This is a genomic window from Paraburkholderia sp. Ac-20342, from assembly GCF_017104985.1.
Lineage (GTDB): Bacteria > Pseudomonadota > Gammaproteobacteria > Burkholderiales > Burkholderiaceae > Paraburkholderia.
Genome location: NZ_JAAGPQ010000034.1, coordinates 1 through 57671, shown reverse-complemented (window position 1 = coordinate 57671; position 57671 = coordinate 1). Strand labels below are relative to the sequence as shown.

At 62.5% G+C, this 57671-nt stretch carries 54 protein-coding genes and 1 tRNA gene (1 of these 55 running past the window's edge); 17 read left to right on the top strand and 38 right to left on the bottom strand.

Annotation, left to right across the window (positions count from 1 at the left end):
* The 9 genes from G3N58_RS16135 to G3N58_RS16095 all read right to left on the bottom strand — a co-directional run.
* A protein-coding gene (locus tag G3N58_RS16135) for a helix-turn-helix domain-containing protein (RefSeq protein WP_205999625.1) crosses the window boundary here: on the bottom strand, positions 1-94 show its start. Its footprint begins 392 nt before the window's first position; only the first 94 of its 486 coding nucleotides appear in the window; its start codon is at positions 92-94; the stop codon falls past the left edge of the window.
* A gap of 160 nt (positions 95-254) precedes the next feature.
* Positions 255-530: an XRE family transcriptional regulator gene (locus G3N58_RS16130; RefSeq protein ID WP_205999624.1), complete on the bottom strand. Its 276-nt coding sequence runs from the start codon at positions 528-530 to the stop codon at positions 255-257.
* Positions 531-745: 215 nt separating this feature from the next.
* Entirely contained in the window at positions 746-1021 is a 276-nt protein-coding gene (locus G3N58_RS16125) for a transcriptional coactivator p15/PC4 family protein (protein ID WP_346778270.1), read from the bottom strand.
* Positions 1018-1740 carry a Rha family transcriptional regulator gene (locus G3N58_RS16120; RefSeq protein ID WP_205999623.1) on the bottom strand — a complete coding sequence of 241 codons (723 nt, stop codon included), beginning with the start codon at positions 1738-1740 and terminating at the stop codon, positions 1018-1020. The genes G3N58_RS16125 and G3N58_RS16120 overlap by 4 nt, the downstream gene beginning before the upstream one ends.
* A gap of 409 nt (positions 1741-2149) precedes the next feature.
* Entirely contained in the window at positions 2150-3343 is a 1194-nt protein-coding gene (locus G3N58_RS16115; RefSeq protein WP_205999622.1) for a hypothetical protein, read from the bottom strand.
* A complete protein-coding gene (locus G3N58_RS16110; protein WP_205999621.1) occupies positions 3325-4746 on the bottom strand; it encodes an integrase family protein in 1422 nt (473 codons plus the stop codon). Before G3N58_RS16110 ends, G3N58_RS16115 begins: the two co-directional genes overlap by 19 nt.
* 297 nt (positions 4747-5043) lie before the next feature.
* Entirely contained in the window at positions 5044-5727 is a 684-nt protein-coding gene (locus G3N58_RS16105) for a PepSY-associated TM helix domain-containing protein (protein WP_205999620.1), read from the bottom strand.
* A gap of 69 nt (positions 5728-5796) precedes the next feature.
* The gene (locus G3N58_RS16100; protein ID WP_167283578.1) at positions 5797-6492 is read right to left on the bottom strand and encodes a hypothetical protein; all 696 of its coding nucleotides are present in this window, start codon (positions 6490-6492) and stop codon (positions 5797-5799) included.
* Positions 6493-6671: 179 nt separating this feature from the next.
* On the bottom strand, positions 6672-8585 hold the full coding sequence (locus G3N58_RS16095; RefSeq protein ID WP_346778269.1) for a TonB-dependent siderophore receptor: 1914 nt from the start codon (positions 8583-8585) through the stop codon (positions 6672-6674).
* Between the two features lie 70 nt (positions 8586-8655).
* Here G3N58_RS16095 and G3N58_RS34195 point away from each other — a divergent pair, with 70 nt between their 5' ends.
* Positions 8656-8805, top strand: coding sequence for a hypothetical protein (locus G3N58_RS34195; protein ID WP_241017130.1), 150 nt, complete (start codon positions 8656-8658; stop codon positions 8803-8805).
* 406 nt (positions 8806-9211) lie between these two features.
* Here the strand turns inward: G3N58_RS34195 and G3N58_RS16090 are convergent, their stop codons facing one another.
* Complete coding sequence (locus tag G3N58_RS16090) at positions 9212-10474, bottom strand: ROK family transcriptional regulator (protein ID WP_205999618.1); 1263 nt, start codon at positions 10472-10474, stop codon at positions 9212-9214.
* 229 nt (positions 10475-10703) lie between these two features.
* Here G3N58_RS16090 and G3N58_RS16085 point away from each other — a divergent pair, with 229 nt between their 5' ends.
* Entirely contained in the window at positions 10704-12455 is a 1752-nt protein-coding gene (locus G3N58_RS16085) for a phosphodiester glycosidase family protein (RefSeq protein WP_205999617.1), read from the top strand.
* A 143-nt stretch (positions 12456-12598) separates the two neighbouring features.
* Here G3N58_RS16085 and G3N58_RS16080 read toward each other — a convergent pair whose 3' ends face one another.
* Genes G3N58_RS16080 through G3N58_RS16050 form a run of 7 tightly spaced genes read right to left on the bottom strand, consistent with a single transcriptional unit; the run spans position 12599 to position 18791 of the window.
* On the bottom strand, positions 12599-13375 hold the full coding sequence (locus G3N58_RS16080) for a FadR/GntR family transcriptional regulator (protein ID WP_205999616.1): 777 nt from the start codon (positions 13373-13375) through the stop codon (positions 12599-12601).
* 36 nt (positions 13376-13411) lie between these two features.
* A complete protein-coding gene (locus tag G3N58_RS16075; protein ID WP_205999615.1) occupies positions 13412-14266 on the bottom strand; it encodes a fumarylacetoacetate hydrolase family protein in 855 nt (284 codons plus the stop codon).
* 32 nt (positions 14267-14298) lie between these two features.
* Entirely contained in the window at positions 14299-15585 is a 1287-nt protein-coding gene (locus tag G3N58_RS16070; RefSeq protein ID WP_167283583.1) for an MFS transporter, read from the bottom strand.
* 35 nt (positions 15586-15620) lie between these two features.
* The gene (locus G3N58_RS16065) at positions 15621-16424 is read right to left on the bottom strand and encodes an alpha/beta hydrolase (protein ID WP_205999614.1); all 804 of its coding nucleotides are present in this window, start codon (positions 16422-16424) and stop codon (positions 15621-15623) included.
* A complete protein-coding gene (locus G3N58_RS16060; RefSeq protein WP_205999613.1) occupies positions 16417-16821 on the bottom strand; it encodes a hypothetical protein in 405 nt (134 codons plus the stop codon). Before G3N58_RS16060 ends, G3N58_RS16065 begins: the two co-directional genes overlap by 8 nt.
* The gene (locus G3N58_RS16055) at positions 16818-17666 is read right to left on the bottom strand and encodes an amidohydrolase family protein (RefSeq protein ID WP_167043083.1); all 849 of its coding nucleotides are present in this window, start codon (positions 17664-17666) and stop codon (positions 16818-16820) included. Before G3N58_RS16055 ends, G3N58_RS16060 begins: the two co-directional genes overlap by 4 nt.
* Before the next feature lie 27 nt (positions 17667-17693).
* Entirely contained in the window at positions 17694-18791 is a 1098-nt protein-coding gene (locus tag G3N58_RS16050; RefSeq protein ID WP_205989415.1) for a mandelate racemase/muconate lactonizing enzyme family protein, read from the bottom strand.
* Between the two features lie 246 nt (positions 18792-19037).
* Here G3N58_RS16050 and sixA point away from each other — a divergent pair, with 246 nt between their 5' ends.
* Both sixA and G3N58_RS16040 read left to right on the top strand, forming a co-directional pair.
* Positions 19038-19496 (top strand): phosphohistidine phosphatase SixA, encoded by a 459-nt coding sequence (gene sixA, locus G3N58_RS16045; protein ID WP_167043079.1) that lies wholly within the window; start codon positions 19038-19040, stop codon positions 19494-19496.
* A gap of 153 nt (positions 19497-19649) precedes the next feature.
* The gene (locus tag G3N58_RS16040) at positions 19650-20462 is read left to right on the top strand and encodes a GNAT family N-acyltransferase (protein ID WP_167043077.1); all 813 of its coding nucleotides are present in this window, start codon (positions 19650-19652) and stop codon (positions 20460-20462) included.
* Positions 20463-20596: 134 nt separating this feature from the next.
* Here G3N58_RS16040 and ppx read toward each other — a convergent pair whose 3' ends face one another.
* Positions 20597-22243: an exopolyphosphatase gene (gene ppx / locus G3N58_RS16035; RefSeq protein ID WP_167043075.1), complete on the bottom strand. Its 1647-nt coding sequence runs from the start codon at positions 22241-22243 to the stop codon at positions 20597-20599.
* A gap of 203 nt (positions 22244-22446) precedes the next feature.
* On the opposite strand from ppx, the gene ppk1 reads away from it, so the two are divergent.
* Complete coding sequence (ppk1, locus tag G3N58_RS16030) at positions 22447-24510, top strand: polyphosphate kinase 1 (RefSeq protein WP_167043073.1); 2064 nt, start codon at positions 22447-22449, stop codon at positions 24508-24510.
* A gap of 117 nt (positions 24511-24627) precedes the next feature.
* Here ppk1 and phoR read toward each other — a convergent pair whose 3' ends face one another.
* The 11 genes from phoR to G3N58_RS15975 all read right to left on the bottom strand — a co-directional run bounded on the left by phoR (position 24628) and on the right by G3N58_RS15975 (position 37070).
* On the bottom strand, positions 24628-25941 hold the full coding sequence (gene phoR / locus G3N58_RS16025; RefSeq protein WP_167043071.1) for a phosphate regulon sensor histidine kinase PhoR: 1314 nt from the start codon (positions 25939-25941) through the stop codon (positions 24628-24630).
* A 66-nt stretch (positions 25942-26007) separates the two neighbouring features.
* Entirely contained in the window at positions 26008-26709 is a 702-nt protein-coding gene (phoB, locus tag G3N58_RS16020) for a phosphate regulon transcriptional regulator PhoB (RefSeq protein ID WP_008922879.1), read from the bottom strand.
* A 26-nt stretch (positions 26710-26735) separates the two neighbouring features.
* Positions 26736-27440 (bottom strand): phosphate signaling complex protein PhoU, encoded by a 705-nt coding sequence (gene phoU / locus G3N58_RS16015; RefSeq protein ID WP_167043069.1) that lies wholly within the window; start codon positions 27438-27440, stop codon positions 26736-26738.
* Positions 27441-27468: 28 nt separating this feature from the next.
* Positions 27469-28317, bottom strand: a complete 849-nt coding sequence (pstB, locus tag G3N58_RS16010; protein WP_167043067.1) for a phosphate ABC transporter ATP-binding protein PstB — start codon at positions 28315-28317, stop codon at positions 27469-27471.
* 17 nt (positions 28318-28334) lie between these two features.
* Positions 28335-29231, bottom strand: coding sequence for a phosphate ABC transporter permease PstA (gene pstA, locus G3N58_RS16005; protein ID WP_167043065.1), 897 nt, complete (start codon positions 29229-29231; stop codon positions 28335-28337).
* Entirely contained in the window at positions 29228-30229 is a 1002-nt protein-coding gene (gene pstC / locus G3N58_RS16000) for a phosphate ABC transporter permease PstC (protein WP_167043063.1), read from the bottom strand. The genes pstA and pstC overlap by 4 nt, the downstream gene beginning before the upstream one ends.
* Positions 30230-30404: 175 nt before the next feature.
* On the bottom strand, positions 30405-31436 hold the full coding sequence (pstS, locus tag G3N58_RS15995) for a phosphate ABC transporter substrate-binding protein PstS (protein WP_167043061.1): 1032 nt from the start codon (positions 31434-31436) through the stop codon (positions 30405-30407).
* 522 nt (positions 31437-31958) lie between these two features.
* On the bottom strand, positions 31959-33317 hold the full coding sequence (gene glmM / locus G3N58_RS15990) for a phosphoglucosamine mutase (RefSeq protein WP_167283588.1): 1359 nt from the start codon (positions 33315-33317) through the stop codon (positions 31959-31961).
* Positions 33318-33346: 29 nt separating this feature from the next.
* Positions 33347-34159, bottom strand: coding sequence for a dihydropteroate synthase (gene folP, locus G3N58_RS15985; RefSeq protein WP_205192957.1), 813 nt, complete (start codon positions 34157-34159; stop codon positions 33347-33349).
* A gap of 170 nt (positions 34160-34329) precedes the next feature.
* Positions 34330-36219, bottom strand: a complete 1890-nt coding sequence (gene ftsH / locus G3N58_RS15980) for an ATP-dependent zinc metalloprotease FtsH (RefSeq protein ID WP_167043055.1) — start codon at positions 36217-36219, stop codon at positions 34330-34332.
* 188 nt (positions 36220-36407) lie between these two features.
* Positions 36408-37070 (bottom strand): RlmE family RNA methyltransferase, encoded by a 663-nt coding sequence (locus tag G3N58_RS15975; RefSeq protein ID WP_167043053.1) that lies wholly within the window; start codon positions 37068-37070, stop codon positions 36408-36410.
* Between the two features lie 196 nt (positions 37071-37266).
* Between G3N58_RS15975 and G3N58_RS15970 the strand changes: the two genes are divergently transcribed.
* Positions 37267-37794 (top strand): YhbY family RNA-binding protein, encoded by a 528-nt coding sequence (locus G3N58_RS15970; RefSeq protein WP_167043051.1) that lies wholly within the window; start codon positions 37267-37269, stop codon positions 37792-37794.
* A 228-nt stretch (positions 37795-38022) separates the two neighbouring features.
* Here G3N58_RS15970 and G3N58_RS15965 read toward each other — a convergent pair whose 3' ends face one another.
* The 7 genes from G3N58_RS15965 to gloB form a co-directional block, all read right to left on the bottom strand.
* Positions 38023-38532 (bottom strand): DUF4149 domain-containing protein, encoded by a 510-nt coding sequence (locus tag G3N58_RS15965; RefSeq protein WP_205989414.1) that lies wholly within the window; start codon positions 38530-38532, stop codon positions 38023-38025.
* A 20-nt stretch (positions 38533-38552) separates the two neighbouring features.
* Positions 38553-39029, bottom strand: coding sequence for a transcription elongation factor GreA (gene greA / locus G3N58_RS15960; RefSeq protein WP_085480876.1), 477 nt, complete (start codon positions 39027-39029; stop codon positions 38553-38555).
* 154 nt (positions 39030-39183) lie between these two features.
* Positions 39184-42438 carry a carbamoyl-phosphate synthase large subunit gene (gene carB, locus G3N58_RS15955; protein ID WP_205999612.1) on the bottom strand — a complete coding sequence of 1085 codons (3255 nt, stop codon included), beginning with the start codon at positions 42436-42438 and terminating at the stop codon, positions 39184-39186.
* Between the two features lie 321 nt (positions 42439-42759).
* A complete protein-coding gene (carA, locus tag G3N58_RS15950) occupies positions 42760-43914 on the bottom strand; it encodes a glutamine-hydrolyzing carbamoyl-phosphate synthase small subunit (protein WP_167043045.1) in 1155 nt (384 codons plus the stop codon).
* A 450-nt stretch (positions 43915-44364) separates the two neighbouring features.
* Positions 44365-45606 carry an MFS transporter gene (locus G3N58_RS15945; RefSeq protein ID WP_205999611.1) on the bottom strand — a complete coding sequence of 414 codons (1242 nt, stop codon included), beginning with the start codon at positions 45604-45606 and terminating at the stop codon, positions 44365-44367.
* Positions 45607-45830: 224 nt separating this feature from the next.
* Positions 45831-47519: a transglycosylase SLT domain-containing protein gene (locus tag G3N58_RS15940; RefSeq protein ID WP_167283590.1), complete on the bottom strand. Its 1689-nt coding sequence runs from the start codon at positions 47517-47519 to the stop codon at positions 45831-45833.
* Positions 47520-47676: 157 nt separating this feature from the next.
* Positions 47677-48468, bottom strand: a complete 792-nt coding sequence (gene gloB / locus G3N58_RS15935; protein WP_167043039.1) for a hydroxyacylglutathione hydrolase — start codon at positions 48466-48468, stop codon at positions 47677-47679.
* 19 nt (positions 48469-48487) lie between these two features.
* Here gloB and G3N58_RS15930 point away from each other — a divergent pair, with 19 nt between their 5' ends.
* The 9 genes from G3N58_RS15930 (at position 48488) to G3N58_RS15890 (ending at position 55147) form a co-directional block, all read left to right on the top strand.
* The gene (locus G3N58_RS15930) at positions 48488-49351 is read left to right on the top strand and encodes a class I SAM-dependent methyltransferase (RefSeq protein WP_205999610.1); all 864 of its coding nucleotides are present in this window, start codon (positions 48488-48490) and stop codon (positions 49349-49351) included.
* Complete coding sequence (rnhA, locus tag G3N58_RS15925; RefSeq protein ID WP_205999609.1) at positions 49348-49794, top strand: ribonuclease HI; 447 nt, start codon at positions 49348-49350, stop codon at positions 49792-49794. Before G3N58_RS15930 ends, rnhA begins: the two co-directional genes overlap by 4 nt.
* Positions 49795-49897: 103 nt before the next feature.
* Entirely contained in the window at positions 49898-50644 is a 747-nt protein-coding gene (gene dnaQ / locus G3N58_RS15920) for a DNA polymerase III subunit epsilon (RefSeq protein WP_205999608.1), read from the top strand.
* A 48-nt stretch (positions 50645-50692) separates the two neighbouring features.
* A tRNA-Val gene (locus tag G3N58_RS15915) sits at positions 50693-50767 on the top strand.
* Between the two features lie 162 nt (positions 50768-50929).
* A complete protein-coding gene (locus G3N58_RS15910; protein ID WP_205999607.1) occupies positions 50930-51970 on the top strand; it encodes a site-specific integrase in 1041 nt (346 codons plus the stop codon).
* 83 nt (positions 51971-52053) lie between these two features.
* Positions 52054-52263, top strand: coding sequence for a hypothetical protein (locus tag G3N58_RS15905; protein ID WP_241017129.1), 210 nt, complete (start codon positions 52054-52056; stop codon positions 52261-52263).
* Between the two features lie 55 nt (positions 52264-52318).
* On the top strand, positions 52319-52552 hold the full coding sequence (locus G3N58_RS15900; RefSeq protein ID WP_205999605.1) for a hypothetical protein: 234 nt from the start codon (positions 52319-52321) through the stop codon (positions 52550-52552).
* A 1-nt stretch (position 52553) separates the two neighbouring features.
* Positions 52554-52859 carry a hypothetical protein gene (locus tag G3N58_RS15895; protein ID WP_205999604.1) on the top strand — a complete coding sequence of 102 codons (306 nt, stop codon included), beginning with the start codon at positions 52554-52556 and terminating at the stop codon, positions 52857-52859.
* Positions 52859-55147, top strand: a complete 2289-nt coding sequence (locus G3N58_RS15890) for a DotA/TraY family protein (RefSeq protein ID WP_241017128.1) — start codon at positions 52859-52861, stop codon at positions 55145-55147. The genes G3N58_RS15895 and G3N58_RS15890 overlap by 1 nt, the downstream gene beginning before the upstream one ends.
* Positions 55148-55189: 42 nt before the next feature.
* Here the strand turns inward: G3N58_RS15890 and G3N58_RS15885 are convergent, their stop codons facing one another.
* Both G3N58_RS15885 and G3N58_RS15880 read right to left on the bottom strand, forming a co-directional pair.
* Positions 55190-55453 (bottom strand): hypothetical protein, encoded by a 264-nt coding sequence (locus tag G3N58_RS15885; RefSeq protein WP_205999603.1) that lies wholly within the window; start codon positions 55451-55453, stop codon positions 55190-55192.
* Entirely contained in the window at positions 55450-55695 is a 246-nt protein-coding gene (locus tag G3N58_RS15880; RefSeq protein WP_205999602.1) for a hypothetical protein, read from the bottom strand. Before G3N58_RS15880 ends, G3N58_RS15885 begins: the two co-directional genes overlap by 4 nt.
* Before the next feature lie 262 nt (positions 55696-55957).
* Here G3N58_RS15880 and G3N58_RS15875 point away from each other — a divergent pair, with 262 nt between their 5' ends.
* Both G3N58_RS15875 and G3N58_RS15870 read left to right on the top strand, forming a co-directional pair.
* Positions 55958-56263: a hypothetical protein gene (locus G3N58_RS15875; RefSeq protein ID WP_205999601.1), complete on the top strand. Its 306-nt coding sequence runs from the start codon at positions 55958-55960 to the stop codon at positions 56261-56263.
* A gap of 225 nt (positions 56264-56488) precedes the next feature.
* On the top strand, positions 56489-57205 hold the full coding sequence (locus G3N58_RS15870) for a hypothetical protein (protein ID WP_205999600.1): 717 nt from the start codon (positions 56489-56491) through the stop codon (positions 57203-57205).
* Positions 57206-57671: the final 466 nt, after the last annotated feature.

The following is a 57671-nucleotide window of genomic DNA, read 5'->3' as shown; positions in this document are numbered from 1 at the left end:
CCATCTTCGCGAATCGATAGACGGTGTTTCGCGAGACGCCGAGTGCGGCGGCCGCGGCGCTGATCCGATGCAGCTTTGGAAGAGGTGCGCTCATTTCTGCACCTCTTCACGGGCAAGTTCGGCCAAGTGGCGCAGCGCGTCACCTGTCACGTCGAGCGCGTCAAAGACGGTCGGCGCGAGCGCTGCAGCGCGCAGCGCTTCGCGAACGATGAGGGTGATGTCTTGCGGGAGAGCGGTCGGCGCGCCACCATCGATTACTCGCTGTCCAGTTCGATCGTCGCGCCCATCGCGCGCATACGAGCGAGGATGCGATTCAACATCGCTTCGTCCAGCTCGAGCAACGCAGCCATCGTGAACAACATCTGTGCACTCATCTGCCGGCCGTTGTCCGGATTCGGGTTGGTGTATTTCCGCCAGTGCTGATCCCCGGCTAGCCAAGCCAACTCGGCCATTTCCTTGCCGGTTTTTCTGAGCGAGTTCTTCAGTGCCGAAAGGTCTTCCGGCGAGGGAGGTGTGTATTTGATGGGCATGGATGGCCCCGCGGCACGCGGGTAACGTGAGCTTCATGGTTTCGTCCTTTCGGGATAAGTGGGACTCGCAACTGCGTTTCCCTATGGACGAGACAATAGCCCCATTGGAGCTAATCGTCAATGCAGAAAATTCACCATGGCGCCCGGAAGGGTGGCAGGAGAGCGTGCTGGTGCCCGCCAGCATGACCGGCGGTCGATTGATCGGAGCTCGCATGTCATCGAGCTCCCTGTGGATCTGCGGCGCGCGCGGCAACGCTCAGCGCCTGCATGAGTTGCGGCATGAGCGAAGGCTTCAGCGTGACGCCCGCGCGCGAGGGCCGATACTGGCCGTCGGGGCCAACAAACCAGATGCGGATGCCGACATATTCGTGACCCTTGTATTGGCCCACGGTGACGCGCAGGCGTTCGCGGGAGTTTTTCTGGATCTCGCCGATCAGCGTGCCGTTCTGCTCTGGTTCGTCGGCTGTCGGTTGAGTGTTGGGCTGGTTCACTGCACACCTCCGAGCAAATGGCGAGCCACTGCCGCGTATTCCTCAGCAGCCAGCTTCGCAGCGCGGTAGGCGCTGCGGTGATCATCTCCCGCTGCCATCGAGCGCCGCAATGATGCACGGATCACCTCTTGAGTAGCTGTCAGGATTGCCCGTTGAGTCGAATTCAAGGCCGGACGCTCGCCGGCACGCAAGCCGCACACTTTGTTGGCGAGTTTGTTAACGTTGCAGTGAAACACCTCGTCGCCGGCCACGCTACCGGCCTCGTGTGCGCGCCGGGCCATCTCTGCCACCTCGTTGTGCAGAGCGTGGTAGCTCGGCAGATACACGCCGTCGTGGAGAGCCTGCCGGCTACGAGCGTCCCGGAACGCGATCACCAGGCGCAATTTCAACGCGCGCACGCGGTCGGTGTTGCGACTGTAGGTCAGCAGCAGGTAGCATTGATCTTCGTTCAGGAGCCAGTAGCGCTCGGGGCGGCCGCCCAGCGCGCCGAGCGGCGGTTTCCCGATTTCAAATCGGAGAACTCCGAGCGTGCTGAAGTCGTCTTCGTAATCGGTGAGCTTGCGGGCAACGCTCTCGTGCTGGATGTCGAGGTGGAATGCGAGATCGCGACTGTCGACGCGCGATTCACCGCGTGACTGGTGGAGGGTTAGTGCGGTAAGCTTGCGCTGTTCGACGGCGCTCGATTCGGCTTTGCTGGGTCGGGCGTTTTTCTTTTTCACTGCCGACCTCCCACGAGTTGCTGAAGCGCGTCCCCGGGCCACATCAGGCGCCCGTTAGGCAGTTTGAAGGGACGAAGGCCGAAATATGCTCCCGTCTCACAGTAGCGTTTGCGTATGGACTGCGGACGGATTTTGAGCTGTTGCGCGAGCTCTTCCGTCGAGAGTGGAAAATCGCTGGCTGTAGACGCCAGATTGGGTGTGGACATTGGCTAGGCTCCGGTCACGAAAGCGGGTTTCGATTCGCAGCGAAGCCGCCCCGAAAACAGCAGTTCAACCTGAGTTCGTGGCCTTCAACGCGAATCGCCGGACCAAGCCTGAATTACGGGTGCAAATACGGGAGATGCGTACGTATTTGTTCTCTAGAGCCGGCGCGGCTTTCCGCGAAACGGTCCCGTATTTGAGCCGCATTTCAGTCCCGCATTTCCTCTGTCTGTTCTTCCCATTTTGACCTCCATTCCTTGAGTGCCGCCTTCTTAAAGACAGCGTCGAGCTTCAGCCATGGAACGCCGAGATCCTTGAGATATAGCGCGATGATTACCGGATTCCATGTGGCCGCCGCGGCGCCCTTTCTGCCCTTGCCGACCCGCGCCTTTTTCAGCCATTTCGCGCGACCGTCCCCGAGGTTCTTGGCCCACTTCGCGGCGTCCCACTGGTTGAGACCGTCAAAGGCGTTCGCGATCGATGGCGTCTCGATGGGCGCCGCGGCATTCAGAATCTCCGCTGTACCCTCTGCGGGGGCAACCTCGGCTTCAGCGTCGACGGGCACGAGCAAGCCCTCTGATCGGGCCCAGTTAAGCCAGGGAACCACGTAGTTCTTCCGCGCCGCCCATTCGATGTAGTACGCGGGAGGGTTGCGAGGCGCGTGACTGCCGCTCTCGAAGACCCTTTTCATTCCGGAAAGCTCACTCGAGAGGCGTACGAGTTCGAGTGATGTGATCTGAAGCTGGTTGTAGATCTCCGGATGGGCGCCGCTTTCAATGCTTTCCTTCACGACGTTAGCGTTGCGCCAGCCTTCAATGCAGACGAGAGAACCGTCGAGGTAGCGTGCGCTGACGATACGTGGGTGATCGCCGCTTTCGTCCGAGAGCGCAAACCAGTCGGCATCTGGTTCAAGGCCGAGCAGCAGTCTTAGCGCTTCGCGCGGCGTCCAGCTGTCGTGCAGAAACCATTGGAACAGCAGCGGCGCCGCTTCATTATCTGCGTGCGCTTTGATCAGCCAACGCTCGAAATTCTCCTCGTCGTTCCATGCGTTCGCGTAAGCCCTGACGTCCCGCTCATATCGTTTGTCGAGCAGGAACCCGCGCGCGAGCAACGGTCTGAGCTCGTCAAGTTTGACGATTGTGGCTTCGTCAATTGCCGTCTCGTGGCCATCCGGTTGATCGTATGCAGTGAGTTTCCCTGCGGCAATAAACGCGCGGATATGGCTCACGATACGCCGTGTTTCGAGCAGCCGAATCGCGTAGACCGGCGTGTACGGGCCCGGCCCAGTGCCGTATTGCCTCAGGGCATCTATCGCCCTTTGCATCGGGGTAGTATCTGGCCACTGGCGCCGAGCGAGATACTCGGCAGCGGCACGCGTCGACATCATGTTCCAGTCGGCCATACCTTACCTTTCGTGTCGCTGTCCGTCACGAAGACGACGCGCGCCTCCTGGAGCATCCATGCTTCGATCCGGTCGTGCCATAGCCGCAGCATGTCGAGCGGTCGACGTCGGTAATGTTTTTCGGCGACGGCACTTGGCTTATGCCCCTGGATTTGTGCGACGACGCCAACCGGGACTTCACACCATTCGCTAAGCGTTCCGAACGACCGACGCAAACCGTGCAGAGTGATATGCGGTAAGCCCGCAGTCTGCAACGCCCGACCGTGCGCAAACCGCGGACTGTTGATCTTGCCATCTGCCGCAGTCTTGCTAGCGAAGACCCATTCTGACGGTTTCCACTCTTCACCTTTCGATTTGAGCGCGCGCAACTGCCGCACATTCGGGGGCGTCTCGTTGATCCGCTTGAGCTCGAGGAGCAGCGATGCAAGATATGGGGAGAGTGGAATGACCCGCCCTGTTTCTGTCTCGATCTTGTCGGCGATTCGCATGCTGCGCCATTTGAGATCGACGTCATCCCAGCGAAGCGCCGCGAGTTCCTCTCTGCGTGCGCCCGTGATTAGCAACCCCTGAAGGTAAGTGGCAAGAACAGGGTTGTCCAGTCCACGAACGGCGCTGAACCATGCCTGCAACTGCTCGCGCTGGAGACAGTCGCCTTCCTTAACACCGACGTTGGGCAGCACGCTTGTCACTTTAGACGACGTGTAGCAGTCTGCCACGACGGAACCGCTATATTCGTCCTGGCCTTCGCACCATCTTGCGAATGCTTTCAGCATCCGATAGGCATATGCCATCGAGGTTGGACGTATCGCGGTCTCCGCTTCGAGCAACGCGCGCACACGATCGGCGCTCAACTCCCCGAGGGGAATATCCATTAGCGGTGCAAGCGGTCCGGCGACAGTCTTACCACCTCCGCGCTTGGGCGCGCCGCCGGCGGCCGCATAGAGCACATGATCGGCGATGTATTTGGCAGATCTAGGCTTTCTGGTCTTCGGGGAAGGTGTGCTTTCCAGATAAAGAATGTAGTCTGCCCAGGCAGTTCCCACGGTCGTGCTCATACGCCGAAGCTCGCGCTGCTCGGCATCAAATTCAGCACGTTTTCGAGCGCGATCGGCGCGCGGGTCAATACCCTTGTCGAGCAGACGCTGCAACCGGCGGGCCTCTTCTTGAGCTTTAGCGATGTCCCAGTCGCGTGGGTCACCTATAGTGACGCGCACGGTTCGACCGTGCAGCTTTCCTTGGAAGATATAGGTCCTTGCGCCCGCGACGGTGGCACGCAGACCGAGGCCTGACGCTTTGCTGTCCCAGATGAACGCCTGGTCGACCGGTTTGCCGCTTTTCGTGAACTGACCACCGGGGCACGCGTGCCGGTTGACTCGATCCGCTGTGAAATTGATCTTCGCCACTTTCGTTTTGCTTTCGCTGTAAGAATGGGCGGCGGCCTCTTTCCATGTAACCGCCATGTAACCCGATTATGGGGAAACGGGTCAATTCGGGTCAACGCTTTTATCAGAGGGGATCGGCCGGAAACGGCTATGGAGGCGTAGTTTCGCGGGTTACATGAATGCCGCTCAATGCAGAAATATGTCGAATTGGGACGATTTGGGATCAGAGGGTCGAAGGTTCGAATCCTTTCGCTCCGACCAAAGAAAATCAAGGACTTATGGCGTTTCGCCATAAGTCCTTTTCTTTTTCTGGCTCCGTCAAACGGACTCCAGCGCAAACACGATCATGGCAATGATCGAACCAAAGAATAGGCATGCCCCGAGCGTGCGCTTGCGATTGAGCTCGGTCCACAGAATCACGCCCGTTAGCGACAGCAGCACGAGGCTCCCCGCGATGGAGTCGGCGAGCAGGACCCATCCGGCGCTGGCGCCATTGGCTCGGTGCAACGCCTCCAGCATGCCGATGACGCCCTGCTCCCGCCGCTCGACCGACACGAATGTGCCGCCTTTCCAATATTCGGCGTTGACGAAGTAGCGCGGGGAAATGAATCGCGCAGTCCAGCGCTCGGGCTGGACGACCGATTGATCGCCCCAGGTCACGGGCTGCGCAGGCTGACGCGACACGCTGGAGGACGGCCGGTCGAGATGAAGCCCGGATCGAACCCACTTCCCTAAATCGCGCGGGTCGTTCAGCGAGCCGGCAGCAACCGGCAACTGTACGGTCGAGACCACGGGCCCTTGGCCTACGCGGAATTTCATGACGGCCCGATGGTTCTGCAATATGCCCGTCACACCGAACAGCAGCCCAAGGACGGCCCCCCACAGACCGACCCAGCCATGTATCTTGCGCAGCCATTTGAGAAACTGGCTGCGGCGCGAGCGCGTGGCGGCGCGGATCGTATTGCCGGTACTCGCGGCGGCGACTCGAGTAGAAATTTGCATCTTTCGATCAGGTAGAACGGTTGTCCGGGGCATTCCTATTCCTGCACAGTGAATGCCGTGCCCGCGATTTCATGGAGCAGCTTGACGCGCTGCCGGCGACGATGGTTGGCCGAGCGCCCAGTCCGTGGCCGCATCGAATAGTGTCTGGCCATCGCTGCTCAGCTTTTCGAATGACCGGTTGCCGAGGAACAGCGCGACTCGCCGTGCCGGGGCGATAAAGTCGTAATCCATGGTGGAGCCCTTCTCATAGGCGAACACGACGGCGTGGGACGGTTCGCCGGGAACGGTCGCGATCACGGTCGCGCCGGGGCCTGGCCTGCCCCACCCCATCTCGTCATCACGCGGATAGACCCAACGCTTTCCCGCGGGTACGCCACCGGCTATCGGGCTCGGCGCGTTGACCACGCTCACGTAGTGCTCCTTCTGCAGTTCGCCGAAGTCTTCCCCCTTCTTCTGGCCGGTGAAGCGCAACGAATCGTAAAGATCGGACTCCCAGGTGAGAAGCGGGATCGGCACGTCGCGAAAGCCCGTGCTTACCATGTCGCGGGCGCTGACGACCGAAGAGATGATCACGAGATCCATGCCATTCGACGCGCTTGCCGGCGTGTTTTCGTCCACCATGGTGACCGACATCCCGCGCGATTCCAGGTGGGCCCGCACCTTGTCATCCTCCTCGCGATCGCGATGGGAAAGCCGGGTCACGTAGAGAACGCGCTTGTGCAGCGCGACGCCGGGCGGCGAGCCGGCGGGAACGGACTGCGCCATGACCTCGTGAGAAAAACCAGCGACACTCACAGCGAACACGAGCGCGGCAAACCGCATGCCCCGATGACGGGACGTCGCTGAGGAATGAGAGCTGCGAGTCGCAGCGGACCAGACACGGAAAGCAAAATCAAGCATGATGAGCAGGAGCAGGTTTATGCCGGCACGCAAGCCGGCATGGTTCAGAAGTCGAAGGTCGAGGTGAGAATGACGGTGCGTTCGAGTCCGATACCCAACTGACTCGACCCGGCCGACGCCCAGTAGTGCTTATTGAAGGCGTTTTCCACGTTGAGCTGGAAACTCGCCGCCTTGCCATAGATTTTCGTGTCGTAGCGGGCTCCTGCCGTGAACAACGTATAGCCCGGAATGTAGGCCTGGTTCGCATCGTTGATCGGACGCGAGCCGACGAAATACGCCCCGCCATTGACAGAAAATCCGTTGACGTGCGGCACGCGATAATTCAGAAAGACGCTTCCGGTATAACGCGGCGTGTTCTCCGGGCGCTTGCCGAGCGTGGTCGGGTCGGTGCTATCGACCAGCGTTGCGTCCAGCCACATGCCTGTCGTCACGATCGAGAGATCGCGCGTGATGTCGCCCTGGTACGAGAATTCGACTCCCCTGTAGCAGCCCACGCCGTTTAATGCGTAGACATTGTCGGCATTCGCGCTGGCGGCCGGCTGCCGGATCTGGAACAGCGCCGCCGAGAAAATCCCGCCATTGTCGAAGCGATGGCGCACGCCGAACTCTTCCTGCCGGCTCACGGCGGCAGGCAGCACCTGATAGGCATTCGCCGCGGTCGCGGGCGCGCTGCCTGCCGATTCGAGCCCCTCGATATAGCTCGCATAGACGCTGGTTTGCGGCGTGAGCCTGAACACGAGGCTCGCGGCCGGCGAAACGTGATTGGCGTCCTGCGTGGGCGTATACGCCTGCGTGGCATGATACGAAGCGTAACGCAGGCCCGGCGTGAATTGCAGCCAGGACGTCAGGTCGATGCGATCGAATACGTAGGCCCCGCTATTCGAGGTGTGCTGCGCATAGAACGCCTTCGAGCCCGCCGCCTTCAGGTTCGTGATGCTGATCGGGTTGTAGAGGTTCTGCGAGGCCGTAAAGTAATAAGTCGTGAAATCGGGCTGAAACTGCCACGTCTTGTTCACGCCAAACGTGACGTCATGGTGAAGGCGGCCCGTATCGAACAGCCCGTTGATTTCCGCGCGTACGACCTTGCTCTCGTAGAACTGTCCATCCTGCTGGCTGCCCTGCAAGGTGCCCGCGCCGGTGTTGACGTTGTATTTCTGGAAGACCCATAGCCAACGGTTGCGCTGCGTGATCGACTGGCCGATTTCCACATTGGCACGCCAGTTGTCCGAAAAGAGATAGTCGGCGCGCAGCAACTGGCTGGTCGCCGTTGCATTCGTTTTCCTGTCGTTCGGAACCAGCAACGTGGAAGGATCGGGCAAACGCGGAAGCGCGATGACACCGCTGACCGCGGCGAGAGGCGTAATGCCGGCCTGCTCGACGACATTCTGGTCGATGTGTTCGAGGTCGTACTTGAACGAAAGACGGTTAGTCGCGCGCCAGTCCAGCGCCACGCTGGCAAAGCGGCGAAAGCCGCGATCGCCGTCGATAGGCGTTTCGACGTGCTCGTCCATCGCATTCACGCGCAGGCCGAACTGGTTGTCGGGGCCGAAACGGCGGCCGATATCCGCGTGTGCGCCAATGGACCCGTGCGAATCCGCCACGATCGAGGCCGAAGTGACGGGATCGCTCCCGGCGCGCTTCGTGACCATGTTCACCACGCCGGCCGGGACGATAAAGCCGTAGTACAACGCCGAGGCGCCTTTGAGCACTTCGACGCGCTCCTTGTTCTCCATCGGCATCCAGATGTTGTTGTCCACGGGCAGGACGCCGTTCAGCAAATAGCTGTTGCGGTTGTCGAGCGAGATGCCTCTTATGGATAACTGATCATATGCGATGCCGCTCAATTGCTGTCGAACGACGCCCGCCACGTTACGCAAACCGCCATAGAGGCCGGAGGCCGCCTGCGCCTTCAGCAGTTCCGACGTCACGACGTTGACGGTGGCAGGTACGTCCAGCACATCGAGTCCGGCGTACGGGCCGCTCTGTATCGACCTCGCTGCATACGCGCTTGCTTTCTCCTGCTTTGACGTGACGACGATCGCCTTCAGTTCGCTGCCGGGCCCGCTATCCGCCGTGGTGCTTGCCGCGGGACGGGTCGGGTTGGCGGATGCCCCATTCCGCGCCGAATCGCCGGAGATCGCGGTGTCGCTGTCGGTCGTCGATGCGCATGCCGCATAAGGCAAGCCGAGGCTCACGACAGCCAGGGCGGCGGCGATGGCAAACGGCGTTGGGGTCGATGATGATTGGGCCGAGCGTCGGCGGCGAAAGGTTGGGTGCATACACGGTGAAACGAGGGGCATGGAACGGACAATGAAGCATTGCTCCGCGATCGACGAGACACGGCTCGCAACGGCACAGGGCGCCGAGCGAAAATTTGTCAATCAGGAGTACATATCTTCACCACGGCGTGATCGACGGCGCGAACCTGTCTCGTCGCGGCATTTCAGCCGATTGGAAAAATCAGATTGTAAGCAGGCGGAAGTTGATCGTCAATGCATATGAGAATTATTATCATTAACTAATCTGTCGTGGCGCGGGGATAGTTGGGGGTAGTCAGGAACGGTTTGGCCAACCTCGCAACCAGTCAGGTCGCGATCTGCAGCATCTCCGCCAGCACCAGTCCAGCCGCCCCGCGCATTCCGGCAAGATAGCCCGCGTCGCCCAGAACCAGTTCCAGGGCGGCTCCCGGGTGCCAAGGCAAAAGGTCATTGACCTCCCGTGCAATTGCATCGAGGAGTGTCTGCCCGCCCGCAGCGATATCCCCATGCAAAATGAACATGCCGGGCACGACGATCTGTTGAAGATTGGCGATGCCATAGGCCAGATTCCGGGCAAACTTCCTTAGCAGCAAGTCGGCATCGGACGAACCGCCGGATACCAGATCGGTCAACAGCCTGAAATCGAGCTTGTCGGCGTTGCTCAGGCCAACTGAGCCGGCCTCGCGGCGAAGCCATCCGAGCGTGGCGATCGTCTCCAGGCAGCCGCGCTGTCCGCAGTGGCAGAGGGCTCCGCCCACGTGCACACGGGTATGTCCAAGTTCGCCGCCCGTTCCCTTCGGCCCGCGCAGCACGCGACCATTGAGAAAGAGCGCGGAGCCGATACCCTTCGTAACGTACAGGACAGCGAAACTATTTTTCCCTCGGCCCGCGCCGAACCACCTGTCTCCAAGCAGGAGAGCACGCGGATGGTGGTCGACGAATGTCGGCAAGCCGAAGCGACCTTGAACTTCATCCCGAATCCGCAGACCACCCAGACCCGGCGTCATGGCGTTATCGACGATCGATCCGCTGTCGGTGTCGACCATGCCGGCCACCGCCACGCCAATGCCGAAGGGCGCTCTCCCGGCACGCTTCAGGGTGGCCTGGACGCACTTGAAAATGATTTTCAGCAATTCGGACTGCGGCACGTCGCATGAGTCGAACGGCAGCCAGTTTTCAGCCCGAATGCGGCCGTCCATCGAGACGAGCGCAGCACGTACGCCGTCATGCATGAGCAGAACGCCACACAGGGGCTTTGCGTCGGCGGCGAACCAGAGGGGGCGCGCCGGCTTGCCGCCGACGTTATTCGCCGGCAGAGGCTCGCCTTCCACGAGTAAGCCCTTGTCGAGCAGCGGCTGAAGTATCCCGGTCATCGTGGACCGGTTGACGTCGGCATGCCGCGCAAGTTCTGCGCGGCTGGTCGGTCCGAGGTCGAACAGCGCCTGAACCACCCGGTTGCGGTTTGCAGAGCCGACATCGGATGACGAAATCAGGCCCGCTCTCCCCTGCCGGCGGTCGCCGGGCTCAAGGAAGTCATCGAGGCCACGAGAATTTCCGACCGTGCGGCCGAGTGCGTTGGTTTCTTTCATTTTGCAATCGTGTTGGTCGCCGAAGGCCGAACCATTGCCCGGCTAGTCTGAATATTACAGGTGATCGCGGTTGTCTCTGTCGGGCGAGGTAAGAAGTACACGAGCGCGTCACATGTTTGTGTGAGACTCGAACATACTAAAACATGATGCACCAACGTCATGCACCGCTCGTCCGTCTGTCTTTCCCTTCTCGTGACCCCCGCTGTACTTACCGCCTTTGGATATACCCATGGAAAAAATGAAAATGCCGCCAGGAAACGCTCAGAAGCTGCAGGGACCCGCGTTTCCCCTACGCGCCACGGCTCTCGCTGTCATCGTCCTCGTCCCGGTCTTGCTGTCCGGATGCGGCAGCAGCGATGACAATCCTGGCAGTACTACGCAAACGCCGACGCCGGCGCCGACTCCCGCTCCGGTCGCAACGTGGCAATTGCCGGCCTCGGAAATACCGCTCGGCCCTTCGGGACAGCAGGAAGCGCGCACCACCACGCCGTTGAAAACGGGAGTCACTTACTATCAGATAACGCGCGGTCAAACAGCGAGCAGCGATTTCTGGACGATTACCGTTCAGTTCGCGAAAACGCAGTCCGCAGCGGCCCCTGCCGCCGCCGCACTGGCGACGGCCGGCTATCAGGTGCGTTATGACTCGGCGGGTACAGGCCCAGACGGTTCGCCACTCGGATTCAACGTTTCCGTGGGCCAGTATCCTACGCAAGCGGCCGCGCAGACCGCCGCGACGACCATCGCGCAGCAGACGAACAACGCCTATACGCTCAAAGTGCGCAACACCGGCCTCGACGGCAATGCCTCGTCGACCGGCCCGTGGCTCGTCAATGTCCTTGCCATCGCGCCCACCTTCAAGGGCAATCTGCAGAACGTCATTGCAGGCGGCAACCAGGCGGACACCGGCGGCATGATCGGCCCCGCGGGTCTCGAAACGCCTCAGTCCACGGCCGCGCGAATGGGCGCATTTGCCGCCATTAACTCCGGATACGGTTCGGCAACCGCGCTCGCGACCGGCGGAACGGCAAGCACCCTCGTCTCCAATGGGAAACTCGAAGGCATGGCGGTGAACGGTCAACCGGCTGTCTCGTTCGCACAGGTCAACGGCTCGCCGTCGGTCTCGTTCCTGCAAAACGTGTCGACGACGGCGACGGTCACCAGCAGTCAAGGGGCCAGTGCGTCGATCCTTGGAGAGAACCGCTCCATTCTCGGACAGGTCTACAACTGCGGCAGTCCGGGCGCATTGCCTAACGCGGGGCCCGCGATGGATTATCCGTGCACGAACTACAACGACCTCGTGCTGTATGACGGCAACTACAACGGCGGCCTGACATCGGCCACTAACGTCGACCCCGGCTACTCGGGAGCAACCTATGAGGTACTGGTCGATAGCAAGGGCGCCGTGGTTTCCGGAAGTACCGTTCTGGGAGCGCCGCCTCCGCCGGGTGGCTACGTTCTTCAAGGGCTCGGCACAAGCGCGGCATGGCTGCAACAGAATGCGGCCAACGGCGCCTCGCTCAACGTGACGCAAAACGTGCAGTCCAACGCGGGACCGATGACGCTGGCTCAAGGTACGTCGCTGGCAGCGGCAGGTCCTACCCTGCTGCCCGCCGCAACGGTCCAGCAATCCGCCGTGGCCGAGGGATTCTCGCCCACTTTCGGCAACCTCGATCGCACCGGCAGTTGGTACTGGGGCTGGTTCATGGCTCGCAACCCGCGAACGATGATCGGCACGACACCCGACGGCACCATTCTTCTCGTGGAAATAGATGGGCGCCAACCCGGACTGTCCATCGGGACGACCATCCAGGAAACGGCAAACGTCATGCAATGGCTTGGCGCCAGCAAGGCCATCAATCTGGATGGCGGCGGGTCCAGCGCCATGATCGTCAACGGGGCCGACGTCGCTCATCCGTCGGATAACTCGCCGGCAACGCCGACCCAACGAAAGGTCATCTCGTCACTGGTGTTGACCCAGTAATCGCTGTTCGCGCTCGCCCGCTCCGCTCACTAGCCGTGCGGGCGAGCGCGGCTCGGGCGAGCGACGGTAACGCGTGTCGACGCATCCGCATCATGATGCAACACGCCACGGCTTTTTCAAACGACGGTACCCGCCCACCCAACTCAACCACGCTGCTTGCGCGGACTCTCCTCGAGATCGGCGATCGATTGATCGATCGAATCCATATGCGCGGTCATGGCCGCCCTCGCGAGCGCGGGGTCTCTCGCGGCAATTGCCGCATAGATGGCGCGGTGCTCGCTATGCGCCTGCGAGCGCCGTTGCGGAAGACGGGCCGCCGTGAAGGCTTCTTCTTCGACCATGGTGCGCAAGTTTCCGATGATCTTGGCAAGCAGCGGATTACCGGTGGCCCGGGCAATCGCCACATGAAAATCGGCGTCCAGCTTGTTACGGCTCGCGGCGTCGTCTTCGCTCTCCAGCCGGTCGAGAATCGATGCGATTTCGTCAAGCTGCGCCTTGCTGCAACACCGTGCCGCTTCCTCGGCCGATGGAATCTCGACGTAGCGCCTCACCTGATTCAGATGCGCCGGCGCGTAGCCGCCGAATACGAGTTCAGGTTTGACCTCCGTGGCCACGACGAAAGTACCGGACCCGCTTCTGGCAACGGTCAGGCCCATCGCGTCCAGACTCACGAGCGCTTCACGGATGACTGGCCGGCTCACGCCGAAGAGCCGCGCCAACTCGTTTTCCGACGGCAGCCGCTCGTTGATGCCCAACTCCCCGGACTGAATGCTGGCGATAAGCCGCTCGCGCACCTCGTCGACGGCACGACGGCGGCCGATCTTTTCGATCGATCCGGCAAAGGACGGCGCATTAGACACGGATGACCCCAATCTGCCGGGCGCGTTGCACATGCAATCCCTCGCGATGAAGCGCGGCACAGGAAGCGCGATATGACGATGCGCGCAAGACGTCAGTTAACATGGATGGTTCGCGACGGTATTGACGAGAGTGCCGATCTGGGAAATTTCGATCTCTATCGAATCGCCCTTCTTCAACCAGACAGGCGGCTCGCGAAACGCGCCGACACCACCGGGCGTGCCCGTGATGATGACGTCGCCGGGTCGTAGCGGCGTGAACGACGAGCAATACTCGATGAGCTCCGCAATGCCGAAGATCAGGTCGCTCGTGTTCGCGCGCTGCATGACCGTGCCGTTCAGACGGGTAGTCAACGCGAGATTCGAGGGGTCCGGAATCTCGTCGGCGGTGACGAGCCAGGGGCCGAATGCGCCCGTCGACGGAAAATTCTTGCCGGGCGTGAATTGCGTCGTATGACGTTGCCAGTCACGAATGCTCCCGTCGTTGTAGCACGCATATCCCGCGACGTATTCGAGTGCATGTGCAGACGGCACGCGATGTGCCTCGCGGCCGATCACCACGGCCAGCTCGCCTTCGAAATCCAGTTGCGTGGACTCGGGCGGACACACGAGCGCGCCGAGATGGCCGCATTGGGAATCGGCGAAGCGCGTGAAGATCATCGGATGCGACGGCAGCGCGCGGCCCGTTTCCTTCACATGTGCATGGTAGTTGATGCCGACACACAGAATCTTGCCGGGATCGGAAATGACCGGCAGCATGTCTACCTGGTCGAGCGGCAAATGCTCCGTGGACTCAAGCGCCCAACGGGCGATGTCCGGCAAACGCCCAAGCGCAAGCGCGTGCCTGAGCGTCGCGCCGACCTCGGAGGAAATCGGCGCCACGTCGATAATCCGGTCTTCCTCGACGACGCCATAGGACGCGCGTCCATCGACGCGAAAACTTGCGAGCTTCATGCGGGTATCAGTCCGTTCGATGTTGAAAGGGATCAGGCGGAGTGCCGGACCGCATTGGCCTGTCGCAAGCTGTCCGGCGCGCTCGCGAACCAGGTGCAAACGGCGGCGACCACGAGGCACACCCCCATCAGCACGAGTCCCGATGCGAACGACGGCGATACCGAGCGTGCGTAACCGACGAGATACGGTCCGGCGAAGGCGCCAAGCACGCCGCCGATGTTGACGATCCCCATCACGATGCCGGTCACGCCGGGCGGCACCGCATCGGTGGCGATCGACCAGACGACCGGATACACGCCATAGATGCCGCATGCGGCGATCGTCAGCAGCAGCATCGCGATACCGAAGGACACGTTCCCATAGGTGGCCGCGCCCACGATCAGCGCCAGCGCCGAGACGACCAGCGGCCACACGGCATAGCCGCGCCGGCTCACGGCCCGATCGGCGAGATTCGACAGGATGACTAAGGAAATGACAGAAACCGCGAACGGCAGCGAGCTATACCAGCCCAGGGCGACAGAATCGAGTGAGGACGCGTATTGCTTGATGACGCTCGGCAGCCAGATCACGAAGCCGAGAAAACCGATGTTCCAGAACAGCAACACGAAGAAGATCAGGATCACGGCGGGCGAGCGCAACTGCTCGAACACGACCTCGCGCGTCGCTTCCTGACGGGCGGCCGCGCTGGACGCCAAATCCGAGGCAGCGAGATGCTTCAGGAGCGCGGCGCGATCCTGATCGCTCAGCCACTTCGCGGCGGCGGGCTTTTCCGCCATGCCCCACAGCCAGACGGCCGCCCACACCAGCGGAAGAATGCCTTCGACGATAAAGAGCGTTTTCCAGCTTCCGTGTTGCAGAATCAGGCCGGCCATCGGCCCGCTGACCGCCGCTGAAATCGGATAGCACAACTGCCAGATGCCGTTTGCGCGAGCGCGCTCCCGTTCATTGAACCAGGCGCGCACGATCACGAGGAAGGTCGGAAAAATGCCCCCTTCCGCGAGACCGAGCAGAAAGCGCACGATCACGAGCTGGGTGGCACTGGTCACGAAGCCCTGCGCAATGGCAACGATGCCCCATGCGACCATCAGCACCGCCACCAGCGATCTCGCGTGGCCCCGGTCGGCCAGCCAGCCGCCGGCGGCCTGCGTAATCGCGTAACCGAGAAACAGCACGCCCGACGAGAAGCCGAGCACGCTGGCCGTGAGCCCGAGCTCCGGCCCCATGGTCGGGATGGCGAAGCTGATATTGGTGCGATCGAGAAAGGCGATCAGGAATGTCACCATCATGATCGGCAACAGGATGATCCATCGGCGTAACATGCAGGTCTCCGTTTTCTATGTGTGTTGTCGTGTCGTCAGCCGATCTCGCGCAGGAACTCGCCCGCCATGCCGGCAACGAGCTCCGCGTCTTCGAGATGCGGGAAATGTCCAAGACCGGGCAATGCGCGCAGCTCGACGCGCGGCGCCTGGGTCAGGCCGTCGCGCGCCGCCTCGACCATGTCCTGCGATACGAGCCAGTCTTCGGTACCGCGCGCGATCAGCACAGGACACCGAACGTTTTCCAGCAGCGCCCTGGAATCGCAATGTGCGTAGGCGCGAAGGTCGCCTTGCTGGGCAACCGGGATGATCGACAGCACGCCCCATTCGGAAAACGCACGCGCCTCGTCCGATGCGGCGGAGCCCACGAGACTCATCGAGAAGTCGAGATTCGCGTGCATCAGGTTCACCTGCGGGTGCGTCATCATCTCGAGCGCGCCGTCGGTGAAAGTCGGCGTATGCGCGGCGCCCTGCAAGGCGATCACCGCCCGCACCTCCGGATGGCGAGCGCCCAGCAGTAGCGCGAGGTTGCCGCCGATCGAGCATCCCATCACCGCCGGGCGTTCGAGCCCCAGCGTCTGCGCGAAACGCCATAGCCAGGCCTGGATCGACTCGATATCGCTGAGGCAGACGTTGCCTGCGAGCGGCCAGCTTTTGCCGTGCCCCGGCAAGTCCGGCGCGACGCAATGAAACTCCGGCGCGAGGCGCTGCATCACGCCTTGCCATTGGCGGTTCTCGCGTCCCGCGGTATGCATGAGCAGGATCGGCTTACCGCTGCCCGCACTTTCGTAGTACGTGCGCACGCCGTCCACATCGACGTAGCGTCCGACGATTTCAGTCATGGGAATCTCCAGAGGCAACCAGGTGCCGTGTCAACCGGAACAGCTGCCAGAGCGGACGATTGGCCCACGTCGCGGCCAGGGCGTCGCCGCTGACCCGGAGTTGGCCGTGCACGACGTTGATGGCCGCGCCGTAGGGCTTCTCGCCGGCGACGAGCCGCGCCCATTCGTCAGCGGGACCCGCTACGACGAACGCGAGCGCACCCGGCTCGACAAGCGCGAGGCTGCCGCGCTCGATACGCAGGCCGATACGGCGACCGCCCACCTCGAAGCCGAACGCCAGCTCGCGCAGATGCGCGCCGCGCTGGCGGAAGTCATCGTCCACATTGGCGGCGGCCACGACCCGCTGCCAGAACGGCTCGCTGCCGACGGTGTCACTCAGTACGATCATTGCGCTCACTTTGAATCTCCCACGATGCCGAGTTTGCGCAAGAGGCGATCCGCGTTTCGGTACAGCACGCCTTCGAGTGCGTCGGGCGAGAACGGGTGCATGCGTACGCGTTCGAGCGCGGTCGGAATCGGCACGACCGGAAAGCCGCTCGCGAACAGGATGCGATCGGGAATGCAGGTGTTGGCGGCCTCGGCGAACTGCGCGCAGCCCGGCAGATGAAAGTAGAACGAAGTATCGACATAGACGTTCTCGTGCCGGAACGCGAGCGCGATCGTTTCGGTGACCCAGGGCCAGCCGGAATGGTCGATGACGATCGTGAGTTCGGGGAAATCGCAGGCCACGTCGTCGATCGGCAGGACGCTGCCGTGTTCGAGCCGCGGGCCGGCGAACGGCAGCGGACCGCTCGTTATCACGACCGGCACGCCGAGTTCCGCGCATTTCGCGTAGATCGGGTAGAGCCGCCGATCATTCGCGGCGATGCGGCCGCCGTACGGATCGAGCGCGACGCCTTTCAAGCCGAGTTCTTCGACCGCGCGCCGCACTTCGCGCACCGAGCGCATGCCGAGCAGAGGATCGATGCCCGCCAGCCCCACCACGCGATCGGGATAGCCGTGCATGACTTCGGCGACGTATTCGTTCGTGACGTCATTGGCGCTCGTGCCGCTCGATTGGCGGCCGGCGAATACGACGCGCTCGACATCGAGCCGCGTCAGGTCCTGCATCCATTCGTCGATCGTGCGCGGTTGCGGCTGCGGCGAGCCGAGCTTGCGCATCACGGTTTGCGTGAGCGGCAGCTCCAGCGCGCGCAGGTATTCGGGCGTGGGCGGGCGAGCCCGGAAATCGATGATAGCCATCAAGCAGTCCTTACGTGAAGAAAACGATCAGCTGCGAAATCTTGCGATGACAGCGGGATCGGGATCGACTCCGAGCCCGGGATTCTGGGGAACGCGCAGCATGCCGTCGACTGGATGAATCCAGTCGCCATAGAGATTCTCGGGAAGGTCCACATACAGCCGCTCGAATGGCACGTCGTCGTGTCCGGACGCCGCGATCAGATGCAGCGTGGCGAGAAAGCCCGGTCCGAAATACGGCGAATGCGGCGCGATGCGCACCTTGGCCCGATCCGCGAGCGCGAAAATCTTCAGCATCTCGCTGACGCCCCCGCACTTGATGACACTCGGCTGCACGAAGTCGAGCGCGCGCGCGTCGAGCAGATCGGCGAAACCGTGGACGTTTGCCACGTTCTCGCCGGCCGCGATCGGCGCGGCGCCGTCTTCGCGCAGCACCGCGAGCGACGCCCGGTCTTCGGGCGGCCAGATCGGCTCTTCGAGCCAGTACAGGTTGCATGCGCGCAAGGACCCGGCGATCTCGCGAGCGGCGTCCAGCGTCCAGGCGCAATTGCAGTCGACCATCAGGCGCGTGGCCTCCCCCGCGGCGCTGCGAGCCGCCTCGATGTTGGCAGGCTCGATCTCATGAAGCTTGAGCGAACGATAGCCGTCACCCAATGCACGCGAGCAATTGTGGGCCACGTCCCGCGGGTTGCCGTAGCGCAGCAGGCTCGCATAGGCAGGCAGGGCCGGGACTTCGGCGGCGGGGTTGAGCAGCTTGTAGAGCGGCTGGCCCGCCACCTTCGCGGCCAGATCCCACAACGCGATGTTGATACCCGATATGCCGTACGTAACCGGACCATTGCGGCCGAACAGATGGAGTTTTTTCTCCAGCATCTCGCAGATCGCGTCGAGCTCGGCCGGATCGGCGCCGATGATGAGCGGCGTAATCATCTGATCGATCGCGGCCTGCGTGGACGGATCGACGTTGAAGCCGAACGCTTCGCCCCAGCCGCTCAGGCCATCGTCCGTGCGAATCTCGACGAGCAGCACGTCGATCGTGCCCCAGACCGTCCCGCCAAAGCCCGTGGGCGAACCGCCGTGCGAAAACGGCAGGCGAACGATGGTCGTCTCCACCGAAGCAATCTTCATCGCGTCTCCTCGATCTATGCCGCCGCCTGACACCCGGCCATATTTTGACTTGCTGCCAAGCTGCCTTACAGATTAAGTCTAAGCATCATCGCGGCAATGCGCAAGCAATGTTTCCAGGATCGCGAACGGGAGCCCCTTTCCGCCAGGCCCCCTCGTCTTGCAAACCGTCATCCACACATGCGACAGTGTCCGCATCCGGCACCGCCGCTGCCCCGCCACCGTCGCGCGCCCCTCAAGGAGACATACATGGACCTGATCCTCTGGCGTCACGCCGAAGCCGAAGATGTCGCCGCCAGCGATCTCGCCCGCGCGCTCACGACACGCGGCCGCAAGCAGGCGCAAGGCGTCGCCAAATGGCTGCGCGCCCGCCTGCCCGAGGACTCCGTGGTGCTCGCGAGCCCGGCGATACGCACGATCCAGACCGCCGAGACCCTCAGCGACCAGTACCGCGTAGTGCGCGAACTCGCGCCGAACGCGAGCGCGCGCGAAGTGCTCGACGCCGCCGGCTGGCCCGACGGCATCGCGCAGACTGTTGTAATCGTGGGACACCAGCCGACGCTCGGCCACGTCGCCGCGCAATTGCTCGGCAATAGCCCCGCGAGCTGGCCGCTGAAAAAAGCCGGCGTCTGGTGGATCGCGAGCCGCGAGCGCGACGGCGCGGAACAGGCCGTCCTGCGGGCCGCGATCAGTCCCGAGCTGGTCTGACGCGGCTTCCTCCGGACACCCAAACATCGGGAAGCGCACGCGAGCGGCTTACGGGCAGTCATCCAATCGTCACCGGTTTTTCATGCAAGCGTCACCCGGCGTTACTACATTGGCGAAAAAAGAATTTCACACTCTTTTCGATCAGGACCGCCAATGCGAGAACTGCCGACGCCCACCTTGCCCTTCGCTTCGCTCCTCGAATCGCGCCGTTTGCCGCGCGCCGAGGAAACGGTCACCGCCCAGCATCGATTGGAAGTGTCGTGGGCGCGTACCGACGAAGAATTGCGCGAGGCACAGCATCTGCGCTACCGCGTGTTCGCCGACGAAATGGGCGCGCGCCTGTCCGGCCCCACGGGCCTCGATGTCGATGCATTCGATTCGTACTGCGATCATCTGCTCGTGCGCGATCTCGACACGCTGAAGGTGGTCGGCACGTATCGCGCGTTGCCGCCGCACCAGGCCGCGCGCATCGGCCGCCTGTATGCGGAAAGCGAATTCGACGTGTCGCGTCTCACGCACCTGCGCGCGAAGATGGTCGAAGTGGGCCGCTCGTGCGTGCACCCCGACTATCGCAGCGGCTCGGTCATCATGTCGCTGTGGGCCGGTCTCGCCGCGTACATGAAGCACAACGGCTACGAGACGATGCTCGGCTGCGCGAGCGTCGCGATGGTCGACGGCGGCCACTATGCGGCCAACCTGTACTGCTCGCTGCGCGACAATGCGCTGACCGCGCCGGAATATCGCGCGTTCCCGCATACGCCGCTGCCGGTCGACGATCTGCAGACGGGCGCCGTCGTGGCCCCGCCGCCGCTCGTGAAGGGTTATCTGCGTCTTGGCGCGAAGATTTGCGGCGCACCGGCATGGGACCCCGACTTCAACACCGCGGACTTCCTGACGCTGTTCCGTCTGTCCGACATCAATGCGCGCTATGCCCGCCACTTCCTCGGCGACGCGCTGCCGCGCTGAGCAGGCAGTGTGAGCGCGCCGCAAACAAAAAGCCCGGCAAATGCCGGGCTTTTTTCATTCATGCGCGAACTGAAACGAAACGCTCGAAGGCAAGGACATGAAGCCGCGACATGACGCGCGGCCTCGCATGCCCATCAATCTTCCGTATAAACCACACGATACGGAATCCCAACCTTCTCCCACTCCGCCGCTTCCTGAATCAGGCTGTAATCGGTCAGCGGATTGTTGACGACCCATTCGTTCGGCAAGCGCACCTCGTAACCGCCGTTGGCCTGCGCCACCGAGATCCACGGCAGGCCGACGTCCGCGCGGCGGCGGCACAGCAGCGCCGCGAGCCGCAGGCAGAACAGCAGCGGCCATTCGACGTCGCGCGCCTGCGAGAGCTTGCCGAGCTTGCCCGCATGACCGAGCACGAGCGCCGCGAGGCGCGCCTGATCGGTACGCGAGAAACCCGGCATGTCGGCATTGCTCGCGATATAGGCCGAATGCTTGTGATAGGCGCTATGCGAAATGGAGAGCCCGATCTCGTGCAGCGACGCCGCCCAGCCGATGAACATGCGGTTTTCCGCGCGGCGCTCTTCGTCGGGCTCGGTGAACTGGTCGTAGAAGCTCATCGACAGATCGCCGATGCGCCCCGCCTGCGCGCGATCGACGCCGTAGCGGCGCATGAAGCCCTCCACCGTGACCGTGCGCATGTCTTCGTGCTGCGAGCGGCCGAGCAGGTCGTACATGACGCCGAGGCGCAATGCGCCGTCGGTGGTGTCGACGTAATCGACGCCGAGTTCGTCGAACACCGCGATCATGATCGACAGCCCGCCCGCGAGCACCGGTATGCGGTCGCCCTTCAGCGCGACGAGCTTCAGGCGGTTCACGTTCTCGGCCTTGATCAGCGCGCGCTTGAGCTTCTCCAGGCCGCCGCGCGAAATGCCGTGCGTGACGCCCGCATCGTTGAAGCCGTTCGCCTCGACCAGTTCGGCGAGCGCGCGCGCCGTGCCCGACGAGCCGATCGCCTGCTCCCAGCCGGTCTTCTTGTACTCGGCGGAAATGATCTGGATTTCGCGGCGCGCCGCGAGTTCGGCCTGGCGCATCGTGTATTCGTCGACGTTGCCGGCCGGGAAAAATGCGCGGCTATGGCTCACGCAGCCGATATACAGGCTCTCCATCTTGATCGGCGTGTAGTGCGAGCCGATGATGAATTCCGTCGAGCCGCCGCCGATGTCGACGACGAGCCGCTGGCCCGCGCTCGCCGGCACCGAATGCGCGGCGCCCGCGTAAATCAGGCGCGCTTCCTCGCGCCCCGCGATCACTTCGATCGGAAAACCGAGCGCGGCCTGCGCCTCGCCGAGAAATTCGCCGGCGTTCTTCGCGATGCGCAGCGTATTGGTCGCGACCGCGCGCACGTGGTCGGGATGAAAGTCGCGCAGACGCTCGCCGAAACGCTTCAGCGCGTCCCAGCCGCGCACCTGCGAGGCACGGTCGAGCATCTTGTCGCTCGACAGGCCGGCCGCGAGGCGCACCGGCTCGCGCAATGCATCGACCTGATAGATCTGGCTGCCCGCGTCGGTTTCCTCGACCCGGCCCACGATCAGCCGGAAGCTGTTCGAACCGAGATCGACCGCAGCGAGGAGTTGAGGGGTATTGGCCATCGGGTAAGCGGACTCCATGCGCGCTAGCGCGGCGGCTGCGGCGCCGGGCGTGGATGCCGGCAGCACCGCGCGCCGGCCCGGCGTTTTCGGCGCACGTTGCGCGTCGCGGCCGGCCGCGCTGTTCAAAGACGCCATTCTAAGCGTACCGGGCCTCACAATGTCACCTCTGAGCGCAGGGAGACTGGAATGGTCGCACAAGCCGTGCGTCATATTGACGACAGACGCCGATTACGGCATAAAATCTCAAAATAGCAAGAATGTCATAAGGGCGTCATTAAACTGTGCGAATTTCCGAGCGTCTTTCCGCCTCCATTCCAGACATTCCACTTCCGCTGCCGATGTCCATCCGCTATCCCTTATTGAATCGCGAACTGGGCATTCTGGGTTTCAACGAGCGTGTACTGGCGCAAGCCGCCGACCCCGCCGTCCCCCTGCTCGAACGCCTGCGCTTCATCTGCATCACCAGCAGCAATCTCGACGAATTCTTCGAAGTCCGCATGGCCGGGCTCCAGGAGCAGATCCGCGACAACCCCGGCGCGCTGTCGCCCGACGGCATGTCGCTGCAGCACGTGTACGGCCTCGTGGTCGAGCGGGCGCAGAAGCTCGTGCATCGCCAGTACACGATGCTGCACGACACGGTGCTGCCCGCGCTCGAACAGGAAGGCATCTATTTTCACGGCACCGAAGCCTGGAGCGACGCGCAGACCGAATGGGCGCGCAACTACTTCTTCGACGAACTGCTGCCGGTGCTCACGCCGATCGGCCTCGACCCGGCGCATCCGTTTCCGCGCGTGCTCAACAAGAGCCTGAACTTCGTCGTCGAACTCGAAGGCAAGGACGCCTTCGGCCGCCAGGCGATGATGGGCATCGTGCAGGCGCCGCGCGCGCTGCCGCGGCTCGTGCGCATGCCGCAGGAACTGTCGGGCTATCCGCATGGCTTCGTGCTGCTGAGCTCGCTGTTGCAGCGCTTCGTCGGCGAGCTGTTTCCGAGTCTCGTCGTGCGCAGCTGCAACCAGTTCCGCATCACGCGCAACAGCGAACTGTTCGTCGACGAGGACGAAATCACCAACCTGCGCGTCGCGCTGCAGGGCGAACTGCCGGCGCGGCATCTCGGCAACGCGGTGCGCCTCGAAGTGTCGGCCGAAACGCCGGCGCACGTCGTGCGGCGCCTGCTCGACGAAAGCGGCCTGTCGAACAAGGACTGCTACTACGCGAACGGCCCGGTCAATCTGGTGCGGCTCATGCAGTTGCCCGAGATGGTCGACCGGCCCGATCTGAAGTTCGTACCGCATATTCCGTCGACGCCGACGCAGATCGCCAACAGCGCCAGCATGTTCGACGTGATCGATCAGGGCGACGTGCTGCTGCATCACCCGTACGAGAGCTTCCAGCCCGTGCTGGAACTGCTGCTGCAGGCCGCCAAGGACCCGAACGTGGTCGCGATCAAGCAGACCATCTACCGCACCGGCACCGACTCGCCGCTGATGGACGCGCTGATGCAGGCCGCGCGCAACGGCAAGGAAGTCACCGTGGTGGTCGAGCTGCTCGCGCGCTTCGACGAGGAAACCAATATCAACTGGGCCTCGCAGCTCGAAGCGGTCGGCGCGCACGTGGTCTACGGCGTGGTCGGCCACAAGTGCCACGCGAAGATGATGCTGATCGTGCGGCGCGTGTCGTCGGGCGGCAAGACCACGCTCAAGCGCTACGTGCACCTCGGCACTGGCAACTATCATCCGCGCACCGCGCGTCTTTATACCGACTTCGGTCTGATGACCGCCGATCAGAAAATCTGCGAGGACGTGCACCACGTGTTCCAGCAACTGACCGGCATCGGCGGCGAACTGAAGCTGCACGAGCTGTGGCAATCGCCGTTCACGCTGCACCCGAAGCTCGTCGAGTCGATCCGCAAGGAAGCCGAGCATGCGCGCGCCGGCAAGAAGGCGCGCATCGTCGCGAAGATGAACGCGCTGCTGGAGCCGACCGTGATCGCCGAGCTGTACGAGGCGTCGCAGGCCGGCGTGAAGATCGATCTGATCGTGCGCGGCGTATGCTCGCTGCAGCCCGGCGTGGCGGGACTTTCGGAGAACATCACGGTGCGCTCGATCGTCGGGCGCTTCCTCGAACACCATCGCACCTACTACTTCTACGACGACGGCAAGGAGCAGGTCTATCTGTCGAGCGCCGACTGGATGGATCGCAACCTGTTCCGCCGCGTCGAAGTCGCGTTCCCGGTCAATAACCGGCGCCTGAAGCGGCGCGTGATCGCGGAAGGGCTGTCGGCGTTTCTCGGCGACAACCAGTCCGCGTGGCTCATGCAAAGCGACGGACACTATCGCCGGCGCCGGCCGGGCAAGTCGTCGCGCAATGCGCAGATGAGTCTGCTCGCGAAGTTCTGCGCATAGCCGTTGTGTTTTCGAGGTGTGCGCGACAATGGCGCGCGCCTCGATGAAGCCGACGAAGCGCAAATAAAAAAACCGCCTGAAGAAGGCGGTTTTTTTATTTCATGGCCGCTGCCGCACTCAAACCGGCGCCGCCTGGCAGCGTGCCGTGCGATACACCGGAAAGCGCACCGTGAACGTGCTGCCGCGCCCTTCCTCGCTCTTCACGTCGAGCTGCGCATCGTGGCGCTGCAACACGTGCTTGACGATCGCGAGACCGAGGCCCGTGCCGCCGGTGTCGCGCGAGCGGCTGCGATCGACGCGATAGAAGCGCTCGGTGATCCGCGGAATATCGGCGGCCGGAATGCCGAGACCGCTGTCCGTGACCGAGAACACCGCATGGCCGCCCACCGAGCGCCAGTTCACCTTGATCGTGCCGCCGTCCGGCGTATAGCGGATCGCATTCGTCACGAGATTGCCGAGCGCGCTGAACAGCTCGGTTTCGACGCCGGTGACGGTCAGCTCTTCGTCGACCTCGAAGACGATGCGGTGATGGTCGCTCGACAGACTGTCCGCATCGTCCCGCAGATGCCGCAACACCGCGCGCATGTCGATCATGTGATCGCTCGGCGACTTGTTGTCGCCCTCGAGCTTCGCGAGCACGAGCAGATCGTTGACGATATGGCGCATACGTGACGCCTGCTGCTCCATCAGCTCGAGATAGCGCGCGCGTTCGGCCTCGCCGAGCGGCAGCTCGCGCATCGTTTCGAGAAAACCGGACAGCACCGTGAGCGGCGTCTTCAGTTCATGCGAGACGTTGGCGACGAAGTCGCGCCGCATCGCGTCGGTGCGTTCGAGCTCGGTGATGTCCTGCGAGAGCACGAGCTTGCGGTTGTCGCCGTACGGAAACACCTGCACCGACAGCACGTTCTGGCGCTTTTCGCCCATGCCGCGCATGATCAGCATTTCCTCGTAACGATGCGAATTGAGGTAGTGCACGAAATCCGGATGACGCACCAGATGCGTGATGTGCTGGCGCAGATCGCGCTTCGCGTCGAGCCCGAAGTGGCTTTCGGAAATCGCGTTGCACCATTCGATCTGATCGTGATCGTCGAGCATCGCGACGCCGTTCGGCGAGGCCTGGATCGCCTGGATGAAACGCGAATGCTGCTGCTCGACCTGGCGCACCTGGGCGTGCCAGCGCTTCGCGAGCTTGTGCAGACGATAGTAGATTTCGCCCCAGATGCCGGGAGCGCTCGGCACTTCGCCGTACACCGGCGCGTCGAGCAGACGCCACAGGCGCTGCTTGTGGAAAGTACTGAAGATGCTCTGCGCGAGCAGCAGGATGATCGCGAGAGCGAGGCCCGCCTTGACGTTCACCAGTGCGCCGACCACCGCGCACAGAACAGCCAGCAGCACGACCGACACGATGGAGCGCGCCCAGATGATGTTCATGGTCTAGCGATCGAAGAGAAAATACGGCGCAGGAGGGAGTGGCGGCGCCGCGCACCGCCGCGGCTATCAGGCGCTCTTCGCCAGCCGGTAGCCGCTGCCGCGTACGGTTTCAATCATAGCATCGCAACCGGCGGGCTTGAGAGCCGCGCGCAGGCGCTTGATATGCACGTCGACGGTGCGTTCCTCGACGAACACGTGGTCGCCCCAGACCTGATCGAGCAGTTGCGTGCGGCTGTGCACGCGCTCCGGGTGGGTCATGAAGAAGTGCAGCAGGCGGAATTCGGTCGGGCCGAGATCGAGCTTGATCTCGCTGCCTTCCGCGTGGGCGGCGACGCGATGCGTAGCCGGATCGAGCTTGAGGCCGTTGATCGCAACCACGTCTTCGGTCAGCTGCGGCGCGCGGCGGCGCAGCACCGCCTTGATGCGCGCCATCAGTTCCTTCGGCGAAAACGGCTTCGTCACGTAGTCGTCCGCGCCGATCTCGAGGCCGAGCACCTTGTCCTGCTCGTCGCCGCGCGCGGTCAGCATGATGATCGGGATATGCTTCGTGCGCTCGTTGTTGCGCAGGTCGCGTGCGAACGAAATTCCCGATTTACCCGGCAACATCCAGTCGAGCAGCACGAGGTCGGGCAGTACGTCGCTGATCAGGTTGTGCGCCTGCTCCGCGTTGTACGCGCGAATCGGGCAATGTCCGGCGTGTTGAAGATTGACCGAAATCAGTTCGGAAATGGCTGGCTCATCTTCAATGACGAGAATGCTGCTGGGCATCGGCACCTCTGTTCCTTATCTCTGGATTAGCTGAGTGCTTCGCGTTCGAGCGTATCGCGCGACTGATGCCGCACGTCGGTGCCCTTCACGATGTAAATGATGAATTCGGCGATGTTCTTCGCGTGGTCGCCGATCCGCTCGATCGCCTTGGCGATGAACAGGAAGTCGAGGCCCACCGAGATCGAACGCGGATCTTCGGTCATGTAGGAAATCAGCTTGCGCACGAAGGCGCGGAATTCCTCGTCGATCGCCTTGTCGTCGCGCACGATCTGCGCGGCGGCAACCGTATCGAGACGCGCGAACGCGTCGAGCGCGCGGCGCAGGATCGACACGGCCATCTCGCCCGAAAGCTTGATCTCGGCGATGTTGATCGTGCGCGACGCGCCGTCTTCCATCAGGCGCTTGGTGCGCTTCGCGATCTTCTCGGCCTCGTCGCCGGCGCGCTCGAGGTTCGTGATGGTCTTCGAGATCGCGATCAGGAGGCGCAGGTCGCGCGCGGCCGGCTGGCGGCGCGCGATGATGTTGCTGCACTCCTCGTCGATCTCGACTTCCATCCTGTTCAGACGGTCTTCGGCGGCGATCACCTGCTCGGCGATGTCGAGGTCGAATTCGTTGAGCGCCTGCATCGCGTTGACGATCTGCGATTCGACGAGACCGCCCATTTCGAGCACCTTCGACGAAACGAGGTTCAGATCGGCATCGAACTGGCTGGACAGATGTTTATCGGACATGTCGTACTCCGTTGTATTGCCCGGCTGATTAGCCGAAGCGGCCCGTGATGTAGTCCTCGGTTTCCTTGCGGACCGGCTTGATGAAGATCTTTTCGGTGTCGCCGAATTCGATCAGTTCACCAAGGTACATGTAGGCAGTGTAGTCCGAACAGCGGGCCGCCTGCTGCATGTTGTGCGTGACGATCACGACCGTGTAGTCGCTCTTCAACTCCGCGATCAGCTCTTCGATGCGGCCCGTCGAGATCGGGTCGAGCGCCGAGCACGGCTCGTCGAGCAGCAGCACCTCGGGGCGGATCGCGATGCCGCGCGCGATGCACAGACGCTGCTGCTGGCCGCCCGACAGACCGTAGCCGCTCTGGCCGAGCTTGTCCTTCACTTCGTTCCACAGCGCCGCCTTCGTGAGCGCCCATTCGACGCGGTCGTCCATTTCCGAGCGCGACAGCGTTTCGAACATCTTCACGCCGAACGCGATGTTGTCGTAGATCGACATCGGGAACGGCGTCGGCTTCTGGAACACCATGCCGATGCGCGCGCGCAGCAGCGAGATATCGCGGCGCGTGGTCAGCAGGTTTTCGCCGTCCATCAGGATTTCGCCTTCGGCGCGCTGCTCCGGATAGAGCGCGTACATCTTGTTGAAGGTGCGCAGCAGCGTGGACTTGCCGCAGCCCGACGGACCGATGAACGCGGTCACCTTGCCTTCGGGAATCTGCAGATTGATGTTCTTCAGCGCGTGATACTTGCCGTAGAAGAAGTTCAGGTCGTTGACCTCGATCTTCGGACGCGCCGGCGCATGCGCCTGGCCGCTTTGTTCGGGGTCGGAGCCGGCGGGCGCGCTCACGTGCCCGATCGGATTGAGTTGGGTTTCTGCCATGTTCATCGGATTCACTCCGCCCATTACTTGTTCGAAAAGATCGTGCGCGCGAGGATGTTCAGTCCGAGCACCGCGAGCGTGATCAGGAAGACGCCGGCCCACGCGAGCGATTGCCACTGCGCGAACGGGCTCATCGCAAACTTGTAGATCGTGACCGGCAGGTTCGCGACCGGCTGGCTCATATCGACCGAGAAGAACTGGTTCGACAGCGCGGTGAAGAGCAGCGGCGCGGTTTCGCCGGCAATCCGCGCGACCCCGAGCAGCACACCGGTCACGATACCCGCGATCGACGCCTTCAGCGTGATCGACAGCACCATCTTCCACTTCGGCGTGCCGAGTGCGAAGGCCGCTTCGCGCATCGCGTTCGGCACGAGCTTCAGCATGTTCTCGGTCGTGCGGATCACGATCGGAATCTGCAGCAGCGCGAGCGAGAGCACGCCGGCCCAACCGCTGAAGTGGCCCATCTTTGCGACGACGAGCGCGTAGACGAACAGACCGATCACGATCGACGGCGCCGACAGCAGGATGTCGTTGATGAAGCGCGTCACGTTCGCGAGCCAGCCCCTCTGGCCGTATTCGGCGAGATAGACGCCGGCCATGATGCCGATCGGCGTGCCGACGAAGGTCGCGAGCGCGACCAGCATCAGGCTGCCGACGATCGCGTTGGCGAGACCGCCGCCGTCGGTGTTCGGCGGCGGCGTCGACTGCGTGAACAGCTCGATCGACAGCCCGCCGATACCGAGGCGCAGCGTCGTGTACAGAATCCACACGAGCCACAGCAGACCGAACGCCATCGCGGCGAGCGAGCAGGTCAGCGCAATCGCGTTCTTCACGCGGCGGCGTCCTTGCAGACGCGTGCGCATCGCTTCCAGGGTTGCCGCGTCGCGCAGACCCGGCATGTTCAGAGAGGACTCGCTCATTTCGCACCCTCCCCTTTCTCAAGACGAAGCAACATGATCTTCGAAATCGACAGCACGATGAATGTAATCACGAACAGGATCAGGCCGAGTTCCATCAGCGCCGACGTATGCAGGCCTGGGTCCGCTTCCGCGAACTCGTTGGCGAGCGCCGACGTGATGCTGTTGCCCGGCGAAAACAGCGAAATATTGTCGAGCAGGTTGGTGTTGCCGATCACGAACGTGACCGCCATGGTCTCGCCGAGCGCGCGGCCGAGGCCGAGCATCACGCCGCCGATCACGCCGGTCTTCGTGAACGGCAGCACGATCTTCCACATCACTTCCCACGTCGTGCAGCCGATACCGTACGCCGACTCCTTGAGCAGCACCGGCGTGACTTCGAACACGTCGCGCATGACCGAGGCGATGTACGGAATGATCATGATCGCGAGAATCACGCCCGCGCACAGAATACCGATGCCGATCGGCGGGCCCGCGAACAGCGCGCCGACGAACGGGATGCCGCCGAGCACCGCGCCGAGCGGTTTCTGGAACCACGTCGCGAAGATCGGCGCGAACACGAGCAGGCCCCACATGCCGTACACGATCGACGGAATCGCGGCGAGCAGCTCGATCGCGATGCCGAGCGGGCGGCGCAGCCAGGCGGGCGAAAGTTCGGTAAGGAAAAGCGCGATGCCGAAGCTGACCGGCACCGCGATGATGAGAGCGATGAGCGAGGTGGCGATGGTGCCGTAGATCGGCACGAGTGCGCCGAACTGCTTGCTAGGTGGATCCCAGACCGCTGTCCACAGGAAGGAAAGACCGAATTCCCGGATCGACGGCAACGAGGAAATGATCAGCGAAACGATGATGCCACCGAGCAACAGCAGCGTAACGACGGCGGCCAGCCGAGCCAGGCCGCCGAAGATCACGTCGCCGGAGCGGCCAGGCGCCTTCTGCTGAGACGCGCTGCCAGGCGGGGTGGCCCGGCTCGTGCCGGACGCTAGATGAATATCGGACATGGGAGCCTGAGTGACCTGTTGAAGCTGTTCCAGTTGCCGGACCGCACGCTGGGCGCAGCCGGTGACGCGGTGGCGAATGCCGGGTTAATGCCATTGGCCGTCCTCTCGCGAGGACGGCCAATGTAAGGCTCTGGCGCGGCTAAACCGCCGCGCCGGGGCAAGGCTGGACGGTCGCTTAGTCGGCGATCGGCTTGCCTGCTGCGTCCTTCACCTTCTGCTTCCACTGCGTGCGGATTTCCGACACGACCGACGGCGGCAGCGAGATATAGTCGAGGTCGTCAGCAGCCTGGCCGCCGTTCTTGAACGCCCAGTCGAAGAACTTCAGCGTTTCCGTGCCTTGCGCCGGCTTGTCCTGCGCCGTGTGCAGCAGCACGAACGTCGCGCCGACGATCGGCCATGCGTTCTTGCCCGGCTCGTTCGTCAGGATCTGGTAGAACGACTTCGACCAGTCAGCGCCAGCAGCCGCTGCCTTGAACGTTTCGGTTTCCGGCTGAACCACTGCGCCCGATTCGTTCTTCATCGCGACGTAGTTCATGTGGTTCTGCTTCGCGTACGCCCACTCGACATAGCCGATCGAGCCCGGCAGACGCTGCACGAATGCCGCGACGCCGTCGTTGCCCTTGCCGCCCGTGCCGGTCGGCCAGTTGACCGTGGTGCCTTCACCGACCTTCGACTTCCATTCCGGGTTGACCTTCGACAGGTAGTTCGTCCAGATGAAGCTGGTGCCCGAACCGTCGGCGCGGCGAACCACGGCGATGTCCAGATCCGGCAGCTTGACCTTCGGGTTCAGCGCGGCGATCGCCGGGTCGTTCCACTTCTTGACCTTGCCGAGGTAGATGTCGCCGAGCACTGCGCCCGACAGCGTCAGTTCGCCCGGCTTCACGCCCGGCACGTTGACCGCCGGCACCACGCCGCCGACCACCGTCGGGAACTGGAACAGGCCTTCTTTCGCGAGTTCGTCGTCCTTCAGCGGAGCGTCCGAACCGGCGAAGTCGACGGTCTTCGCGACGATCTGCTTCACGCCGCCGGCCGAGCCGATGCCCTGGTAGTTAACCTTGCCGCCGCCCGACTTCTGGTAAGCGTCGGCCCACTTCGTGTAGATCGGTGCTGCGAAGGTGCTGCCCGCGCCGGTGATGTCTGCGGCTTGCGCTGCCATAGCGAAGAGCGCGCCAGCGACGCCAGCGAACACGGTTTGCATCAATTTCATGAGACCTCCAAGGTGTGAGCGGTATGAGCGTGGAACACGAACACCGCGAAGCTTAGGGTCTCTTTATGACAAAACAATGACTGACCGTGAAACGGATGTGACAGTCATATTACTGTGCGAAAGGTGCTGAAACGGATAAACCGGCGCTCTGACGATGCGGGCTGCATCGCCTTGTAGATTAGGCGAAAAAAGATGGGGCGCGAACGTTTGCGCGAGGTGAGATGGGGGAATTTATGGTCGCTTTTTGATCGGGCGGGTTGTGCTGGTTTTTGGCGGGATGGCGAGGTGAGGGGGATTTTGCCGGGCGGGCGCGTTGCGGTGCATTCGGCGCGTTCGGGCGTTCGGGCGTTCGGGCGTTCGGGCGTTCGGGCGTTCGGGCGTTCGGGCGTTCGGCGAGCTTGATGCGTTCGATGCGTTCCAGTGGATAAGGACGTCTTCCGCGCTCGTGCTTTGGCTGCCCGGCGGTAGAGACAGGACTGGCGGCGGGACGTCGTTACCCTCGCCCCGCCGCTCACGTGTGGCTCAAGCCGTCGCCGTCCTCACCGTCTCGGCAATCGCTTCCGCATGCTGGACGGCGTCGTCGGCATTTTGCGCCTCGACCATCACACGCAGCACCGGCTCCGTGCCCGACGCGCGGATCAGCACGCGGCCATGGCCATCGAGCGCACCTTCAGCCGACTTGATCGCGCCGCGGATCGCCGCGCTGCCCTTCCAGTCCGCGTCCGGCTTCATGCGCACATTGATGAGTTTCTGCGGGAACAGCTTGACGCCATCGAGCAGCTCGGCGAGCGATTTGCCGCTGCGCTGCATCGCCGCGAGCACGAGCAGCGCCGAGACGATCCCGTCGCCGGTCGAATGGCGATCGAGCGACAGGATATGGCCCGAGCCTTCCGCGCCGAGCTGCCAGCCATGCTCGCGCAACTGCTCGAGCACGTAGCGGTCGCCGACCGCCGCGCGCACGAACTTCACGCCGGCGTTGCGCAGCGCGACCTCGACGGCCATATTGGTCATCAGCGTGCCGACCGCGCCTTCCACGTTGCCGGCGGTCGCGATGCGGTCCTTGACCAGCACGTAGAGCAGTTCGTCGCCGTTGTAGAGGCGGCCGGCCGCGTCCACGACCTGCAGACGGTCGGCGTCGCCGTCGAGCGCGATGCCGAGATCGGCATGATTGGCGCGCACCGCGCGCACCAGCGCGTCGGGCGCGGTCGCGCCGACGCCATCGTTGATGTTGAAGCCGTTCGGCGCGACGCCGATCGGGATCACTTCGGCGCCGAGTTCGTGGAAGACGTGCGGCGCGATATCGTACGCGGCGCCATGCGCGCAATCGACGACGAGCTTCATGCCGCGCAAATCGTACGCGGCCGGGAACGTGCTCTTGCAGAACTCGATATAGCGCCCTGCGGCGTCGTCGAGACGCCGCGCCTTGCCGAGCCGTTCGGAAGACGCGCAAGCAAGCGGCAATTCGAGCTGCTCCTCGATCTGCGCCTCGACGTCGTCCGGCAGCTTGTTGCCGTCGGCCGAGAAAAACTTGATGCCGTTGTCGTAGTACGGGTTGTGCGATGCGCTGATGACCACGCCCGCCGCAAGCCGCAGCGCGCGCGTGAGGTAGGCGATGCCGGGCGTCGGCATCGGGCCGGCCAGCATCACGTCGACGCCGGCCGCCGAAAAGCCCGATTCGAGCGCCGCTTCGAGCATATAGCCGGACACGCGCGTGTCCTTGCCGATCAACACCGTTGGCCGCGTGCCGGTTTTGGCCCAGTGGTCCGCACCCGCGAGTACCTTGCCGGCCGCGTAGCCAAGCCGCAACACGAATTCCGGCGTAATGGGCCCTTCGCCGACCTTGCCTCGAATTCCGTCCGTTCCGAAGTAACGACGTGCCATGCTTTATCACTCTCCCTATTACTGTGAGTTCAACTGCGGACGCGGCTCGCGTTCGCCGCGTCGCGCAGGGTGGCCCAGACTTTCAATGCATCGACTGTTTGCGCGACGTCATGCACGCGCAGAATCGCGGCGCCCCGCTCGGCCGCGCACACGGCCGCGGCGATACTGCCGGCCACGCGCTCCGATGCCGGGCGCCCGACCACGGCGCCGATCATCGACTTGCGCGAGACACCCGCGAGAATCGGATACGGCGACGCGGCCCGTGGGGCCGTGTCGCGCAAATGCGCGAGCAGCGCGTAGTTGTGCTCGACGACCGCCTTACCAAAACCGAAACCGGGGTCGACGCTGATGCGCGCACGCGCAACCCCCGCCTGCTCCAGCGCTGTTACGCGTTCTTCGAGGAAGGCGCGCACCTCGCTGACGACATCATCATATTCGGGCTCGCCGAGCTGCATGGTTTGCGGCTCACCGAGCATATGCATCACACAAAGACCGCAGTTGCCGTCGCGCACGGCGTCGATCGCGCCGGGCATCCGGAAGCCCCAGATGTCGTTGATCAGGTCGGCGCCCGCGCTCAATGCGTGGCGCATCACTTCCGGCTTGTAGGTATCGACCGACAAGGGCACGTTCGCGCCGCGCAATTGTTCGACGAGCGGCAGCACGCGTTCCAGCTCCTCGTCGAGCGACACCGGCGGCGCGCCCGGCCGCGTCGATTCACCGCCAATATCGATGATGTCCGCGCCATCGAGCATCATGCGCTCGGCCTGGCGCAGCGCGTCGTCGCGAATCGTGTACTTGCCGCCGTCGGAAAACGAATCGGGCGTGACGTTCAGAATGCCCATGACCAACGGGCGTTCAAAGGTCAGCGTGAAGCGGCCGCATTGCAGCGGCTCCGGAAGAAGAACGGAAGAGGAATCGACTTTCGACACGCAGCGGTGCTTCACATAGAACGGATAAATGCAAAACGGGCCGGTGTGCTACACACCGGCCCGCACTTTCTACTGGCTGCCGATCAGGCCGGCGCGGTCGCGCTACCCGGCTTGACCTCGGTGCCCGGACTGCCGCCCGACGAGGTATCGCCCGCCGACGGCGGAGAACTCTTCGGCGAACGCGGCGGACGACCTGCCATGATGTCGTTGATCTGATCTGCGTCGATCGTTTCCCACTCCATCAGCGCGGCGGTCATCGCCTCGACCTTATCGCGGTTCTCTTCCAGCAGACGCCGTGCGAGGGTGTACTGCTCGTCGAGCACACGGCGGATTTCCGCGTCGACCTTCTGCTGCGTCGCTTCCGAAATGGTTCGCGTGAAACCGCGGCCAAACGGCGAGGCGTCGTTTTCGTCGTCAACGTAGACCATCGGTCCGAGCGCGTCGGTCATGCCGAAGCGCGCCACCATCGCGCGAGCCGTCTGCGTCGCCTTGTTGAAGTCGTCCGATGCGCCCGTGCTGATCAGGTTCAGGAACAGCTCTTCGGCAACGCGGCCACCGAACAGGATCGCGAGACGATCGAGCAGATAGTCCTTCGAATACGTTTCGTTGTCATGCTCCGGCAACTGCCACGTCACGCCAAGCGCACGACCGCGCGGAATGATCGTGACCTTGTGCACCGGATCGGCCTTCGGTAACAGCTTCGCGATCACTGCGTGGCCCGATTCGTGATAAGCCGTTGCACGCTTGGACTCCTCGCGGATCACGGCCGACTTGCGCTCCGGACCCATGAAGATTTTGTCCTTCGCGTCTTCGAAGTCGGTCATTTCGACGATACGCTTGCCACGGCGTGCCGCGAACAAAGCCGCTTCGTTCACGAGGTTCGCCAGATCGGCGCCCGAAAAGCCCGGCGTGCCACGCGCGATCACTGCGGCGTCGACGTCGTTCGAGATCGGCACCTTGCGCAGATGCACCTTCATGATGTGCTCGCGACCGCGGATATCGGGCAGACCCACATACACCTGGCGGTCGAAACGGCCCGGACGCAGCAGCGCCTTGTCGAGCACATCCGAGCGGTTCGTGGCCGCGATCACGATGACACCCGAGTTCGCCTCGAAGCCGTCCATCTCGACGAGCATCTGGTTCAGCGTCTGCTCACGTTCGTCGTTGCCGCCGCCCATGCCGGCGCCGCGATGGCGACCGACCGCGTCGATTTCGTCGATGAACACGATACACGGCGCGTGCTTCTTCGCCTGTTCGAACATATCGCGCACCCGAGCCGCACCGACACCGACGAACATTTCAACGAAGTCCGAACCCGAGATGCTGAAGAACGGCACTTTCGCTTCGCCAGCAATGGCGCGCGCAAGCAACGTCTTACCGGTTCCCGGCGGGCCAACCAGCAGCACACCACGCGGAATGCGGCCACCGAGCTTCTGGAATTTCTGCGGATCGCGCAGGAAGTCGACCAGTTCCGACACTTCTTCCTTGGCTTCGTCGCAGCCGGCGACGTCGGTGAAATTGATCGCGTTGTTGTTCTCGTCGATCAGCCGCGCGCGCGACTTGCCGAACGAGAAGGCCCCGCCTTTGCCGCCCCCCTGCATCTGTCGCATCATGTAGAACCAGAAACCGATGATCAGGATCGTCGGCCCGAGGTAATACAGCACGGACATCAGTGCATTGGGTTCGTCGTCAGCCTTGCCGCTCACCTGTACGCCGTACTTCATCAGATCGCCGACCATCCAGATGTCGCCGGGCGACACGATCTGGTATTTCTGGCCGTCTGCTGGAGTGACCGTGAGGTTCCGCCCCTGGACAATGACGTTCTTGACTTTGCCGTTCTTCGCGTCGTCCATGAACTGCGAATAGGAAACGCCTTCCTGGACACGGGGCTTGTCGAACTGCTTGAACACCGTAAACAGCACCAGTGCGATCACCAGCCACACTGCTGCCTTCGAAAACATATTGTTGTTCAAAGCACCACTCCTTCACTTAGACGGGCGCCTACATTTGCCTTGCGGCACCACGAAAGCATTCTAATCCAGTCCGCAGCCCCCTGCCATAAGGTTTCGCTACCACGGAAATAGCGTAGCGGGCCGTGACGACGCCGTTTTCCGGCACTTCAGGCTCTTTAACGGCAGGGGTGGAACGATCCGGCAGCGCCCTATGCGGGACGCTTCAGATGCTTACCCAAAATAAACGTTTCTGACGACTTGTCCCGCGACGCTTTCGGCTTGCGGGCCGCTACCACCTTGAACTGGCGCTTGAACTTTTCGACAATCTGGCTGTAACCGCTGCCATGAAAGCACTTGACTAAAAGGGCACCATCCGGTTTCAGGTGATTCTGCGAGAATTCCAGCGCGAGATCGCACAAATGCTCGATCCGCGCGGCATCCGCCACCGCCACTCCGGACAGGTTGGGCGCCATATCCGAAATTACAAGGTCTACCTGGCGCGCGCCGACCAATTCTTCGAGCTGAACCAGCACCGACTCCTCGCGGAAGTCGCCTTGAATGAAGTGGACGTCGGCGACGGGCTCCATCGGCAAGATGTCGAGAGCGATAATCGTGCCGTCGATGCCGCCCTCGCGTTCCGCGTTGCGCTGGGTGCCGCCCGCGAGCTTGTTGCGCGCGTACTGGCTCCAGCTGCCCGGCGAGGAACCGAGATCGACGATCACCTGCCCCGGACGGATCAGCTTGTCCTGCTCGTCGATTTCCTTGAGCTTGTAGGCCGCGCGGGCGCGATAACCTTCCCGCTGCGCCATTTTGACGTACGGGTCGTTGATGTGGTCATGCAGCCACGCGGTATTGAACTTGTTTTTTGCCATTAAAGATTGAACTCTTGCTGCGTCGTGTCGCGCTTTAGGGGATAATACGCGGTTAATTCGCGCGGCCCCGCCAAACTGGCGGCCATCCGCGATTCTGTTGTTCTGACGCGCGTCCTGCCGAATCAAACTGTCCGAGTCGTTCGCCGACCGGGCGAAAACGCAGGAGCCGCCATTTTAGTCGAGTCTCCCACTTTCCATGCCAGCTCTTAAAGTCTCTTCCGACCAACGCGCCGAATTGCGCTCCCAGGCTCACGCGCTCAAACCGGTCGTGCTCGTCGGCGCCGAAGGCTTGACCGATGCTGTGCTCGCCGAGATCAAGGTCCACCTGGCCGCTCATGAGCTCATCAAGATCCGCGTGTTCGGCGACGAACGCGAGGAACGCATTGCCGTCTACGAACAGATCTGCGACGAGCTGAACGCCGCGCCGATCCAGCATATCGGCAAACTGCTCGTGATCTGGAAGCCGGAGGCGGCGCAACCGGCGGCGAAAGCAAAACGCGGCGCATTGCCCAGCGCCCGCGAAGCCGCCGTTGAAGCGAAGCCGGCCAAAGGACGAGCGCCGCGCGTCGTCAAGGTCGTCAAACCGACCGAAGTGCCGATGCGCAAACCGAGAGCGAAGGCCGTGCTCGTGCGCGGCAACGAGCGCGTCACGCAAGGCGGCAACATCAAGCGCGCGAAGAAGCGCCAAACCAGCGCGAAGCGCTCGCATCAGTCGTCGAAATAAGCGGTGGTGGAAGGTGCGGATTTGGTCCGCACCTTATGCAGCGAGCTATCGGAATTGAATGACTGAAGGCACGATGGCTGGCGCCCCGGCCAACCGGGCAGAAAACACTGCCGGCTCAGCCATCCGTTAGCAGGCGATTAACATACGGTAACGACGCGGACAACCGCGAGCAAAACGAAGCAGCGGCAAATAAAACCCGGCAAAGCGACGATCAGTCGCACACGAGCCTCAGCCCGCCACCTTCCGCCCGGCACCGCAAGCGCCCTCTTCCGCCGCCGTCGAACCGGCGTTCGCCGGCAACAACCACACGAGCGCAACACCAAGCAGGCTCTCGACCAGATAAAACAGGCTCGAGACGCCGTGCAGGATGCCAAAGCGCGTCGCATAAACCGAATGGCCGACGTCGCTGCCCGCTTGCTGCGCGGCAATACGCAACGCATTCATGAACGGCTGCAGCGCGAAATATCCCACCAGCACGCACACGAGCATGCCGGCGATCAGCCAGCGCGCGCGGCGATACGCCGCGCTGCCGCGCCGAACCAGCAGATTGGCGAGACCGAGCAGCAAAATGCCGCATACCACGCCAAGCACGCCCTGAATGCGAAACAGCTGCGCCGCGACAGCGCCCGCCGTCATCCGGTCGAGCGTCGTGAACAGCACGGGCGCCACGGCATAGCCGATAGTCAGCAGACTGCCGACCCACACCACAGTCAGAAGACGGAAAAATCGATGCGGTATCACGGACACCAGCGCCACCCTCACACGTAGCTGACCGCGATGATTTCGTATTCGCGCACGCCGCCCGGCGCCTGCACCGAAGCGACGTCGCCTTCCGACTTGCCGATCAGCGCGCGCGCGATCGGCGAGCTGATCGAGATCAGGCCGTGGTCGATGTCCGCTTCGTCGTCGCCGACGATCTGGTACTTGACCGACGCACCCGAATCGAGATCTTCGAGCTCGAGCGTCGCGCCGAACACCACGCGCCCGTCCGCTTCCACTTGCGACGGATCGATGACCTGCGCGCCCGCGAGCTTCGACTCGATTTCGGCGATGCGGCCTTCGATGAAGCCCTGCTTTTCCTTCGCAGCGTCGTATTCCGCGTTTTCCGACAGATCGCCCTGGGCGCGCGCTTCCGCGATCGAGTTGATCACGGCCGGACGTTCAACCGATTTCAGGCGCTGCAATTCATCGCGCAGCATGTCTGCGCCGCGCTTCGTCAATGGAATAGTGCTCATAAACAACTCTGGAGGCAAAAAACGGCCGTAAAAAAAATCACCGCGGTTAAGTGCATTCCGCGAAAGCCGCCGCCCGTGGACAGACCCCGGGCCGCAGCACCTGCGGAACGCCGCTTAACCGCGGCACTTACATCTTGAACAGGTAGTCGAAGCCTTAGTTTAGGCGAGCATGGAGTCCTTGTAAATCATAGACTTCCAGGTTCTTCAGATAACGAAGGCCCTCCACCGCCGCGCGCGCGCCCGACATCGTCGTGTAGTACGTGACCTTGTTCGCCTGCGCGCTCATGCGGATCGAACGAGAATCGGCGATCGCCGCGCGCGTTTCGTCGATGGTCGTGAAGACGAGTGCGATCTCGCCGTTCTTGATCATGTCGACGATGTGCGGACGGCCGTCCTTCACCTTGTTGACGACCTTGACCGGCACGCCGGCCGCTTCGATCGCGGCAGCCGTGCCCTTGGTCGCGACGATCGGATAGCCAAGCTCGTGCAGCATGCGCGCGACTTCGACGGCCTTCGGCTTGTCGGCGTCCATCACGGTCAGGAGCACCGTGCCCGATTCCGGCAGACGCGAACCCGCCGCGAGCTGCGACTTGAACAGCGCCTCGCCGAAGGTCTGGCCGACGCCCATCACTTCGCCGGTCGAACGCATTTCAGGTCCGAGCACCGGGTCGACCGCCGGGAACTTGACGAACGGGAACACCGCTTCCTTCACGCTGAAGTACGGCGGCTCGACTTCCTTCGTCACGCCTTGCGCGGCGAGCTTCTGGCCGACCATCGCGCGCGCCGCGATCTTTGCGAGCGGCAGGCTCGTTGCCTTCGACACGTACGGCACCGTGCGCGACGCGCGCGGATTGACTTCGAGCACGTAAATGATGTCTTCCTTCGAACCGTCTGCCTGGGGCACCTGCTGGATCGCAAACTGCACGTTCATCAGACCGACCACGTTGAGCGCCTTCGCCATCGCGGCGGTCTGACGCTTCAGTTCGGCGACGGTCGCCTTCGACAGCGAATACGGCGGCAGCGAGCAGGCCGAGTCGCCCGAGTGCACGCCGGCCTGTTCGATGTGCTCCATCACGCCGCCGATAAACACGGCCTCGCCGTCCGAAATGCAATCGACGTCGCATTCGATCGCATCGTTCAGGAAGCGGTCGAGCAGCACCGGCGAGTCGTTCGACACCTTGACGGCCTCGCGCATATAGCGTTCGAGGTCGCGCGGCTCGTGGACGATTTCCATCGCACGGCCGCCCAGCACGTACGACGGACGCACGACGAGCGGATAGCCGATTTCGTCGGCGAGCTTGAGCGCTTCGTCTTCGGCGCGCGCGGTGCGGTTCGGCGGCTGGCGCAGACCGAGGTCCTGCAGCAGCTTCTGGAAACGCTCGCGGTCTTCGGCCGCATCGATCATGTCCGGCGAGGTGCCGATGATCGGCACGCCGTTCGCCTCGAGATCGAGCGCGAGCTTCAGCGGCGTCTGACCGCCGTACTGCACGATCACGCCGACCGGCTTTTCCTTGTCGACGATTTCGAGCACGTCTTCAAGCGTCAGCGATTCGAAGTACAGACGGTCGGACGTGTCGTAGTCGGTCGAGACGGTTTCCGGGTTGCAGTTGACCATGATCGTTTCATAGCCGTCTTCGCGCATCGCGAGCGCGGCATGCACGCAGCAGTAGTCGAACTCGATACCCTGGCCGATCCGGTTAGGCCCGCCGCCGAGCACCATGATCTTCTTGTTGCTGGTCGGATTCGCTTCGCACTCTTCCTCGTAGGTCGAGTACATGTAGGCAGTTTTGGTTGCGAATTCGGCCGCGCAGGTGTCGACGCGCTTGTAGACCGGGCGCACGTTCAGCTCGATACGGCGCGCGCGCACGTCCGCCGGCTTCGCGCCGAGCAGCTTGGCAAGACGCCGGTCCGAGAAACCGCTCTGCTTCAGATACTTCAGCTCGTCCTTCGAAAGGCTCGCGAGCGTGCGGCCTGCAAGCGCCTTTTCCTTCAGGATGATCTGTTCGATCTGCGCGAGGAACCACGGGTCGATCGCGGTCTCTTCGAAAATTTCCTGCGCGCTCATGCCGATGCGGAACGCGTCGCCGACATACCAGATGCGGTCCGGACCGGCTTCGCCGATCTCGCGGATGATCTCGTCGCGATGGCTGGTCTTTTCGTCGAGACCGTCGACGCCGACTTCGAGGCCGCGCAGCGCTTTCTGGAACGACTCCTGGAACGTGCGGCCGATCGCCATCACTTCGCCGACCGACTTCATCTGCGTGGTCAGGCGCGAATCGGCTTCGCGGAATTTCTCGAACGCGAAGCGCGGGATCTTCGTGACGACGTAGTCGATCGTCGGCTCGAACGAGGCCGGGGTCTGCCCGCCGGTGATTTCGTTCTTGAGCTCATCGAGCGTATAGCCGACCGCGAGCTTCGCCGCGACCTTCGCGATCGGGAAGCCGGTTGCCTTCGAGGCCAGCGCCGACGAACGCGACACACGCGGATTCATTTCGATCACGATCATCCGGCCGTCTTTCGGATTGATCGAGAACTGCACGTTCGAGCCGCCCGTGTCGACGCCGATCTCGCGCAGCACCGCAAGCGATGCGTTACGCAGGATCTGGTATTCCTTGTCGGTGAGCGTTTGCGCCGGCGCGACCGTGATCGAGTCGCCGGTGTGGATGCCCATCGGGTCGAGGTTTTCGATCGAGCAGACGATGATGCAGTTGTCCGCCTTGTCGCGAACCACTTCCATCTCGTACTCTTTCCAGCCGAGCAGCGACTCTTCGATCAGCAGTTCGCGCGTCGGCGAGAGGTCGAGACCGCGCTTGCAGATCTCTTCGAACTCGTCGCGGTTGTAGGCGATGCCGCCGCCCGAGCCGCCCAGCGTGAACGACGGACGGATCACGACCGGATAGCCGCCCGAGCCGGTTTCCGCGGCGATCTTCGCCTGCACCTGCAGCGCTTCTTCCATCGAATGCGCGGTGCCCGACTTGGCCGAACCGAGGCCGATCTTGGTCATCGCGTCCTTGAATTTCTGGCGGTCTTCCGCCTTGTCGATCGCTTCCGGCGACGCGCCGATCAGCTCGACCTTGTACTTTTCCAGCACGCCGTGCGCGTGCAGATCGAGCGCGCAGTTCAGCGCGGTCTGTCCGCCCATCGTCGGCAGGATCGCGTCCGGGCGCTCCTTCGCGATGATGCGCTCGACCACTTCCCACGTGATCGGCTCGATGTAGGTCACGTCGGCCGTGTTCGGGTCGGTCATGATCGTCGCCGGATTGCTGTTGACGAGAATGACCTTGTAGCCTTCCTCACGCAGCGCCTTGCATGCCTGCGCGCCCGAGTAATCGAACTCGCACGCCTGGCCGATGATAATCGGACCCGCGCCGATGATGAGGATGCTCTTGATGTCTGTCCGCTTGGGCATAACGCTCCCGCTAATGTATTCCTGTGTCGACTGGAGTTGGCGCTTCAGCGCCTTACTTCAGTCCCATGCAACCCGGTTGCTATTCTTTCCGTCGGCGCGCGCCGTTTTCACGTTGCGCGCTGTTTCGTGCGGCTGGCTCCACGTGCGCCCCGGCCGCCCCCGTTGCCCGATGCGGCGGACCTTGGGGCGGCTTGCCGGGTTCGGCCCGGCTGTCGTTCGGCCTTGCCGCCGTGCCTTCGGGGGCTGCCGAACCGCCTGGCGAAGCCCTGTGGCGCCGGACGGCCGGGAGTGTCACGCACGCCCCGCCGCCCTTGCGTGCCGTTAAGCCGCCGCGCTGCTGCCGCCCTGCTTCGCGTCCATCAACGCGGTGAAGCGGTCGAACAGATACGCGATGTCGTGCGGCCCCGGCGATGCTTCCGGGTGGCCCTGGAAACAGAACGCCGGCTTGTCGGTCAGCGCGAAGCCCTGCAGCGTGCCGTCGAACAGCGAAACGTGCGTGGCGCGGGCGTTGGCGGGCAGCGTGTCGGCGTCGACCGCGAAGCCGTGGTTCTGCGACGTGATGACCACGCGGCCGTCGTCGAGATCCTTGACCGGGTGATTCGCGCCGTGGTGGCCCGTCTTCATCTTCATCGTCTTGGCACCGACCGCGAGGCCCATGATCTGATGGCCGAGGCAGATGCCGAAAGTCGGGATGCCGCGCTCGATCAGCTCGCGCGCCGCCGCGATCGCGTAATCGCACGGCTCCGGATCGCCGGGGCCGTTCGACAGGAACACGCCGTCCGGGTTGAGCGCCAGCGCGTCGGCGGCGCTCGCTTGCGCCGGCAGCACGGTGACGTGGCAGCCGCGCTCGGCCAGCATGCGCAGGATGTTCTGCTTGACGCCGTAATCGAATGCGACGACGCGGTACTTCGGCGCCATCTGCTCGCCGTAGCCCGTGCCCAGACGCCATTCGGTCCGGGTCCACTCGTAGCTTGCCTCAGTCGACACGACCTTCGCGAGATCCATGCCGGCGAGGCCCGGGAATGAACGCGCAAGCTCGATGGCCTTCGCTTCGTCGTCCGAGCCGGCAAGGATCGCGCCGTTTTGCGCGCCCTTGTCGCGCAGCACGCGGGTCAGCTTGCGGGTATCGATGCCGGCGATGGCGACCACGCCTTCGTCCTGCAGGTATTGCTGGAGCGTGCGCTCCATGCGGAAGTTCGACGCGAGAACCGGCAGATCGCGAATGATCAGGCCGGCGGCATGGACTTTCGTCGCTTCGACGTCTTCGGCATTCACGCCGACGTTGCCGATATGCGGATACGTGAGGGTGACGATCTGGCGCGCGTAGCTCGGGTCCGTCAGGATTTCCTGATAGCCGGTGATAGCGGTGTTGAACACGACTTCACCGATGGTGTGCCCGGGGGCGCCGATCGAATAACCACGAAAGACCGTGCCGTCGGCGAGCGCGAGTAGAGCGGGAGAAAATGACGGCAACACGGGAGACTCCTTGGGGGAACACCCTGTTGCCACCTGTCTATCCGATTGCGAGCCGCAGCGAAACACATCGTGGATGCGCGCGCAGACTCGCTCGCGTGCTGCCGGTGACGCTGCAAGGGGCGCGATGGGTCCATTGTGTGGACGGCTCGGCGGGGTGCGGGGCCCTTCTTGCGACACCAATGGCGCGCGGCGGATGAACGGTAGGGGAGAGGTAGGCGCTAGGGTGCGGGTTGATAAGCTCAAACCTTGGAATTATAGCCTGAATCGGCCCTTCTCTCCAAATCCGAGATAAGACGCCGATCCGGCGAGGCTCCGTTGAAAGATGCCCGGAGCCTTATCCGGCAACGCCTGGCGCCCTCAGGAGCGCGCCTTCGCGCGCCCCGAATCGCAGTCACTTCGACGAGGCCAAACCTCGAGATTCACTCCCCACACACAGCCCCGCCAGCCGGCTCAGGCTTCCTGCCCGGCATGCACCTCGGCCGGCCGCGCCAGCTTGCGCCCCGGCAGCACGTACCAGATCGCGCTCAGCACCTGCAGCGCCACCAGAATCTCCCAGGCGGTCAAATGTGCGATGGCCGGGTAATGTCCACCGCTCGCCGGCCAGTGCGACAGCACCGCACCGACGCCGATCTGGAAGCCGAAGATCAGCAGGAAGATGATCAGCGTCAGCGTGGTGTTCACGCGGCCGATCATCTGCGCCGGGAAGTGCCGCGCCATCACGGCGTAGCTCAGAATGCCGGTCCCGCCGAAAATCCCGTAAGCCGCCCACAACAGACTCGCGGGCAGCGGCGCCTTGAACATGATCAGCAACTGCGTGAGCACGTAAAGCGCCATGCCGATGCCGCAGAACGCATACAGCGAGATGCCGCGCCGTTCGAGACTGCGCGCCGCCGCGCCGAAGCCGACGCAGCCGGCCATCATCGCGAAGCCGAGAATCGACACGAGCGCCGCCGCCTCGTGCGGCTCGAAGCCCTGCACGTCGCGCAGCCAGGCGCCGACCCACAGCGACTGCATCGCGTAGAAAACGCCCTGCGTGACGACCGAGAACGACGCGATCTTCCAGAACGCCGCGCTGCGCAGAATATGCAAGGTGCCCTTGAACTGCGCGCCGATGCTCGCCTGACGATGCGTTGCCTTGACGTCCGGCGTGAGCGTCCACAGCGCGAGCGCGACCACCACCGTCAGCACGCCGAGTCCGACGCAGACCGAGCGCCAGCTCGCAAAGCCGAGCACCCACGTGAGCGGCGAACCGACCATCACGCCACCGAAGCCGCCGATCGCCATCACGAGCCCGTTCATCAGCGGCAGACGCGCCACCGGGAAATGCTGCGCGAGCGCCTTGAACGAGGCGCCGAGGCACACGGACACGCCGACGCCGATCAGCAGCCGCCCCACCATCATCACGCCGAGGCTCTGCGCGGCGCCGAATACCGAGATGCCGAGCGCTGCGAACAGCAGCGTGACGGCCGTCACGCGGCGTGCGCCGAAGTGATCGAGCAGCACGCCGGCCGGAATCTGCGCGCCCGCGAAACCGAGAAAGTACAGACTGGTCAGCACGCCGAGATCGGCGGCGGACAGCCCGAGGTCGTGCGTAATGAACGGCGCAAAACCGAGATTGACGCCCCGGAACACATAGGAGACGAAATAGCCAGCGGAAAAGAGCAGAAAGACGCGCAGTTGAGTCGACGACATAAGCCTTGAATCAGAGAACGGAAAGGACGGAACGGCCGACGCGGCCAAAGCACGAACAATAAAGGAAATACGGCAAACGCGCCGAATGGTCTGCACAATGCAAAACGCCGTCACCCGAGGGTGACGGCGCCGGAAGAACACGGTGCGTGGGCAAAGCGCAATCGGGTGGCCATTCATGCACCGCGCCCGCAACGCGGGCCACGGCCGCAAGAGCCGCTCTGGGCCTACTTGCCCTTCTTCTTCATGCTGGCGGCGGTCTTCGGGTGGCTCGGCGCCGCAGCCTTCGGTGCCTTGCCCGACGTGGAAGCCGACACCTTCTCGACCTTGCCCTTGCCGGCCGCGGGCGCCGCCGGTTTGCCGGCCTTGCCGACCGGCTCGGCCACCTTGACGATGGCCGAACGCGAACGCCCATTCTTCCTGCCGTTGCGCGCTTCGCCATGCGTCTGCGCGACATGCGTGCCGATCTTCTGCACACCGCCGCCCTGCACGTCGGTGGCAATCTTCTCCGGCCCCGGCTCACTCGGCATCGGCTTGCCGACCGGCACATGCAGCACGATCACCTGACCGCGCGACACCTGATCGCGATGCGTCTTGTTCCACGCCTTCAACTGGCCGACCGACACGCCGTAGCGCAACGCGATCGCCGCCATCGACTGATTGCGGCGCACGCGAATCAGCATCTTGCGCGTATCGGGAACGTCGGGCTCCATCGCCAGCACCGCGCTTTCGGCGACGTCGGCGCTGATATCCTCGTCGTCGTCCGAACCGCGCGGCACGACGATCGTCGAGCCCGGCTTCAGGCGCATGCCGACCGGAATCTTGTTCACTTCCATCAGCGTGCCGGCATCGACGCCGATTTTCTCCGCAATCGCAGCCGGCGTCGCGCGCTGATCGACCGTGTACGTAGTCCACGACGACAGCGAACCCGAGTACGTTTTCAGATTGCGCTCGAAGGCGGACGCGTTGTCGAACGGCAGCAGGATCTGCGGCTGCGTCGCGCCGAGAATCACCGGTTTCCTGAACGACGGGTTCAGCGAGCGGAATTCGTCCGTCGACATATTGGCGAGCCGCGCGGCGACGTCGACGTCGATGTCGTGCGAGGTGGTCACCGTCACGAAGTACGGGTGGTTCGGAATCGACGGCAGCGTGAGCCCGTACATCTGCGGGTTCATCACGAGGTTCTTGACCGCCTGCAGCTTCGGCACGTAGTTGCGCGTCTCGTTCGGCATGCGCAGGCTCATGTAGTCGGTCGGCAAGCCGGCCGCCTCGTTGCGCGCGATTGCGCGCTGCACGTTGCCCTCGCCCCAGTTGTACGCGGCGAGCGCGAGCTGCCAGTCGCCGAACATGTCGTGCAGATTCGACAGATAGTCGAGCGCGGCACTGGTCGAGGCGAGCACGTCGCGACGCTCGTCCTGCCACATGTTCTGCTTGAGGTTGTAGGTGCGGCCGGTGCCCGGCATGAACTGCCACATGCCCGCCGCCTTCGCGACCGACAGCGCCTGCGGACTATACGCGGACTCTATGAACGGCAGCAGCGCGAGCTCGGTCGGCATATGGCGCGCCTCGAGTTCCTCGACGATGTGGTAGAGGTATTTCTGCGAGCGCTCGGTCATGCGCTGAACGTAATCCGGACGCTGCAGATACCAGTTGAGCTGCATGTCGACGAGATCGCTCTGCAGGTCCGGCATCTGGAAGCCGCGGCGAATGCGGCCCCACAGATCGGCGTCCTGGCTCGTCAACTGATTGACGGAGCTCTGGTCGACATTGATGGTTTCTTTAGCGGTGGCGTTCTTGCGAAGGGCGTCGGCTACGGCTTGCTGGCTGGCGGGGTTATTGGCGGTACTCGTCGTCGGCCCTTGGCTCGCGCAGGCGGCGAGTGTCAGGACCAATAACGCACTTAAGATAAATCGCATGAACGTCTCAGCTTCCACAAGGACTGGAAATTGCAGCCGATAGTACGAAACGTCAACGTTTCCGTCAATCGGAAAATCGAGAAAAAAATCAACCAAATCTTGGGCTTGGCGAATTTTTCCGATTCATCGCATGAGGAACGCCCGAATGCGCGCTGGTTCAGCGGAAGCGATTCTTCCATTCGCGCATCAGCGTGAAGGCCGTCAGGCGATCGGACACCGTTTCGTGCAACTGCGCTTCGAGACTCGCCTGCAGCGCCGGTTCGCCGGCGCGCAGAAACGGATTCACCGCGCGCTCGTGCGCGATGGTGGTCGGCAGCGTCGGCACATGACGCGCGCGCAACTCGCTCGCCCGGTCTCGCCATGCCTGCAGTTCGGCGTTGTGCGGCTCGCACGCGAGCGCGAAGCGGATATTCGAGAGCGTGTACTCGTGCGCGCAATGCACTTCGGTCGCACCGGGCAGCGCGGCGAGCGCATCGAGCGAGGCGAGCATCTGCTGCGGCGTGCCTTCGAAGAGCCGGCCGCAGCCGCAGGCGAACAGCGTGTCGCCGCAAAACACGTGCGGCGTGCCGCGCGAATCGGCTGCCTGGAAATAGGCAATGTGCCCGCTCGTGTGACCGGGCACGTCGAGCACGCTGAATTCGAGCGCGGGTGCCGCAATCGTCACGCGATCGCCGTTTTCGAGACGATGCGTGAGATGCTCGATCGCTTCGCCGGCGGGGCCGTACACCGGCACGTCCTGGCCGTTCAGCAGATCGGCCACCCCGCCGACGTGGTCTTGATGATGGTGCGTGAGTAAAATAGCGCTCAGCCGCCATCCGCGTTGGGCCAGAAAGGCGCGCACAGGCGCGGCTTCGCCCGGATCGACGACGACCGCGTGGTGTCCGTCGGCAACGACCCAGATGTAATTGTCTTCAAACGCCGGGACCGGTACGTACTCGAGCGCATTCATAGGCGACGCATTCTTTGATATGACTGATCGAGCGATTATAGACTGGCCCGCCTGGACCGATTCGCCGCCCGGCCGCTACGTGCTCGAATGGGAACAGACCCAGCTCGACCGTGTGGTGTCGGACGTGTTCGGCTATCATGCGCTGCAGCTCGGTCTGCCCCGGCTCGACGCGCTGCGCGAGAACCGCATGCCGTGCCGCGGCCTCGTGCTCGACGCCGCCAGCGGCGCGAGTGCGCCGTATACGTTTCCGCGCGGCACGCGGCAAGACGGCGGCGGCCTCGGCGCCGCGCAAGGCGACGCGGCCGACCCGGCGGAACTGTCCGGCTTGTCCGCGCCAGCCGGACGCAGCACGGTCTGGTGCGATCTGCTCGACCTGCCGTTCGAAGCGCAAAGCGTCGATCTGATCGTGATGCCGCACACGCTCGAATTCACGAGCGACCCGCACCGGCTGCTGCGCGAAGCCGAGCGCGTGCTGATGCCCGAGGGGCAGCTCATCATCCTCGGCTTCAATTCGCTCTCGCTATGGGGCGTGCGGCAGTCGGTCGGCAAGATGACCGGCCAGCCGTTCGTGCCCGCCGCCGTCGATCTGATCGCCTTCACGCGTCTGAAAGACTGGATCAAGCTGCTCGGCTTCGACCTTGAACGCGGACGCTTCGGCTGCTATCGTCCGCCGCTTGGCAGCGAGCAGTGGCTCTCCCGCTATGCTTTCATGGAAGCCGCCGGCGACCGCTGGTGGCCGATTTTCGGCGCCACCTACATGATCAAGGCGATCAAGCGCGTGCGCGGCATGCGCCTCATCGGGCCACTCAAGGTCAAGAAGCCCGTGCTCGCCGCCGGGCTCGCGTCCGCCGCCTCCCCGAATACACGCAACCATACCGAATGACTACGGATCACATCGACATCTATACCGACGGCGCCTGCAAGGGCAATCCCGGCCCTGGCGGCTGGGGCGCGCTGCTGCGCTTCGGCGGCCAGGAAAAAGAACTGTTCGGCGGCGAAGCCAACACGACCAATAACCGCATGGAGCTGATGGGCGTGATTGCCGCGCTCGAAGCACTCAAGCGCCCATGCGAGGTGATCGTGCACACCGACTCGCAGTACGTGCAGAAAGGCATCAGCGAATGGATTCACGGCTGGAAAAAGAAAGGCTGGATCACCGCGGCGAAGCAGCCGGTGAAGAACGCCGATCTGTGGAAACGGCTCGACGCACTGGTCGCGCAACATGAAGTCGAATGGCGCTGGGTGCGCGGACACAACGGCCACCCGGAAAACGAGCGCGCCGATCAGCTCGCCAATCGCGGGGTTGCGTCGCTCGCGGAAAGGTAAGGGCCAGCGCCTCGCCGAAGCGCGTTGCCGCAAGGCAATCCGCTTCGCTTGCACCCTCTCCGCTTTTTTTGCTGCACATTTTTTCGAAGCAGGCTAATCCGACATGCGTCAACTCATCCTCGATACCGAAACCACCGGCCTGAACGCCCGCGGCGGCGACCGGATTCTCGAACTCGGTTGCGTCGAACTGGTGAACCGCCGGCTCACCGGCAACAATCTGCACTTCTATATCAATCCGGAACGCGACAGCGATCCGGGCGCGCTCGCGGTGCACGGCCTGACCACGGAGTTCCTGAGCGACAAGCCGAAGTTCGCCGAGATTGTCGATCAGTTTCGCGACTTCATCGAAGGCGCGGACCTGATCATTCACAACGCGCCGTTCGACATCGGCTTTCTCGACGCCGAATTCGCGCTGCTGGGCCTGCCGCAGGTGAAGACGTACTGCGGCGAGATCATCGACACGCTCGCGCGCGCGAAGCAGATGTTCCCGGGCAAGCGCAATTCGCTCGACGCACTGTGCGACCGCTTCGGCATCAGCAACGCGCACCGTACGCTGCACGGCGCGCTACTCGACTCGGAACTGCTCGCCGAAGTCTATCTGTCGATGACGCGCGGCCAGGAAAGCCTCGTCATCGACATGCTCGGCGAGACGCAAACCGGTGTCGACACGGATGCGCCGCGCGTCGCGCTCGAATCGCTGGAACTGATCGTGGTCGCCGCGAGCGATGACGAAGCCGCCGCGCACGAAGCCGTGCTCGACGATCTCGACAAGGCCGTCAAAGGCGCGAGCGTGTGGCGCCTTGAGCCCGCGCCGGCAAGCGCAGCCGCGGCGGATGAGCAGATCACTTAAAAAGTACTGGACGAACTAGTCAATCACTGACATAATCTGAATCTCTTCGGGTGGTTAGCTCAGCGGTAGAGCACTGCCTTCACACGGCAGGGGTCACTGGTTCGATCCCAGTACTACCCACCAGATTCATGGGTACGTGAAACCCGAAGAATAAAGGCCCTCTGGCGAAAGCCGAGGGCCTTTTTCTTTGCGTTTGCAAACCTCGCGGAATGCCCTTTTGGTGCACGAGCGGTGCACCTCGAAAATCAGCCCCAGACAACGACGATCAACTGTCTGGAGCATCCAGTGGCATCAATCCTGAAGCGGGGAAACTATTGGCGCGCGTTCATACGTCGGCGCGGCTATCCCACCCAAACACGCACGTTCGACACAAAGGCTTTAGCCGAAGCTTGGGCGCGGCGTATCGAGTCCGACATGGATCGAGGGACCTTTGTCGATAGAACGGAAGCGGAGCGCAACACGCTTGACGACCTCCTGAAGCGATACGCCAACGAGGTCTCGCCCCATAAGAAGAGCGGTGCGGGCGAAATCGAGCGGATAAAAAAACTGCGCGAAGACCTCATTTCACAATACAAAATCACTGCTCTATCGAGCAAGGTCATCGCGGACTACCGCGATCGCCGACTGGCCGGCGATGCAAAACGAAAAGCGGTCACAGGATCGACTGTCAACCGTGAGCTAACGCTCATTGGACATGTCCTCAATGTGGCGCGCAAGGAATGGGACGTCCACATAGACGTCAACCCGGTATCACTCATCCGTCGCCCGCGGGAAAATCGATCCCGCACCCGTCGGCTGTCGCACGACGAAGAACAGCGACTGCTCGCAGAATTAGCAGCCAGTCCACGCGACGAAAACGGTCGCTTTGAACGCGGCGGCAGTCGAAACGACTGGGTAAGACCGATCGTCATTGTCGCGGTCGAAACCGCGATGCGACGAAGTGAAATCTTGTCGCTGCGCTGGTCCGACGTGTTTCTTGAGGATCGGTACGTGCGTCTGCACGATACGAAAAACGGTGAATCGCGAGACGTGCCACTATCAAGCCGCGCTGTTGCCACGTTGTCCGCCCTCCCCCGTCACATCACCGGCCGCGTCTTTCCCATCTCCGCCGATTCGCTGAAGAAGGTTTTCCTTCGTGCCTGCGAGCGGGCCCAATTAGACGACCTTCACTTCCATGATCTCCGCCGAGAGGCCTGCACGCGCCTCGCGGACCGCGTGGACAGCGTCCTGGAGCTGGCCGCCATCACCGGCCACCGCACCCTCAACGTACTGCACCGGGTCTATTACAAGCCCCGTGCCACTGATTTGGCCCGGAAACTTGGCTGATTCGACGCGAAAGCGGCGTGCTGACCGGCGGCTACCAGCCAGCACGCCTAACCACAACTCACCTGAACAAGAGAGGTGAAATCATGGCTGCACCCATTCTACCGGCCCACCCCCTCAATGGCCTGCCACTCGATTGCGAACTGTCCGTGGTCTTCGAAACAGAAGACCCGTTTCGCATGCCCCTTGACCGATTGAAAACGCTAATCGAGCGCAGCGAACCGGGCGAAATGAGGGGCTACCTATTTGGGTTGTATGACTTGCGCCGCGCCGTCGTCTACGCAGGGGGGCACTGACGTGCACAACGCAAAAGGTCATTTCACTCGGTCAACAATGCTACGGGCAGCGAGCATGAACGCTGCCTTTGCATTTGCTGCGCTGATCTCGGTGTCGCCGCTGGCAGTCGCCCAAACCTCGCCGTCTGACCCGTTGGACGTCGAGCCGCCCGGTACGCCCCCAGACATCGTCGCGATCTGGGAGGAGTTCTACAACCAGCAGACCATGGAGGTGCAGGTTGTGAACGGCGTCTGCGTGCAAATTCCCATGACGCGGCGGCAGTGGTTCGCGCTGCATCGCGCAAGGTGACATGAAAATTAACCACTTCTTTCGCGTAATACGAGCGTTGCCACTCGCCCTGCGCCGACGCCGGGCTCGTGGTGTTTTGACGCGCGAGCAGTTCAGGGACGCCTGCTTGATTGTCCAGGTTTGTGTGCTCGTGCATTGCTTCCTGTGCGCTTCGCTTTGGTGGGCGCGCATGCATCACGGCACGGGAAGCTGGTCGAATTGGCTCGGCGTAGCCGTGGCCATCGCCTGGGTCACCTTCTTCTGGGGATTCCTGCTGAAGCAGGCGTTCAAAGCGCTCGAAAACGAAGTCGCGAGGAACATCCGATAATGAGCAACAACCAATCAAAGACAAACGACCTCCCCCGCTGCTTCGCTCATGCAGTCCTACATTCGCGACATCGCGTTTTAATGGGCAAGGCGAAGCGAACAGCAACTGCGGCGGTTATCACGCTGACATCGGCAACGTCCTTTGCGCAGTCGTCCGTGTCGATGAGCGACATTCAGAACGCAGCGAACCGCAGTGGCGACAAGTCGATGTCGCTACTGGAACTGGTCTACGGGTCGGTGGTACACAACCCGCTTGCTACCGGTGGCGGATCGGGCGGCATGATTGCGCAAATGTTCCTCGTGCTGAATTCGTGCATGCTCGCGGTCGGGGCGATTTGGGCCATGTATCACTTTGGTTCCGCGATGATAGCGACCGGGCAGGACGGTGAGTTCATGGGGCAGAAGAAATCGTCACCATGGTTCATCATCCGCCTGGGCGCGGGCTTCGCTGGCCTCGTTCCTATGTTCGGCGGCTACTGCGGCGCACAGATGGTGATGCTGTGGGGAACAATGCTCGGCGTGGGCATTGCGAACCTGTCGCTCGACGCGGCGGTTTCAGTGCTCAACAGCGGTGGATCGATGATCGCGACGCCAGCCTCGCCACAGGCCACCACACTGGCGAAGGCTCTCTTCGAAGCGAACCTTTGCGCGCAGGCGGCTAACACGGCGATCGCCAACATGCCAAACGACAGTGGCGTGTCCGTCGATCCGGCCGAGAATTTCGCCGCGATCACGACGAGCAGCAAGGTCGTGCTCATGAACCAACGCGGCCTTTCATGCGGCGGAGCGGAGATCGACATTACGCAACCGCCGACGCTGCCATCGTATGACGGCATGGCCGTGTATTCGCTCGACCCCGGATCGATCTACTCGCAGATGCTCAGCGCACACCAGAGCGCATTGAGCACGCTCCAGTCCACGTTGTCTGCCGCTGCGCAAGCTTACGTGTCGTCCGTGAACGGGCAGACTCAGCCGACAGATCCGCAGAACACGATCAATCAGGCCGCGCTCCAGTACCAGGCTACGATTTCGCAGGCGATATCGAATTCCTCGACCGTTATCGGCGGACTCGCGAGCGTGATCCAGTCTAACCTCCAACGAGACGGCTGGATCATGATGGGCGCGTGGTATCAGACTTTCGCGCAGGCAAACTCGCAGGTGACGACGCTCGCGAACGCGACGGCCGCCGCTGTGCCCGGCACCGATGCCGACAACATGCCGTACCCGCAGCTATACCGGAAGGTCAGCGCGACGTATGCGCAGCAGAATCAACGAGACGCGTCGGTGGCCACTGCACAAAATCGTACCGATCCATCCGGAACCGGCATAACGGGCCTGACGGACGCGAAGAGCATTTTCGGGAAGATCTTCAACGGCCAAGGCATGGTGAAGTGGGTGGTCAACCTGAACTCCGGTCAAGGGCCGGGAGGCACGACGAACCCGCTGATCGGCATGAAGAACCTTGGAGACTACATTCTCGACGCTGGCTGGACCGCGCTCGGCGCGTACGCCGCCTTGAAGGGCTTGGAGGGGGCTTCGGACTCCAATGCTGGAAAGTTGATAGGCGCAGTCGGAGACGCGGCGACAGGAGGGATCGTCGGTGCCGCCACGGGCGCGGCAAAAGGCGTCCTCGATGCGCTGGCACCGTTCGTCGTAATCATGTGCATCACGTTGTTCTTTTTTGGCGCGATGCTGTCGATCTACATTCCGATGCTTCCGTTCGTCATCTGGTTCAGTGGCGTTTTGTCGTGGTACGCCGTCGTCGGCGAGTCGATGGTCGCCTCGCCGCTGTGGGCGATGACGCACCTTGATGGCGAAGGTGAAGGTTTGGGACAAAGGCCGGCGCACGGCTACATCTTTCTGCTAAACGTCATGTTCCGGCCGGTTTTCATGGAGATCGGCTTCGTCCTTGCAGGAGCCGGCATCGTCGTGCTTGGCACCCTGTTGAACACGATGTTCGGCGTCGCCATGCAGAACGCTCAATACGACTCCACGTCGGGCCTCGTGAGCATCATCGGCTACATCGTGCTCTATGTTGGTATGTGTCAGACGTTGTGCAACAGCACGTTCAGCCTGATTCACATCGTTCCCGACCAGGTGTTCTCCTGGGTCGGCGGCCAGATGGCGTCGCGGATGCCGGAACTGGAGGATCGGGTGAACCGGCTCTTCGGTGGAAGTCTCGGTCAAGCCGGAAATACGGCACGAGGCCAAGTACCTGCCATTTTGGGAGGTAGCGGCTCGCCCGCCGACCCGAAAGACGTTGATCGTATTCCCCGCGAGCGCATGTAGCGAATGCAACGCCGGCGCAAGGGATTTTCGTTGTGAGGTTGGCTACACCGGACGACGACCAGACGCGATAGCAGCGTCAAAGTCCTTGTCGTAGATCCGTTGGCGATTCTGCTGGACCATCAAGTAATTTGCGGGATCGGCCTTCGCCAATTCGTGGAGTGCCGCATCCTTTAACGCCTTGTTGCCTGCAAGGTTCGCCTCGGCGGCCAAGAGCTGTTGTTCGAGCTTTCTCGCATATGCTCGCCACTCCGTCGCATTGCGCTCGGCGGCGAAAGCTCTGCCGAGTGCAACTCCGTTATCGCTCATTCCTCGCCCCCGTTGCGTTTTTGTTCGCTTTTCAATATATCGGGAAGCCGGCGACCCTCGCAAGAGCCGTTTTCACCCAACGCATCTTCGCGGCCACGGACAATCCGGCCTGTTCTCCGATCGAGATGAACAGGCCGGATACCGTGCGACTTCAGATCGCGCACAGCTTCGACGACGGCTTCATTGGCCCGCCTCAGAAATTCGGGGCTCCGCATATAGCGGCCTAGTTTGTCGGCTGGCATGGCGTGTCCTCCGTTTGTTACAAGCATACGCCGGCTGCCCGGATCCTCGATAGTGTTGATTTCGTTTGCTGCACCGCGCAGGCGCGACCGAATAACCTCGATCGCAAGGCAGTCGCGACCCCGGTGACTTCCGTAACGACGCTACAGGCCACGTTTGAATCGGTTCAGCTTTTTTGGTTCGGCTTCAGAAAGCGACTTTTTTGCCGATAACACTTGGGTTAACCAAGTCTAATAAAAAGGAACCAAAACGATGGTATGGCACGTGTACGAATTCGAAAAGACCGATTCCAGCTTCCTTGGCATGTTCGGCCTAGACGAATGGAAGGAGCGGTTGGGCGCGGTTTCGGGTCAAGCGGCTGTCGAACTGATCGACGCGGAACTGGCGGATGCGCTGGATGCCGCCCGCGAAGCGGGATGGCGGGGCAAAGTACAGGGCGAGCCGCACATTTTCGTCCTGCCCGCCGAACAGAATTTCCAGTTTGGCTTCGCGTGGAACGGCGCTGGCACGATCGTTCTTGCACCGCGCGCGTTGCCATGGATGACGCCGAAACACGTTGCGCTCTCCTGACTGCCTCGTGGTCGCTGCGGACAATGCGTGAGGTTTTTTGGTCGCGCCGCGCTGTTCAATGCCGCCAGAACGCCAGAAGCAGGAAGAAAGAGGCTCATTCGCCTAGACTTCATATTTCGATCAGAGTAAACCTGTTCGATAGCATCACGCATTTTAATATTTTCGATAGCGCATCTTAACAGTGCGAATCTCAAAAAAATGAAATATATTTTTTATGCGATTGCAATGGCGACAATCGCCTTTGATTTTTATCTCAGTCACGGAAACCCCAATAAAGCGTTACTGGTCTTCGGCTGGGGATCGGCTATGTGGCTAGTCGCATTTTTATATATCTGTGATTTTCTGCTCGCTATCGCCGGCAAGAATTCCCCGTATATGACGAAATTCTACAGCGAAATCAAGACAGACCTCTTCGTATCTACCATCTCAGGTGCCACCTTATGTCTATTACTGGCGCTGGCTCCAGGCAGTTACAGCCTTTCGAACCTAGACGTCGCCTTTTTTGGAATCCCATTTTTAGTTTACAGCATCTTCACATTGGCAACTGCGTCGAAAATCAAACTCGCAGGCATTAAAATGTCTAAAGGTCTTGTTTGGACACTTTATGCGCTAGTGGCGGGATTCTACATTTATTTCGTCTACCTTCTTTATGAAATCAGTCATAATCAATTTTCTGCGGCCCAGTCGCTTTGGACGCAAGTAACGATCGTTTGCGCTGCGATATATGCATTCTTTGGTTCGAAATTTATAAAATACGTCCTCGAAGAGCAGCGCCTCGAAGTTTCTCCATTTATACTGGATTTACTTGGAAACCTGAAATTTAGCACTGGACTCTACCAAGATATCGCCAACGGCACGAATGAGTGGAATAAACAGGTAAAAATAAAAAAAACTGAACAACGAAAGGAAATAAGCCAACGCCGTAAAAAAAAGAACCGGTAGCACTCGTGAAACGATGACCGCTGCTGTTGCTATCAAGCGGAATACGGAATACGTCGGAATCGACGCAAGTTCGACGCTGTTCAGCAAGCATCTGTCGCGCATCACAGGCTGACGTTTGCTAAATGACTGCGCATCACGCGCTACGAATATTCGGCCACCGGGTCGCTCTGCGCGTTCGCGACCCGCTTCGACTTCTGAGGTTATGTGGTCGCGCCTACTGCACCGCTGCTTTGTTTCGCGTCAAGGGAGCCGCGCAGACACGGCCTCGACGGTACAAATGCGGCAAGAAGGACTGCGGATACTCCGGAGAGTGACAGCAGCGCCCACCGAACGGGTAGGTAGTCCGGCCTGAATAATTCGTTTTGCGCGGCGTTAGCCCTCATGCCGTGAAGACGACAGTGGTCGAGCGGTTGAGCAAAGCGAACAGAACAAGGGCGCAAAGAAGCCGCAGCTTCCTGAGGATCAT

Bases quoted from the DNA above. Each gene is read 5' to 3' on its own strand.
- G3N58_RS16130 (WP_205999624.1), bottom strand. From the start codon at position 530: ATGCCCATCAAATACACACCTCCCTCGCCGGAAGACCTTTCGGCACTG.
- G3N58_RS16115 (WP_205999622.1), bottom strand. From the start codon at position 3,343: ATGGCCGACTGGAACATGATGTCGACGCGTGCCGCTGCCGAGTATCTC.
- G3N58_RS16105 (WP_205999620.1), bottom strand. From the start codon at position 5,727: ATGCAAATTTCTACTCGAGTCGCCGCCGCGAGTACCGGCAATACGATC.
- G3N58_RS16100 (WP_167283578.1), bottom strand. From the start codon at position 6,492: ATGGCGCAGTCCGTTCCCGCCGGCTCGCCGCCCGGCGTCGCGCTGCAC.
- G3N58_RS16090 (WP_205999618.1), bottom strand. From the start codon at position 10,474: ATGAAAGAAACCAACGCACTCGGCCGCACGGTCGGAAATTCTCGTGGC.
- G3N58_RS16085 (WP_205999617.1), top strand. From the start codon at position 10,704: ATGGAAAAAATGAAAATGCCGCCAGGAAACGCTCAGAAGCTGCAGGGA.
- G3N58_RS16075 (WP_205999615.1), bottom strand. From the start codon at position 14,266: ATGAAGCTCGCAAGTTTTCGCGTCGATGGACGCGCGTCCTATGGCGTC.
- G3N58_RS16070 (WP_167283583.1), bottom strand. From the start codon at position 15,585: ATGTTACGCCGATGGATCATCCTGTTGCCGATCATGATGGTGACATTC.
- G3N58_RS16065 (WP_205999614.1), bottom strand. From the start codon at position 16,424: ATGACTGAAATCGTCGGACGCTACGTCGATGTGGACGGCGTGCGCACG.
- G3N58_RS16055 (WP_167043083.1), bottom strand. From the start codon at position 17,666: ATGGCTATCATCGATTTCCGGGCTCGCCCGCCCACGCCCGAATACCTG.
- G3N58_RS16050 (WP_205989415.1), bottom strand. From the start codon at position 18,791: ATGAAGATTGCTTCGGTGGAGACGACCATCGTTCGCCTGCCGTTTTCG.
- sixA (WP_167043079.1), top strand. From the start codon at position 19,038: ATGGACCTGATCCTCTGGCGTCACGCCGAAGCCGAAGATGTCGCCGCC.
- G3N58_RS16040 (WP_167043077.1), top strand. From the start codon at position 19,650: ATGCGAGAACTGCCGACGCCCACCTTGCCCTTCGCTTCGCTCCTCGAA.
- ppx (WP_167043075.1), bottom strand. From the start codon at position 22,243: ATGGCGTCTTTGAACAGCGCGGCCGGCCGCGACGCGCAACGTGCGCCG.
- ppk1 (WP_167043073.1), top strand. From the start codon at position 22,447: ATGTCCATCCGCTATCCCTTATTGAATCGCGAACTGGGCATTCTGGGT.
- phoR (WP_167043071.1), bottom strand. From the start codon at position 25,941: ATGAACATCATCTGGGCGCGCTCCATCGTGTCGGTCGTGCTGCTGGCT.
- phoB (WP_008922879.1), bottom strand. From the start codon at position 26,709: ATGCCCAGCAGCATTCTCGTCATTGAAGATGAGCCAGCCATTTCCGAA.
- phoU (WP_167043069.1), bottom strand. From the start codon at position 27,440: ATGTCCGATAAACATCTGTCCAGCCAGTTCGATGCCGATCTGAACCTC.
- pstB (WP_167043067.1), bottom strand. From the start codon at position 28,317: ATGAACATGGCAGAAACCCAACTCAATCCGATCGGGCACGTGAGCGCG.
- pstA (WP_167043065.1), bottom strand. From the start codon at position 29,231: ATGAGCGAGTCCTCTCTGAACATGCCGGGTCTGCGCGACGCGGCAACC.
- pstC (WP_167043063.1), bottom strand. From the start codon at position 30,229: ATGTCCGATATTCATCTAGCGTCCGGCACGAGCCGGGCCACCCCGCCT.
- pstS (WP_167043061.1), bottom strand. From the start codon at position 31,436: ATGAAATTGATGCAAACCGTGTTCGCTGGCGTCGCTGGCGCGCTCTTC.
- glmM (WP_167283588.1), bottom strand. From the start codon at position 33,317: ATGGCACGTCGTTACTTCGGAACGGACGGAATTCGAGGCAAGGTCGGC.
- folP (WP_205192957.1), bottom strand. From the start codon at position 34,159: ATGGGCATTCTGAACGTCACGCCCGATTCGTTTTCCGACGGCGGCAAG.
- G3N58_RS15975 (WP_167043053.1), bottom strand. From the start codon at position 37,070: ATGGCAAAAAACAAGTTCAATACCGCGTGGCTGCATGACCACATCAAC.
- G3N58_RS15970 (WP_167043051.1), top strand. From the start codon at position 37,267: ATGCCAGCTCTTAAAGTCTCTTCCGACCAACGCGCCGAATTGCGCTCC.
- greA (WP_085480876.1), bottom strand. From the start codon at position 39,029: ATGAGCACTATTCCATTGACGAAGCGCGGCGCAGACATGCTGCGCGAT.
- carB (WP_205999612.1), bottom strand. From the start codon at position 42,438: ATGCCCAAGCGGACAGACATCAAGAGCATCCTCATCATCGGCGCGGGT.
- G3N58_RS15945 (WP_205999611.1), bottom strand. From the start codon at position 45,606: ATGTCGTCGACTCAACTGCGCGTCTTTCTGCTCTTTTCCGCTGGCTAT.
- G3N58_RS15940 (WP_167283590.1), bottom strand. From the start codon at position 47,519: ATGCGATTTATCTTAAGTGCGTTATTGGTCCTGACACTCGCCGCCTGC.
- gloB (WP_167043039.1), bottom strand. From the start codon at position 48,468: ATGAATGCGCTCGAGTACGTACCGGTCCCGGCGTTTGAAGACAATTAC.
- G3N58_RS15930 (WP_205999610.1), top strand. From the start codon at position 48,488: ATGACTGATCGAGCGATTATAGACTGGCCCGCCTGGACCGATTCGCCG.
- rnhA (WP_205999609.1), top strand. From the start codon at position 49,348: ATGACTACGGATCACATCGACATCTATACCGACGGCGCCTGCAAGGGC.
- dnaQ (WP_205999608.1), top strand. From the start codon at position 49,898: ATGCGTCAACTCATCCTCGATACCGAAACCACCGGCCTGAACGCCCGC.
- G3N58_RS15905 (WP_241017129.1), top strand. From the start codon at position 52,054: ATGGCTGCACCCATTCTACCGGCCCACCCCCTCAATGGCCTGCCACTC.
- G3N58_RS15900 (WP_205999605.1), top strand. From the start codon at position 52,319: ATGAACGCTGCCTTTGCATTTGCTGCGCTGATCTCGGTGTCGCCGCTG.
- G3N58_RS15895 (WP_205999604.1), top strand. From the start codon at position 52,554: ATGAAAATTAACCACTTCTTTCGCGTAATACGAGCGTTGCCACTCGCC.
- G3N58_RS15890 (WP_241017128.1), top strand. From the start codon at position 52,859: ATGAGCAACAACCAATCAAAGACAAACGACCTCCCCCGCTGCTTCGCT.
- G3N58_RS15885 (WP_205999603.1), bottom strand. From the start codon at position 55,453: ATGAGCGATAACGGAGTTGCACTCGGCAGAGCTTTCGCCGCCGAGCGC.
- G3N58_RS15880 (WP_205999602.1), bottom strand. From the start codon at position 55,695: ATGCCAGCCGACAAACTAGGCCGCTATATGCGGAGCCCCGAATTTCTG.
- G3N58_RS15870 (WP_205999600.1), top strand. From the start codon at position 56,489: ATGGCGACAATCGCCTTTGATTTTTATCTCAGTCACGGAAACCCCAAT.